The sequence below is a fragment of the Pseudomonas sp. B329 genome (genome assembly GCF_023127835.1).
GTDB classification, from domain to species: Bacteria; Pseudomonadota; Gammaproteobacteria; order Pseudomonadales; family Pseudomonadaceae; genus Aquipseudomonas; species Aquipseudomonas synxantha_A.
The window spans coordinates 434661-488065 of record NZ_SPKP01000011.1 but is presented as its reverse complement, the minus strand read 5'-3'; the positions used below and the strand labels follow the sequence as shown (position 1 = coordinate 488065).

The 53405-nt window shown below is 60.0% G+C and carries 54 protein-coding genes; 41 read left to right on the top strand and 13 right to left on the bottom strand.

Features of this window, described 5'->3' with window-relative positions:
- Positions 1 to 319 precede the first annotated feature (319 nt).
- Positions 320 to 1699 carry an MFS transporter gene (locus E4P00_RS08670; protein WP_005790600.1) on the top strand — a complete coding sequence of 460 codons (1380 nt, stop codon included), beginning with the start codon at positions 320 to 322 and terminating at the stop codon, positions 1697 to 1699.
- A 58-nt stretch (positions 1700 to 1757) separates the two neighbouring features.
- On the opposite strand, the gene E4P00_RS08665 is transcribed toward E4P00_RS08670, so the two are convergent.
- The 4 genes from E4P00_RS08665 to flgA all read right to left on the bottom strand — a co-directional run bounded on the left by E4P00_RS08665 (position 1758) and on the right by flgA (position 4345).
- On the bottom strand, positions 1758 to 2507 hold the full coding sequence (locus E4P00_RS08665; RefSeq protein WP_005790597.1) for a flagellar brake protein: 750 nt from the start codon (positions 2505 to 2507) through the stop codon (positions 1758 to 1760).
- Between the two features lie 96 nt (positions 2508 to 2603).
- Entirely contained in the window at positions 2604 to 3074 is a 471-nt protein-coding gene (locus E4P00_RS08660) for a flagellar protein FlgN (RefSeq protein WP_005790595.1), read from the bottom strand.
- Positions 3075 to 3122: 48 nt separating this feature from the next.
- Positions 3123 to 3446: a flagellar biosynthesis anti-sigma factor FlgM gene (gene flgM, locus E4P00_RS08655; RefSeq protein WP_032879838.1), complete on the bottom strand. Its 324-nt coding sequence runs from the start codon at positions 3444 to 3446 to the stop codon at positions 3123 to 3125.
- Positions 3447 to 3589: 143 nt separating this feature from the next.
- The gene (gene flgA, locus E4P00_RS08650) at positions 3590 to 4345 is read right to left on the bottom strand and encodes a flagellar basal body P-ring formation chaperone FlgA (protein WP_032879840.1); all 756 of its coding nucleotides are present in this window, start codon (positions 4343 to 4345) and stop codon (positions 3590 to 3592) included.
- A gap of 74 nt (positions 4346 to 4419) precedes the next feature.
- Between flgA and E4P00_RS08645 the strand changes: the two genes are divergently transcribed.
- The 6 genes from E4P00_RS08645 to flgE all read left to right on the top strand — a co-directional run bounded on the left by E4P00_RS08645 (position 4420) and on the right by flgE (position 9469).
- Positions 4420 to 5352: a chemotaxis protein CheV gene (locus tag E4P00_RS08645; protein ID WP_005790590.1), complete on the top strand. Its 933-nt coding sequence runs from the start codon at positions 4420 to 4422 to the stop codon at positions 5350 to 5352.
- Positions 5353 to 5394: 42 nt separating this feature from the next.
- The gene (cheR, locus tag E4P00_RS08640; RefSeq protein WP_005790588.1) at positions 5395 to 6222 is read left to right on the top strand and encodes a protein-glutamate O-methyltransferase CheR; all 828 of its coding nucleotides are present in this window, start codon (positions 5395 to 5397) and stop codon (positions 6220 to 6222) included.
- Between the two features lie 308 nt (positions 6223 to 6530).
- Entirely contained in the window at positions 6531 to 6938 is a 408-nt protein-coding gene (flgB, locus tag E4P00_RS08635; protein ID WP_003193573.1) for a flagellar basal body rod protein FlgB, read from the top strand.
- A 3-nt stretch (positions 6939 to 6941) separates the two neighbouring features.
- The gene (gene flgC, locus E4P00_RS08630) at positions 6942 to 7385 is read left to right on the top strand and encodes a flagellar basal body rod protein FlgC (RefSeq protein ID WP_005790586.1); all 444 of its coding nucleotides are present in this window, start codon (positions 6942 to 6944) and stop codon (positions 7383 to 7385) included.
- Positions 7386 to 7401: 16 nt separating this feature from the next.
- Positions 7402 to 8121, top strand: coding sequence for a flagellar hook assembly protein FlgD (flgD, locus tag E4P00_RS08625; RefSeq protein ID WP_032879841.1), 720 nt, complete (start codon positions 7402 to 7404; stop codon positions 8119 to 8121).
- 31 nt (positions 8122 to 8152) lie between these two features.
- Positions 8153 to 9469, top strand: coding sequence for a flagellar hook protein FlgE (flgE, locus tag E4P00_RS08620; RefSeq protein WP_032879842.1), 1317 nt, complete (start codon positions 8153 to 8155; stop codon positions 9467 to 9469).
- A gap of 260 nt (positions 9470 to 9729) precedes the next feature.
- On the opposite strand, the gene E4P00_RS08615 is transcribed toward flgE, so the two are convergent.
- On the bottom strand, positions 9730 to 12624 hold the full coding sequence (locus E4P00_RS08615; RefSeq protein ID WP_032879843.1) for a ribonucleoside-diphosphate reductase subunit alpha: 2895 nt from the start codon (positions 12622 to 12624) through the stop codon (positions 9730 to 9732).
- A gap of 742 nt (positions 12625 to 13366) precedes the next feature.
- Here E4P00_RS08615 and E4P00_RS08610 point away from each other — a divergent pair.
- Positions 13367 to 14092 carry a response regulator gene (locus tag E4P00_RS08610; protein WP_248131185.1) on the top strand — a complete coding sequence of 242 codons (726 nt, stop codon included), beginning with the start codon at positions 13367 to 13369 and terminating at the stop codon, positions 14090 to 14092.
- Positions 14089 to 15699 (top strand): ATP-binding protein, encoded by a 1611-nt coding sequence (locus E4P00_RS08605; RefSeq protein ID WP_248131183.1) that lies wholly within the window; start codon positions 14089 to 14091, stop codon positions 15697 to 15699. Before E4P00_RS08610 ends, E4P00_RS08605 begins: the two co-directional genes overlap by 4 nt.
- Before the next feature lie 20 nt (positions 15700 to 15719).
- On the opposite strand, the gene E4P00_RS08600 is transcribed toward E4P00_RS08605, so the two are convergent.
- Complete coding sequence (locus E4P00_RS08600) at positions 15720 to 16439, bottom strand: 4'-phosphopantetheinyl transferase superfamily protein (protein ID WP_032879846.1); 720 nt, start codon at positions 16437 to 16439, stop codon at positions 15720 to 15722.
- 138 nt (positions 16440 to 16577) lie between these two features.
- Here E4P00_RS08600 and E4P00_RS08595 point away from each other — a divergent pair, with 138 nt between their 5' ends.
- Genes E4P00_RS08595 through E4P00_RS08585 form a run of 3 tightly spaced genes read left to right on the top strand, consistent with a single transcriptional unit; the run spans position 16578 to position 18925 of the window.
- The gene (locus E4P00_RS08595; RefSeq protein WP_005790571.1) at positions 16578 to 16886 is read left to right on the top strand and encodes a hypothetical protein; all 309 of its coding nucleotides are present in this window, start codon (positions 16578 to 16580) and stop codon (positions 16884 to 16886) included.
- A gap of 18 nt (positions 16887 to 16904) precedes the next feature.
- Positions 16905 to 17582 carry a response regulator gene (locus tag E4P00_RS08590; protein ID WP_005790569.1) on the top strand — a complete coding sequence of 226 codons (678 nt, stop codon included), beginning with the start codon at positions 16905 to 16907 and terminating at the stop codon, positions 17580 to 17582.
- The gene (locus tag E4P00_RS08585; protein ID WP_005790567.1) at positions 17579 to 18925 is read left to right on the top strand and encodes an ATP-binding protein; all 1347 of its coding nucleotides are present in this window, start codon (positions 17579 to 17581) and stop codon (positions 18923 to 18925) included. The genes E4P00_RS08590 and E4P00_RS08585 overlap by 4 nt, the downstream gene beginning before the upstream one ends.
- A 102-nt stretch (positions 18926 to 19027) precedes the next feature.
- Here E4P00_RS08585 and E4P00_RS08580 read toward each other — a convergent pair whose 3' ends face one another.
- Entirely contained in the window at positions 19028 to 20026 is a 999-nt protein-coding gene (locus E4P00_RS08580; RefSeq protein ID WP_032879850.1) for an AraC family transcriptional regulator, read from the bottom strand.
- Between the two features lie 338 nt (positions 20027 to 20364).
- On the opposite strand from E4P00_RS08580, the gene E4P00_RS08575 reads away from it, so the two are divergent.
- From E4P00_RS08575 to E4P00_RS08565, 3 genes are all read left to right on the top strand, one after another.
- Positions 20365 to 21696, top strand: a complete 1332-nt coding sequence (locus E4P00_RS08575) for a dicarboxylate/amino acid:cation symporter (protein WP_248131180.1) — start codon at positions 20365 to 20367, stop codon at positions 21694 to 21696.
- 141 nt (positions 21697 to 21837) lie between these two features.
- Positions 21838 to 22824 (top strand): XdhC family protein, encoded by a 987-nt coding sequence (locus E4P00_RS08570; protein ID WP_248131178.1) that lies wholly within the window; start codon positions 21838 to 21840, stop codon positions 22822 to 22824.
- Positions 22821 to 23405 (top strand): nucleotidyltransferase family protein, encoded by a 585-nt coding sequence (locus tag E4P00_RS08565; protein WP_032879853.1) that lies wholly within the window; start codon positions 22821 to 22823, stop codon positions 23403 to 23405. The genes E4P00_RS08570 and E4P00_RS08565 overlap by 4 nt, the downstream gene beginning before the upstream one ends.
- Before the next feature lie 80 nt (positions 23406 to 23485).
- Here the strand turns inward: E4P00_RS08565 and rne are convergent, their stop codons facing one another.
- The gene (rne, locus tag E4P00_RS08560) at positions 23486 to 26623 is read right to left on the bottom strand and encodes a ribonuclease E (RefSeq protein WP_248131176.1); all 3138 of its coding nucleotides are present in this window, start codon (positions 26621 to 26623) and stop codon (positions 23486 to 23488) included.
- A gap of 757 nt (positions 26624 to 27380) precedes the next feature.
- On the opposite strand from rne, the gene rluC reads away from it, so the two are divergent.
- Genes rluC through E4P00_RS08545 form a run of 3 tightly spaced genes read left to right on the top strand, consistent with a single transcriptional unit; the run spans position 27381 to position 29994 of the window.
- Entirely contained in the window at positions 27381 to 28340 is a 960-nt protein-coding gene (gene rluC / locus E4P00_RS08555; RefSeq protein ID WP_005790558.1) for a 23S rRNA pseudouridine(955/2504/2580) synthase RluC, read from the top strand.
- Complete coding sequence (locus E4P00_RS08550) at positions 28327 to 28989, top strand: HAD-IA family hydrolase (RefSeq protein WP_078822096.1); 663 nt, start codon at positions 28327 to 28329, stop codon at positions 28987 to 28989. Before rluC ends, E4P00_RS08550 begins: the two co-directional genes overlap by 14 nt.
- 21 nt (positions 28990 to 29010) lie before the next feature.
- Positions 29011 to 29994 (top strand): S49 family peptidase, encoded by a 984-nt coding sequence (locus E4P00_RS08545; protein ID WP_248131174.1) that lies wholly within the window; start codon positions 29011 to 29013, stop codon positions 29992 to 29994.
- A gap of 72 nt (positions 29995 to 30066) precedes the next feature.
- Here E4P00_RS08545 and E4P00_RS08540 read toward each other — a convergent pair whose 3' ends face one another.
- Positions 30067 to 30645: a nucleoside triphosphate pyrophosphatase gene (locus E4P00_RS08540; RefSeq protein ID WP_216091986.1), complete on the bottom strand. Its 579-nt coding sequence runs from the start codon at positions 30643 to 30645 to the stop codon at positions 30067 to 30069.
- A 105-nt stretch (positions 30646 to 30750) separates the two neighbouring features.
- Here E4P00_RS08540 and E4P00_RS08535 point away from each other — a divergent pair, with 105 nt between their 5' ends.
- The 20 genes from E4P00_RS08535 to E4P00_RS08440 all read left to right on the top strand — a co-directional run bounded on the left by E4P00_RS08535 (position 30751) and on the right by E4P00_RS08440 (position 48395).
- Positions 30751 to 31281 carry a YceD family protein gene (locus E4P00_RS08535; protein WP_005790551.1) on the top strand — a complete coding sequence of 177 codons (531 nt, stop codon included), beginning with the start codon at positions 30751 to 30753 and terminating at the stop codon, positions 31279 to 31281.
- Between the two features lie 13 nt (positions 31282 to 31294).
- The gene (gene rpmF, locus E4P00_RS08530) at positions 31295 to 31477 is read left to right on the top strand and encodes a 50S ribosomal protein L32 (protein WP_003179396.1); all 183 of its coding nucleotides are present in this window, start codon (positions 31295 to 31297) and stop codon (positions 31475 to 31477) included.
- A 4-nt stretch (positions 31478 to 31481) separates the two neighbouring features.
- Positions 31482 to 32492, top strand: coding sequence for a phosphate acyltransferase PlsX (gene plsX / locus E4P00_RS08525; protein WP_248131172.1), 1011 nt, complete (start codon positions 31482 to 31484; stop codon positions 32490 to 32492).
- 126 nt (positions 32493 to 32618) lie between these two features.
- A complete protein-coding gene (gene fabD / locus E4P00_RS08520) occupies positions 32619 to 33557 on the top strand; it encodes an ACP S-malonyltransferase (protein ID WP_032879861.1) in 939 nt (312 codons plus the stop codon).
- A gap of 24 nt (positions 33558 to 33581) precedes the next feature.
- Positions 33582 to 34325 (top strand): 3-oxoacyl-ACP reductase FabG, encoded by a 744-nt coding sequence (gene fabG, locus E4P00_RS08515; RefSeq protein WP_005790544.1) that lies wholly within the window; start codon positions 33582 to 33584, stop codon positions 34323 to 34325.
- Positions 34326 to 34516: 191 nt separating this feature from the next.
- A complete protein-coding gene (acpP, locus tag E4P00_RS08510) occupies positions 34517 to 34753 on the top strand; it encodes an acyl carrier protein (protein ID WP_003175607.1) in 237 nt (78 codons plus the stop codon).
- 128 nt (positions 34754 to 34881) lie between these two features.
- Positions 34882 to 36126 (top strand): beta-ketoacyl-ACP synthase II, encoded by a 1245-nt coding sequence (gene fabF, locus E4P00_RS08505; RefSeq protein ID WP_005790527.1) that lies wholly within the window; start codon positions 34882 to 34884, stop codon positions 36124 to 36126.
- On the top strand, positions 36126 to 36941 hold the full coding sequence (gene pabC, locus E4P00_RS08500) for an aminodeoxychorismate lyase (protein WP_032879862.1): 816 nt from the start codon (positions 36126 to 36128) through the stop codon (positions 36939 to 36941). Before fabF ends, pabC begins: the two co-directional genes overlap by 1 nt.
- 1 nt (position 36942) lies before the next feature.
- Positions 36943 to 38064 carry an endolytic transglycosylase MltG gene (gene mltG / locus E4P00_RS08495; protein ID WP_032879863.1) on the top strand — a complete coding sequence of 374 codons (1122 nt, stop codon included), beginning with the start codon at positions 36943 to 36945 and terminating at the stop codon, positions 38062 to 38064.
- 19 nt (positions 38065 to 38083) lie between these two features.
- A complete protein-coding gene (tmk, locus tag E4P00_RS08490) occupies positions 38084 to 38716 on the top strand; it encodes a dTMP kinase (protein ID WP_032879864.1) in 633 nt (210 codons plus the stop codon).
- Positions 38709 to 39698: a DNA polymerase III subunit delta' gene (locus E4P00_RS08485; protein WP_248131170.1), complete on the top strand. Its 990-nt coding sequence runs from the start codon at positions 38709 to 38711 to the stop codon at positions 39696 to 39698. Before tmk ends, E4P00_RS08485 begins: the two co-directional genes overlap by 8 nt.
- Before the next feature lie 63 nt (positions 39699 to 39761).
- Positions 39762 to 40547 carry a TatD family hydrolase gene (locus E4P00_RS08480; protein WP_216091981.1) on the top strand — a complete coding sequence of 262 codons (786 nt, stop codon included), beginning with the start codon at positions 39762 to 39764 and terminating at the stop codon, positions 40545 to 40547.
- Between the two features lie 444 nt (positions 40548 to 40991).
- On the top strand, positions 40992 to 41657 hold the full coding sequence (locus tag E4P00_RS08475; protein ID WP_032879867.1) for a TetR/AcrR family transcriptional regulator: 666 nt from the start codon (positions 40992 to 40994) through the stop codon (positions 41655 to 41657).
- 139 nt (positions 41658 to 41796) lie between these two features.
- Positions 41797 to 42765 carry a radical SAM protein gene (locus E4P00_RS08470; RefSeq protein ID WP_005790516.1) on the top strand — a complete coding sequence of 323 codons (969 nt, stop codon included), beginning with the start codon at positions 41797 to 41799 and terminating at the stop codon, positions 42763 to 42765.
- A gap of 99 nt (positions 42766 to 42864) precedes the next feature.
- Positions 42865 to 43470 (top strand): DUF4823 domain-containing protein, encoded by a 606-nt coding sequence (locus tag E4P00_RS08465; RefSeq protein ID WP_005790515.1) that lies wholly within the window; start codon positions 42865 to 42867, stop codon positions 43468 to 43470.
- A gap of 17 nt (positions 43471 to 43487) precedes the next feature.
- Positions 43488 to 44048, top strand: coding sequence for a DUF1285 domain-containing protein (locus E4P00_RS08460; RefSeq protein WP_248131168.1), 561 nt, complete (start codon positions 43488 to 43490; stop codon positions 44046 to 44048).
- Between the two features lie 70 nt (positions 44049 to 44118).
- Positions 44119 to 44832 carry a GntR family transcriptional regulator gene (locus E4P00_RS08455; RefSeq protein ID WP_248131165.1) on the top strand — a complete coding sequence of 238 codons (714 nt, stop codon included), beginning with the start codon at positions 44119 to 44121 and terminating at the stop codon, positions 44830 to 44832.
- On the top strand, positions 44829 to 45830 hold the full coding sequence (locus E4P00_RS08450) for an ADP-ribosylglycohydrolase family protein (RefSeq protein ID WP_248131163.1): 1002 nt from the start codon (positions 44829 to 44831) through the stop codon (positions 45828 to 45830). The genes E4P00_RS08455 and E4P00_RS08450 overlap by 4 nt, the downstream gene beginning before the upstream one ends.
- A gap of 188 nt (positions 45831 to 46018) precedes the next feature.
- Entirely contained in the window at positions 46019 to 47485 is a 1467-nt protein-coding gene (locus tag E4P00_RS08445) for a cytosine permease (RefSeq protein WP_032879870.1), read from the top strand.
- Positions 47478 to 48395 carry a PfkB family carbohydrate kinase gene (locus E4P00_RS08440; protein ID WP_103735499.1) on the top strand — a complete coding sequence of 306 codons (918 nt, stop codon included), beginning with the start codon at positions 47478 to 47480 and terminating at the stop codon, positions 48393 to 48395. The genes E4P00_RS08445 and E4P00_RS08440 overlap by 8 nt, the downstream gene beginning before the upstream one ends.
- 116 nt (positions 48396 to 48511) lie before the next feature.
- Here the strand turns inward: E4P00_RS08440 and E4P00_RS08435 are convergent, their stop codons facing one another.
- The 4 genes from E4P00_RS08435 to E4P00_RS08420 form a co-directional block, all read right to left on the bottom strand.
- Positions 48512 to 48892, bottom strand: a complete 381-nt coding sequence (locus E4P00_RS08435; protein WP_032879873.1) for a hypothetical protein — start codon at positions 48890 to 48892, stop codon at positions 48512 to 48514.
- Positions 48893 to 48940: 48 nt separating this feature from the next.
- The gene (locus E4P00_RS08430; RefSeq protein WP_248131161.1) at positions 48941 to 49207 is read right to left on the bottom strand and encodes a hypothetical protein; all 267 of its coding nucleotides are present in this window, start codon (positions 49205 to 49207) and stop codon (positions 48941 to 48943) included.
- A 51-nt stretch (positions 49208 to 49258) separates the two neighbouring features.
- Positions 49259 to 49597 (bottom strand): hypothetical protein, encoded by a 339-nt coding sequence (locus E4P00_RS08425; protein WP_005790501.1) that lies wholly within the window; start codon positions 49595 to 49597, stop codon positions 49259 to 49261.
- An 85-nt stretch (positions 49598 to 49682) separates the two neighbouring features.
- Positions 49683 to 50879, bottom strand: a complete 1197-nt coding sequence (locus E4P00_RS08420; protein WP_248131159.1) for an MFS transporter — start codon at positions 50877 to 50879, stop codon at positions 49683 to 49685.
- 189 nt (positions 50880 to 51068) lie between these two features.
- Between E4P00_RS08420 and E4P00_RS08415 the strand changes: the two genes are divergently transcribed.
- The 3 genes from E4P00_RS08415 to E4P00_RS08405 form a co-directional block, all read left to right on the top strand.
- Positions 51069 to 51548, top strand: coding sequence for a GNAT family N-acetyltransferase (locus E4P00_RS08415; RefSeq protein ID WP_005790497.1), 480 nt, complete (start codon positions 51069 to 51071; stop codon positions 51546 to 51548).
- 148 nt (positions 51549 to 51696) lie between these two features.
- Positions 51697 to 52518 carry an SDR family oxidoreductase gene (locus tag E4P00_RS08410; RefSeq protein WP_078822087.1) on the top strand — a complete coding sequence of 274 codons (822 nt, stop codon included), beginning with the start codon at positions 51697 to 51699 and terminating at the stop codon, positions 52516 to 52518.
- Positions 52519 to 52550: 32 nt separating this feature from the next.
- A partial coding sequence (locus tag E4P00_RS08405) for a substrate-binding domain-containing protein (protein WP_248131157.1) occupies positions 52551 to 53405 on the top strand: 855 nt, incomplete at its 3' end.

Sequence of the window (53405 nt, the reverse complement as noted above, 5' to 3'; positions counted from 1 at the left end):
GATTAAATTCCAGAACCCCTGTTTGCTAACGCAAACAGGGGTTTTGTTTTGGACGGTCGAAAAGTACCGAGCTATTCAATACCCACAGCTTTTTGCAAAGCCTCAAAGATCAGTCGAACCTTGCAGCGCTTCAGGGTTCACAGCAGGGGCGTCATGTATTTATCTCTATCGTTGTGTACCTACAGACACAGGTGCAACGTCTGAGCTCTTATGCAAAATAATCCCCGGAAACAGGCCGCACCGCCTGTCCGGACCCGACCACCCGGACTATCATGCCGATAGCCCAATCCCTTACCGCAAGGAGCCGCTCGGAACGCCGATGCGCCAGATCTGGAAATCTTTTCGAGCCCTTTATTTCGCCTCTTTGATGATGCTGATTGGCTCCGGCCTGCTCAGTACCTACCTGGCCTTGCGCCTGGCGGCAGACAATGTCGACAGTTTGTGGGTCGGTGCGCTGATGGCCGCCAACTATTTTGGCTTGGTACTGGGCGGCAAGATCGGGCATCGCCTGATTGCCCGCGTTGGACATATTCGTGCCTATGCGACTTGCGCCGGAATCGTCGGCGCGGCAGTGCTGGGTCATGGCTTGATTGATTGGCTACCTGCCTGGATCGTGCTGCGGATAATCGTCGGCCTGGGGATGATGTGCCAGTACATGGTTATCGAAAGCTGGCTCAATGAACAGGCGGATGCCAAGCAGCGTGGCGTAGTGTTCAGCGGCTACATGATCGCGTCCTACCTCGGGTTGGTACTGGGGCAGTTGATCCTGGTTATGCATCCTCACCTTGGGCTTGAACTGCTGATGTTGGTCGCGCTGTGTTTTGCGTTGTGCCTGGTGCCTGTGGCCATGACCCGACGCATTCACCCCGCGCCCCTGCACCCGGCCCCGATGGAGCCCCGTTTTTTTATAAAGCGTGTGCCACAGTCTCTTAGTACGGTGCTGGGCGCGGGCTTGATCGTTGGGTCGTTCTACGGTTTGGCGCCGCTCTACGCGTCTCAGCAGGGGCTGACGACTGAGCAAGTCGGCTTGTTCATGGGGAGCTGCATTTTTGCCGGCTTGGTCGTTCAGTGGCCGCTGGGATGGCTATCGGACCGCTATGACCGCGCGCTGTTGATTCGCTGCTTTGCGTTGTGCCTGGCCGTAACAGCGTTGCCGCTGGCGATCATGACTCAAGTACCGCTGGAAGTGCTGTTTGTGGCAGGCTTCTTCTGTTCGCTGGTGCAATTCTGCCTTTACCCATTGGCAGTGGCTTTTTCCAACGATCATGTAGAAGGTGATCGTCGGGTTTCGCTGACGGCCATGTTGTTGGTGACCTACGGCATAGGCGCCAGTATCGGCCCACTGCTGGCGGGCGTAGTGATGAAGTTGTTCGGCAGCCAGATGCTCTACGCGTTTTTCAGTTTGTGTGCGTTGATCCTGGTATGGCGCATCCGCCCCAAAGCAGTGACCAACCTGCACCAGGTCGACGACGCCCCGCTGCATCACGTGGCGATGCCTGACAGCATGTCCAGTTCACCGCTGGTAGCAGCGCTAGACCCACGGGTGGATGAGCAAGTGGTACAGGAGCAGATGCAGGTCACTGTCCCTGACCCGGAACCCGAGCCAGACCCGGTAACTGATGAGCCAGCCAATGAAGAGCCGCAGGAGCCGGTGGACCCGGATGAACATCCCCATGACTTGAGCAGGGCACGCCCCTGAACGAAAAACGGGCAGTTCCTATCAGGAACTGCCCGTTTTTTATTTCAGCGTCCCAACCTTAAAGATCATCGTCCTTGTCGAAGCGCCGAGCCTCGCGCTGCAGCTGGTAGACAAAACGCTCCACCTGGCGCTGCACCAAACCACTCATGTTGTGAAAGCGCACGCCAGCAAAGGTCGTGTTGATCTTGTCTTCGAAGTGCAGGTAGCGCAGTTCGACGGAGGTGGTCATGCTGCCAAAGGGCAGGGCGGCGATAAACCGGTCATAGACCTGGCCCAACTGCAGGCGCTCGGAGATATCGCCCTCAAAGCGCAATTTGCAGCCGGTGGCGGAAATGTCCAGAAGTTTGCCGCTGATCGGTGCCTTGAGCTTCTCGCCGCCCAGTTCGATATTCACCAATTGCGCAAGTTTCAGCGCGGCGCGAAATGCATTGCGCCGCTGATGGTAAACCACTTCATCAGGCATGCTGCCGCTATAGATACGGTGGCCGTCTTTTTCGCTGATGTTCAGCGTGCCATTGCTTTCCCAGGCAACCCGTACACCTTCATGGAAGCCTTCGATACGAAAGGGTTCGCCGTTCTCGAGGTAGCGCTCACCGTCTCGGGGGATCATTTCATCCAGGGCCAGCGTTTTGCTGTCCCGATCAATATCCACCAAATAGCTTTGAAAGCGCTGGCTGCGTTCGTGGAAAGTGATGATCAGCGGATCATGGCTTTCTTGCAGCATCCGTAATGTGCTGGCGACTTCCAGAGGCGTAGTGAGCACCTTCGGTGGCTGCGGTGCATCTTCCGCATTAGGGGCGTTGAACACGGTTCTTCCATCTCCAGACAAAGTACGACTACACGCAAGAACCGGCATTTTGCCAGTATGTAGCGCTCCTTGGATAGGTCGCGCTGTAAACCGGTGTCAGGCTTGGCTGCGGGTACTTGGCTTGACCAGGCGAGAGGTGGAGCCTTGGGCGTTGTACAGGGCCGGAGGCTCACCACCGTGCAGTATGCGCAACTGATTGGCGGTCGTGGCTTGCTGAAGCTGGATTGATTGGCCGTTGAGCAGGTTGGCTTCCTGGCACTGGGCAAGCAATTGATTGAGTTCTTTGCTTTGCGCCAGTAATTGATCACCGACCGAGGAATGGCTGGCCAGTTGTGCCAGGCCTTCGTGATCGGCAGGCAGGCCCAGGCTGATGAGTATCTGGCTGCGCTTCTTGCCGTGTTGTTCGAGCAACACAATCAGCGACTGCTTGCGCGCCAGGATTTCTTCGAGCAAGGGCATGTCCCGGCCGTACAGGGCCAGGGATTCTTCCTTGAGCAGCTCAAGCAACTGGTGCGTGGGCGCCAGATCATCAATGATCAGTTGAAGCAGATGTTCGTCGTGGTGCATGGCTGGCCTTGGGTTTTAAGCGTCCAAAAGCCCTGCGCAGGCTTTTGCCTAGCGCTCGGCTTCGAAGTTAAGCAGCTTACTGGCTACACGGCTGCTGTCGACTTTATAGCTGCCGTCGGCGATGGCCTGTTTCAACTCAGCCACGCGAGCTTTATTGACAACCGGCTGATCACGCAGCGAGTCAGTGACCTTCTGCAACTGTTGAGCCTCATTGCTCAGGTGTACCGATTCCCCGCTCTGGCTGGCGCTGGCCTGCTCTGCCTTGGCGGGCAGGGGCTGGGACTTGGCTTCTACGCTGTCCTTGGCACCGTTGGTGCGCGTATTGCCCGGCAAAGCCTGGGTGCTATTCAAACGACTGAAATCAATGACCATGGTGAAAAAAACCTCTGGGTATTTGGACGCTTGCCATGTTTTCGGCCATACCCGGGCAAACTTTAGGCTCGATTGACAATAAACCTGTACCGCTCGACATCCAATACACAGTGTAGGAAAAGCCGGGCTGTGATTCCAGTGATCTATAAAGCAACTTCGACCTGACCTGGCGCCGTGACCCGCGCCTTGATCACGCGATTGGAGTTGAGGTTCTTGACGCGAATCTGTTCGCTCATGCCGCCGTTGGACAGTGCCTCCCCTGGCATCCTTACGTTCAGCCCGCCACTGCTGGCAGAAATCACCACCTGGTCACCCTTGCGAATCACTTCGGCCTGTTCCAGATGAACCAGTGTGATGACTTGATCGGTGACCATTGGTCGGGTGAGTCTCTGCCCGATAGCCTGATCCACTGAGGTCAGGTAGCCCTGGTTGATCAGGCTGATATCGCGCTCGCGCAGGGCCACATCCTCGTAGCCGATGATGCCGGTGCGTTTCAACGGTCGCGCGACCACTACCACATCGCGGAACAGCTTGACCTGAGCCGGCACGAATACCGTCCAGGGCGAGGCGCCTTCACAGCGAACTTTTACCGTTACGCGTCCGATGGGCTGGGCAGGGCTTTCCAGCGTGGCTGTCAATTCCTTGTCGCACATCGGCATGCGCAAGCGCGGGTCCAACTGGCTGACCTGAATTTCATAACGTCCCGGGGTCTGCGTGGTCGCCAGATAATCTTCTACAGTGAATTCAAGAAAACCCTGGGTGACGCCGATAAGGAGATCAGGCAGGGTGACATTGTCGGCGCGTGCGGTAGCGCCAATGCTCAAGGCAAGCAGCGCCATCACGGTGCTGAACAGCCTGCGGTGGCTAGGGCGTCGGGAAACTGTCGTTTTAATATCCATGTTTAATAAATAGCAAAGCTCGTGCCGTTTAGTGTTGGGTGCGCGTCGTACCCCCAGGATTTAGGAGTCAGGGCATGGCAGGTGTAATGGATTCAGTAAACCAGCGCACACAGCTGGTAGGGCAGAATCGCCTGGAGTTGTTGCTTTTTCGCCTGGATGGCAAGCAGTTGTACGGCATCAACGTATTCAAAGTGCGGGAGGTGCTGCAATGCCCCAAGCTGACGATCATGCCCAAGTCCAGCCCAGTGGTGTGTGGCGTAGCCAACATCCGTGGTGCAACTATTCCCATTCTTGACCTGGCGATGGCCACGGGCTCGGCGGGTTTGCAAGACCGCCAGAACCCCTTTGTGATCATCACCGAGTACAACACCAAGACCCAGGGTTTCCTGGTGCGCTCGGTGGAGCGTATCGTCAATATGAACTGGGAAGAGATCCACCCGCCGCCCAAGGGCACGGGGCGCGATCACTACCTGACGGCGGTGACACGGGTCGATAACCAGTTGGTCGAAATCATCGACGTGGAGAAAATCCTCGCCGAAGTGGCGCCCACTTCGGAAACCATCTCTGTGGGTGTGGTGGATGCCGAGACTGCACACAAGGCGGTGTCTCTGCGCGTATTGACCGTGGACGACTCCTCAGTGGCGCGCAAGCAGGTCACACGCTGCCTGCAGACCGTTGGTGTAGACGTGGTGGCCCTCAATGATGGTCGTCAGGCCTTGGATTACCTGCGCAAGCTGGTGGACGAAGGCAAGAAGCCCGAAGAAGAATTCCTGATGATGATCTCCGACATCGAGATGCCGGAAATGGACGGCTACACGCTCACGGCCGAGATACGCAACGATCCACGCATGCAAAAACTGCATATCATCCTGCATACTTCGTTGTCGGGGGTATTCAATCAGGCAATGGTCAAGAAGGTTGGTGCTGATGACTTTCTGGCCAAATTCCGTCCTGATGACCTCGCATCCCGGGTAGTCGACCGGATCAAGGCAGCAGATCACGGCTAGGGGATTTCCCCCGGCGATCACACGATTTAAGAGGCGGTATCATTGTCTACGGGTAATTTGGATTTCGAACAGTTCCGGGTCTTCCTGGAAAAAGCCTGTGGCATATTGCTCGGTGAAAACAAGCAGTACCTGGTATCCAGCCGTCTCAACAAACTGATGGAACAGCAGGGCATCAAGTCCCTGGGTGAGTTGGTCCAGCGGATCCAGGGGCAGCCGCGCAGCGGGCTCAAGGAAATGGTGGTCGATGCCATGACCACCAACGAAACCCTGTGGTTTCGAGATACCTACCCCTTTGAAGTGCTCAAGAACAAAGTGTTGCCGGAAGCCATCAAGGCCAGTCCTGGCCAGCGCCTGCGTATCTGGTCGGCGGCTTGTTCCTCGGGGCAGGAGCCGTACTCGATCTCGATGTCCATCGACGAGTTCGAGCGAACCAACATGGGCCAGTTGAAAGCCGGCGCGCAAATTGTTGCTACCGACTTGTCCGGCACCATGCTCACCAACTGCAAGACCGGTGAGTACGACAGCCTGGCCCTGGGCCGCGGTTTATCCCAGGAGCGCCTGCAGCGTTACTTCGACCCCAAAGGCGCCGGGCGCTGGGCGATCAAGGCACCGATCAAGAATCGCGTGGAGTTCCGCTCGTTCAACCTGCTCGACAGCTACGCCAGCCTGGGCAAGTTCGACATGGTGTTCTGCCGCAACGTGCTGATCTATTTCTCGGCCGAAGTGAAGAAAGACATCCTTTTGCGTATCCACGGCACGCTCAAGCGCGGCGGTTACCTGTTCCTCGGTGCTTCCGAAGCGTTGAATGGCCTGCCGGACCATTACCAGATGGTGCAGTGCAGCCCGGGGATCATCTACCAGGCCAAGTAAGTCGCACGCAGTTAAAGTGTGGGAGGGGGCTTGCTCCCGATAGCGGTGGTTCAGTTGATGTCTTTATCACTGATACACCGCTATCGGGAGCAAGCCCCCTCCCACATTTGTTTCTGCGGCAACGTTGAAGAAAGCGGCAACTCCCCATTGCCGCTTTACTGTCACTATGTGGAAAACGCTTGCCGCTTTTCTGGCATAGTCGCCGGCAACTACCCTCGAAACCCTTGATATACGGGCCTCCGCAAGATTGGCACGCGCCTTGCTATAACCCTGCTAACGAACAGCAGGTCAGCCTAAAGGTTTCCGCCATGAGCATCAGCTTCGATAAAGCGCTCGGTATCCATGAACAAGCCCTGGGCTTTCGCGCCCAGCGTGCCGAAGTCCTGGCCAATAACATTGCCAACGCCGATACCCCGAACTACAAGGCTCGGGACCTGGACTTCTCTGCCGTGCTCGCCGCACAGCAAGACAAGACCAAGAACGGCACCTTCGCCTTGAACATGACCAACAGCCGTCATATCGAAGCGCAAGGCCTGAGCAAGGGTGACGAGTCGTTGCTGTATCGCACGCCGATGCAGCCGTCGATCGACCAGAACACCGTCGACGCGCAGTTGGAGCAATCGAACTACGCCGAGAACTCGGTGAACTTCCAGGCCAGCTTTACCCTGCTCAACAGCAAATTCAAAGGGCTGATGTCAGCCCTGCGTGGAGAATAAGCCATGTCCCTGTCCAGTGTTTTCAATATTGCCGGCAGTGGCATGAGCGCGCAGACCACGCGTTTGAACACCGTCGCCAGTAACATCGCCAACGCCGAGACCGTCTCTTCGAGCATTGACCAGACTTACCGTGCCCGTCACCCGGTGTTTGCCACCATGTTCCAGGGTGGCCAGGCCGGTGGCAGCGATTCGTTGTTCCAGAACCAGGACGCAGCCGGCTCCGGCGTGCAGGTGCTGGGTGTGGTCGAAGACCAGAGCAACCTGGAGGCCCGTTACGAGCCCAACCATCCGGCCGCGAACGAAAAGGGTTACGTCTACTACCCCAACGTCAACGTGGTCGAGGAAATGGCTGACATGATCTCCGCCAGTCGTTCGTTCCAGACCAATGCGGAAATGATGAACACCGCCAAAGCCATGATGCAGAAGGTCCTGACCCTGGGTCAGTAATAAGGGGCGCCAAATAATGGCCATCGTTGATACGTCAAACAACACGGCAGTCCAGGACCTGTTCAATTCCAAGGTCAAGGACGCTTCGAACAATGTCTCGAATGTTTCCAAAGCGGCCACTGGCAACCAGTCGCTGGGCAAGGACGCATTCCTGCAGTTGCTGGTAACCCAGCTGAAAAACCAGAACCCGCTGTCGCCCCAGGACAACGGCGCGTTCGTGGCCCAACTTGCCCAGTTCAGCAGCCTGGAAGGCATCAACACCCTGAACGACTCGGTGAATAACATCTCCAGCAACTTCAGCTCTTCGCAAGCGCTGCAGGCTTCATCGCTGGTGGGGCGGTCGATCATTATCCAGACCGACAAAGCCATGGTTGATACCAGCAAGAGCATGAACGGTTCGGTAGAGGTGCCATCGGCGGCGGGTAACGTTTCCGTCAAAATCACCGACAAGGACGGCAACGTCGTGCGCACCGTGGATATGGGCGCGCAGAGTGCCGGCAGCCAGAGCTTTATCTGGGACGGCAAGAATGACAAGGGCGAGGTCGCCCCAGCCGGCACCTACACCTTCAATGCCTCCACCAAGAACGACAAAGGTGACGCGGTGGCCCTGGCCACCTCGCTACCGGCCACGGTTACCAGCGTGACCTTGAGCAAGACCGGCGGCGAAATGCTGCTCAACCTTGCAGGCGGCATGGGCAGCGTCAAGCTGTCGCAAATTCAGACTATCGGTACATAGAGCCGGCTAAATACGGCAGAGGGAGAGAAACATGTCTTTTAATATCGGCCTTAGCGGCCTCTATGCGGCCAACAAACAACTGGACGTGACCGGCAACAACATCGCCAACGTCGCGACCACTGGCTTCAAGTCATCCCGTGCGGAATTCGCCGATATCTACGCGGCTTCCAAGTTGGGCACCGGCCAGAACAGTATCGGCAACGGTGTGAACCTGGCGGCAGTGTCCCAGCAGTTCACCCAAGGCGATGTCAATGGTAGCGGTGGCATCCTCGACATGGCGATCCAGGGCGGTGGCTTCTTCGTGCAGAAGGGCAGCGACGGCTCGCTGGAATACACCCGTAGCGGTGCCTTCCGAGCGGACAAAGACGGCTATATCACCAACAATACCGGCACCTCGCGCCTGCAAGGCTATGCCGCGGACGAGAATGGCAAGATCACCAAGGGTGGCCTGGTCGACCTGCAGCTGAACCTGGCCAACCTGCCCCCGAAGGCGTCTACCAAGGTGGACTCTTCCAGCAACCTGAACTCCTCGTCGCCGGTGATCGATCAGTCCAAGAACCCGTTTGATCCAACCAAATCCGAAACCTTCACCACGCAATACAGCACCACCTTGTACGACTCCCAGGGCAACGCGCACCCGATGGTGCAGTACCTGGTGAAAACCGATGCCAACCAGTGGCAGGCCTACACCTTGATCGATGGCCGCAATCCTGATGGTTCGGCGCCTACCGGTACCGGTGCTGACGTGAAGGCGCCTGTGCCGTCGACGTTGAGCTTCGATGGTGCTGGTAACCTCAAGAGCATCGTGACCGGCGGTGTTGCCGGTAACACCTTGACCATCAAGGATTGGGTACCTGGCACGGTGACCGATGGCGTATGGAAGGCTAACGATGCGACGGCGAACAAGGACGGCATCGCCATCAACATGGGCACCGTCACCCAGTACAACTCGGCCAGCTACCGTAACCCGCCGGTCACAGATGGTTACGCCACCGGCCAGATCACCGGCTTGAAGATCGATGGCAGCGGTGTGCTCTTCGCCACCTTCAGTAACCAGCAGAGCAAGGCCATCGGCCAGATTTCTCTGGCCAGCTTCAACAATGAGCAGGGCCTGCAGCCCGCCGGCGGTACGACCTGGAAAGAGACCTTCGCGTCGGGTCAGCCGGGCTTCGACGCACCGGAATCTGGCACTCTGGGGTCGATCAAGGCCACCTCCCTGGAGAACTCCAACGTCAACCTGACCAACGAGCTGGTTGACCTGATCAAGGCCCAGAGCAACTACCAGGCGAACGCCAAGACCATCTCCACCCAAAGCACCATCATGCAGACCATCATTCAGATGACCTGATAGGTTAGTGCTTCAAAATGTGGGAGGGGGCTTGCCCCCGATAGCGGTGTATCAGCCAAGTATCCATTGACTGACACCACCCTATCGGGAGCAAGCCCCCTCCCACATTTGCATCTGCTTCACGCTGCCAATCCAGTTATTGACCGAACCGCAGTACCGCAACAAGGGCTTTATGCCCGCCCAAGAAAAAGCCCCCGATACACCCTAGGTGTATCGGGGGCTTTTCTGCCTTAAGTGGTTAAACCCTCGGCAGGTTCAGCTTATTGGCAAGCTTCGCAATCCGGCTCGTCAATCGCGCAGGCCTTTGGCACAGGTGCCGGACCGGCAGGAGCTGCGAGAACCGAATCATCACCATGGTTGCCGCTGGAAACAGCGTTCAACTTACCGGTGTTGATGGTCGACTTCTCGGTGCTGGTCGCGGCCAGGGCACGGAGGTAGTAAGTGGTTTTCAGGCCACGGTACCAGGCCATGCGGTAGGTCACATCCAGCTTCTTGCCCGAAGCGCCGGCGATGTAGAGGTTCAGCGACTGAGCCTGGTCGATCCACTTCTGACGGCGGCTGGCGGCGTCAACGATCCACTTGGTATCCACTTCGAAGGCGGTCGCGTAGAGCTCTTTGAGTTCTTGCGGGATGCGTTCGATCTGCTGCACGGAACCGTCGTAGTACTTCAGGTCGTTGATCATGACCGAGTCCCACAGGCCGCGGGCTTTCAGGTCGCGAACCAGGTATGGGTTGATCACGGTGAATTCGCCCGACAGGTTCGATTTCACATACAGGTTCTGGTAGGTCGGTTCGATCGACTGCGACACGCCAGTGATGTTGGCGATGGTGGCGGTCGGTGCGATGGCCATGATGTTGGAGTTACGAATACCTTTTTGCACGCGGGCACGAACCGGCGCCCAGTCCAGGGTTTCGTTCAGATCAACGTCGATGTACTTCTGGCCACGGGCTTCGATCAGGATCTGTTGCGAATCCAGCGGCAGGATGCCCTTGGACCACAGCGAACCCTGGAACGTCTCGTAGGCGCCGCGCTCGTCGGCCAGGTCGCAGGACGCCTGGATCGCATAGTAGCTCACCGCTTCCATGGATTTGTCGGCGAACTCGACCGCAGCATCCGAACCGTAAGGAATGTGCTGCAGGTACAGCGCGTCCTGGAAGCCCATGATACCCAGGCCCACTGGACGGTGCTTGAAGTTGGAGTTCTGCGCCTGTGGCACCGAGTAGTAGTTGATGTCGATCACGTTATCGAGCATGCGTACTGCGGTGTTGACGGTGCGTTCCAGCTTGGCGGTGTCCAGCTTGCCGTTGACGATATGGTTCGGCAGGTTGATCGAGCCCAGGTTGCAAACGGCGATCTCGTCCTTGTTGGTGTTCAAGGTGATCTCGGTGCACAGGTTCGAGCTGTGGACCACGCCCACGTGCTGCTGCGGGCTGCGCAGGTTGCATGGGTCCTTGAAGGTCAACCAAGGGTGGCCGGTTTCGAACAGCATGGACAGCATTTTGCGCCACAGGTCTTTGGCCTGGATGGTCTTGAACAGCTTGACCTTGCCTGGGTACTCGGTGAGGGCTTCGTAGTACTCGTAGCGCTCTTCGAAGGCCTTGCCGGTCAGGTCGTGCAGGTCCGGCACTTCGGATGGCGAGAACAGGGTCCACTTGCCGTCATCGAAGACGCGCTTCATGAACAGGTCAGGGATCCAGTTGGCGGTGTTCATGTCGTGGGTACGACGACGGTCATCACCGGTGTTCTTGCGCAGCTCGATGAACTCTTCAATGTCCATGTGCCAGGTTTCCAGGTAGGCACACACAGCGCCTTTGCGCTTGCCACCCTGGTTAACGGCGACGGCGGTGTCGTTCACCACTTTCAGGAACGGTACAACGCCCTGGGACTTGCCGTTGGTGCCCTTGATGTAAGAACCCAGTGCGCGCACCGGGGTCCAGTCGTTACCCAGGCCGCCGGCGAATTTGGACAGCATGGCGTTGTCGTGGATCGCGTGGTAGATGCCCGACAGGTCATCCGGCACGGTGGTCAGGTAGCAGCTCGACAGCTGAGGACGCAGGGTGCCGGCGTTGAACAGGGTCGGGGTCGACGACATGTAGTCGAAGGACGACAGCAGGTTGTAGAACTCGATCGCACGGTCTTCTTTGTTCTTCTCTTCAATCGCCAGGCCCATGGCCACGCGCATGAAGAACACTTGCGGCAGTTCGAAGCGGATACCGTCCTTGTGGATGAAGTAACGGTCGTACAGGGTTTGCAGGCCCAGGTAGGTGAACTGCTGATCGCGCTCGTGGTTGATCGCCTTGCCGAGTTTTTCCAGGTCGAAGGTGGCCAGGATCGGGTTCAGCAATTCGAACTCGATACCCTTGGCGATATAGGCCGGCAGGGCTTTGGCGTACAGGTCAGCCATCTCGTGGTGAGTGGCGCTGTCGGCGACTTTCAGGAAGCCCAGGCCTTCGGCACGCAGGGTGTCCATCAACAGGCGCGCGGTCACGAACGAGTAGTTCGGCTCGCGTTCAACCAGGGTACGGGCGGTCATCACCAGCGCGGTGTTGACGTCGGTCAGGGCCACGCCGTCGTACAGGTTCTTCAGGGTTTCGCGCTGGATCAGGTCACCGTCGACTTCTTCCAGACCTTCGCAGGCCTCGGTGATGATGGTGTTCAGGCGGCCCAGGTCCAACGGGGCAAAGCTGCCGTCAGCCAGGGTGATGCGGATCGACGGGTGCGCTTGTACGGCAGCTTCTTCGGCCGGGGAGCGTACGGCACGTTCCTTGGCGCGCGAATCGCGGTAGATCACGTAGTCGCGGGCCACTTTTTGCTCGCCGGCACGCATCAGGGCCAGTTCAACCTGGTCCTGGATTTCTTCGATGTGGATGGTGCCGCCCGAAGGCATGCGACGCTTGAAGGTCGCGGTGACCTGTTCGGTCAGGCGGGCAACGGTGTCGTGGATGCGCGACGAGGCAGCAGCGGTGCCGCCTTCAACTGCAAGAAACGCTTTGGTGATGGCGACGGTGATTTTGTCATCGGTATAAGGAACGACAGTGCCGTTACGCTTGATCACGCGCAGTTGGCCAGGTGCGGTGGCGGACAGATCCAGATTCGAATCAGCGGCCTGGGGCACGGAGCCTTGCGGGTTCTCGCGAGTTGTGTCGGTTTGCATGGGGGGTTGTCTCCACATTCTATATTTATTTGGGCACCATCAAGGTGCCCACCGTTCCGTCCTGAAGCACTTACAGCAGGCCAGGGCCTGGCATAACAACTTCGGGACAGGAGGAAGGGAGCTCATCGCGCCGCTTCCATGCCGAAGTCTTTGGCTTGGGGCCGGGAGCCCTTCGCCGTATTCCTGCTGGGTGACAGTGGCCTGGTTCAAGCCCTGCAACACCCGTACCGTCTTCAGCCAAGCGGGCTTGAAAACGGCTGCCATCCGCGTGCGCGGTTTGGGCTTTGAAAAAATGCTTTGGTTCAACCAAACGTGAGCAAGAAAGCGCTTGAGTTTCTGGTCTGACTTGTGTTTGGTTTTTTCGCTTAAAACCCTACATGTAGGGTTTTTTTAGCGCCGAGGTACAAGATAATGCGTTTTTGGGGGGTTAGCAACGCACTACCTGTGGATAACGCTGTGAGTAAAATGTGTATGAATCGTGGAACACCCGTGTAGGCCGCATTACTACTGGATCACACCGTTTGTCACCGAATATTCCGAGGTGCAAACCGTTGGTTGGAATTTTGAGGGCGCGAACCCTATCACAAAAAAACGCCATCACCGAATGGAATTCCTGGCTTGTATTTAAGGGTTGGGGCATGGCTACAATCGGGCTTTGTTATGCCCTTAAAACATGACAAACAGGGTATGGGCGGTGGAGGCCGCGTGAGCCAAAGAATTTCTAATAATAATGAGGTGGCGCGTGGAGCAAGATGCCTGGCAGATACTGATCATCGAGGACGACGAGCGACTCGCCGAGTTGACCCGTGAGTACCTGGAAAGCAACGGCCTGCGCGTGTCGGTGGAAAGCGATGGCGCCCAGGCTGCGGCGCGCATCATCGCCGAGCAGCCGGACCTGGTGATCCTCGACCTGATGCTGCCCGGCGAAGATGGCCTGAGCATCTGTCGCAAAGTTCGCGAGCGCTATGAGGGCGTGATCCTGATGCTTACCGCGCGTACCGACGACATGGACCAGGTGCAGGGCCTGGACATGGGCGCTGACGACTATGTGTGCAAGCCCGTGCGCCCGCGCCTGTTGCTGGCGCGTATCCAGGCGCTATTGCGGCGCAGCGAGCCGGCGTTACCGGCGGCGGGGGAAAGCCAGCGCCGCCTGCAGTTCGGCCCGCTGGTGGTGGACAACGCGCTGCGCGAAGCCTGGCTGCACGATGGCGGGATCGAACTGACCAGCGCCGAATTCGACCTGCTGTGGCTATTGGTCGCAAATGCCGGGCGCATCCTGTCCCGGGAAGAAATCTTCATTGCCCTGCGCGGCATTGGCTACGACGGCCAGGACCGCTCCATTGATGTGCGCATCTCGCGCATTCGGCCGAAAATCGGCGACGACCCGATCCACCCGCGCCTGATCAAGACCATCCGCAGCAAAGGCTACCTGTTCGTCCCCGAAGCCGCTGCCGACATGCCGCTGTGAATTCGATCTTCCTGCGCATCTACGGCGGCATGTGCGCGGCGCTGATCCTGGTGGCGTTGCTCGGCGCCCTGGCGTTGCATCTGCTCAACGACGTGCGCAGCGGCCAATACCGCGAAAGCCTGGCCCACGGCACCTTTGCCTTGATGGGCGATAACCTGCAAGCCATGAACGCCATCGAACGGCTGCGGGCCTTGGCGGTATGGGAGCGTTTGCTGGGCATTCCGCTGGAGCTGCGCACGTTTACAGAGGCGCAACTGGACCTGGGCCAGCGCAACCGCTTGCAACGCGGCCAGGTGCTGGTGGAACAGACCGGCCCTCATGCGGCGCGGGTACTGCGATTGGTCAGCGAGCAGGAACAGCTGGTGCTCACCGGTGAAGTGCAGCAGATCAGCGAGCAATTGGCCCGTGCAACTATCTACCTGCTGGCCGACGAACTGGTGCGTTTTCCGGTGGCTGAGCAGCCACAACGCCTGGCCGACATCAAGCAGGCCAAGGGCTTTGGTTTTGAGATGCACTTGATGGCCCTCGACCAGGCCGATATGGACGACGACCAGCGCCGTCGCGTGGCGGAAGGCGATACGGTGATGGCCCTGGGCAAGGGTGGCGATTCGATCCGCGTATTTGCCGGCATGGTCGGTACGCCGTGGGTGCTGGAAATCGGCCCGCTCTATCAAATGAACCCCTATCCGGCGCAGTGGCTGATTCTGATCACCTTGATCGGCCTGACCCTGATCGGCTTGATCGTCTATCTGCTGGTGCGCCAGCTGGAGCGTCGGCTCAAAGGCCTGGAGGCGGCAGCGACGCGGATCGCCAAGGGCAACCTGGAAGTGCGTGTGCCGGCCCGGGGCGCCGATTCGGTAGGGCGCCTGGCTGCCGCGTTCAATGGCATGGCCGAGCACTTGCAGCAATTGCTGGCGATTCAGCGCGAACTGGTGCGTGCGGTGTCCCATGAGCTGCGCACGCCGGTAGCGCGCCTGCGTTTTGGCCTGGAGATGATTGGTGACGCCGCCACTCCCGAGGCGCGGCGTAAATACCTGGAAGGCATGGACGGCGATATCCAGGACCTCGATGGCCTGGTGGATGAAATGCTCACCTATGCGCGCCTGGAGCAGGGCGCGCCGGAGTTGAATTTCCAGCGAGTGGACCTCGATGCGCTGCTTGACCAAGTCATTGGCGAATTGTCGCCACTGCGCCCGCAGGTCGTCGTGACTCGCGGTGTCTGCCTGTCATCGGCCCACTGGGAGGACGCCTGGGTCGACGCTGAGCCGCGTTACCTGCACCGCGCCCTGCAAAACCTTGTCAGTAACGCCATGCGCCACGCCAAGGGCCAGGTGCTGATCAGTTATCAGGTCGGCCAGCTGCGCTGCCGTATTGATGTGGAAGACGATGGCCCCGGCGTGCCGGAGAGTGCCTGGGAGCGAATTTTCACGCCGTTCCTGCGCCTGGACGACAGCCGTACCCGCGCCTCGGGGGGCCATGGCCTGGGCCTGTCGATTGTGCGGCGGATCATCTATTGGCACGGCGGGCGGGCGTTGATCAGCAAGAGCAACAACCTGGGCGGGGCGTGCTTCAGCCTGAGTTGGCCAAGGGATCAAGACAAACCCTGACACCGTTATCGGGACCAAGTCTATCTAGCGCCGATGGCCACCAGGCTCAACAACTGCTCCCCTTCCACCCCAAACTGGCCCTCCAACTCTTTGCCATCACCCCATTCTTCAGAAAGCTCCGTGAGCAACCGCAGCCGCACATGGCCCGCCTGTGACCACTCCAACAGCTCGGCATGTTCAAAGTAAAAGCGCTTTTGCACGATGGGGTAGAGCGCCTTGAACAGACTCTCCTTGATCGAAAACGTCAGCGTCACCAGCAACCCATGCAGCTCACGCGGTATGGTCGCCATACGCTGCAGCTCGTTGGCTGTCAGAATTTCCCCGGCCAGGCGCTCCGCCCGCTCCAGAGTCAGCACATTCTCCAGGTCCATGCCCAGCCCGCGCCATTGCGCCTTATGCCCGACAATCGCTGCGGCGTGCCCGGTGCTGTGGGTGATGGAACCACTGATATGCCCTGGCCAGACAGGCGCGCGGTCTTCACCGATGGCTGGAATGCAGTTGAGGTTATCCAGGCGTTGCAGTGCTTCGCGGGCGCACAGGCGCCCTGCGAGAAACTCCGCCTGACGCTTGGCAACCGAGCGCTGGATGCTCGCCGGCGGCGGCACAGCGCTGCGTTGGAAATCGCCCGCGTCCAATAAGGCCGGATCGAATCGGGTGCTCAAAAACACCGTGCCAGGTAAGGCGACAGGCAGCGGCCAACGGGCATCGAGCGGGGTGCAGCAAGAGGGTAGGGGCGTCATGCGCGGTATTTTGCCTAGTTGGCGCGCCAGTGGATAGTCCGGCGCGGTTCAGGTGTGGTTAAGAGCCTGTTCAGGGGGAGTTCAGGGGCGCCTGCGTAGTCTGAACCTCACAGGCCAAACGCATATGAGGTAATGACCATGACTGCGATCAAGAAGCTGATGTTGGCGTTAACCATGCTCGGTGCCACCGCGGGCGTGCAGGCCAGCGATGGCGCCTTTGCGGCCTTTGGCGGCGAAAAAACCAGGAAATCCGGCAACCTGATCCATCGTGTCAGCTTCGAAGACGTCGGCACCCAGGCCGCGCCGTGGGGTCAGGCCCTGGGCGTTACCGCTGCGCAACCCGACTATCGCAGCGGCTACACGCACCTGACGGGCCAGTACAATGGCATTAAACTGCGCCCGCAAGACGTGCAGGGCCGCTATGATATCCCTCTGTCGGACAGTTGAATTGCCTTGGAGAGCCTTATGAAATTGCTGGTGGTGGAAGATGAGGCGCTGCTGCGTCATCACCTGTTTACCCGCCTGACCGACAGTGGGCATGTGGTCGAAGCTGTGGCCAATGCCGAGGAAGCCCTGTACCAGACCGGCCAGTTCAACCATGACCTGGCGATCATCGACCTTGGCCTGCCCGGCATGGGTGGCCTGGACCTGATCCGCCAATTGCGTACCCAGGCCAAGACTTTCCCGATCCTGATCCTGACCGCTCGCGGCAACTGGCAGGACAAGGTCGAAGGCCTGGCGGCCGGTGCCGACGACTACGTGGTCAAACCCTTCCAGTTCGAAGAGCTGGAGGCGCGCATGAATGCCTTGCTGCGCCGCTCCAGCGGCTTTACCCAGTCCACTATCATCGCCGGGCCGTTGCTGCTGGACCTCAACCGCAAGCAGGCCTCCCTGGATGAACAGCCGCTGGCGTTGACCGCCTACGAATATCGGATCCTTGAGTACTTGATGCGTCATCATCAACAGGTGGTGGCCAAGGATCGCTTGATGGAGCAGCTCTACCCTGATGATGACGAGCGCGATCCGAACGTGATCGAAGTGCTGGTCGGTCGCCTGCGCCGCAAGCTGGAAGGCCCCGCCGGGTTCAAGCCGATCGATACCGTGCGCGGCTTGGGTTACCTGTTCAATGAGCGCTGCCGTTGATTCGCTCGCTACGTGTGCGCCTGATGCTGGCGGCCGCCACCCTGGCCGTGCTGTTTATGCTCGGCCTGTTGCCGGCCATGCAAGGCGCCTTCAGCCTGGCCCTGCAGGATTCCATCGAGCAGCGTCTGGCGTCGGATGTGACCACCCTGATTTCTGCGGCGCGGGTGGAAAATAACCGCCTGCTGATGCCGGCGCAGTTGCCTGACGAACGTTTCAACCTTACCGACAGCCGCCTGCTCGGCTATATCTACGACCGCGAAGGCCATCTGGTGTGGCGTTCGCGGGCGACCCAGGAAGAAAACATCAACTACAAACCGCGTTACGACGGGCGCGGTAATGAGTTTGCGCGCATCCGCGAGGCCAATGGCCAGGAATTCTTCGTGTATGACGTCGAGGTCCGGTTGCTGGGGGGCAAGAGCGCCGCCTTCAGTATCGTCGCCCTGCAACCGGTGCGTGAGTACCAGTTGACCCTCGAAGGCTTGCGCGAGAACCTTTATCTTGGATTCGGCGCGGCCCTGCTGGTGCTGTTGACGCTGCTGTGGCTGGGCCTGACCTGGGGCCTGCAAGCCTTGCGGCGCCTGAGTCAGGAACTTGACCAGATCGAAGGCGGTACCCGCGAAAGCCTCAGTGAAGAACACCCCCGCGAACTGTTGCGCCTGACCGGCTCGCTCAACCGTTTGCTGCACAGCGAGCGCGAACAGCGTACGCGCTACCGTGACTCCCTTGATGACTTGGCCCACAGTTTGAAAACCCCGCTGGCGGTCTTGCAGGGGGTGAGCGAAGACATGGCCCAGCGTCCCGAAGAGCGCAGCCAGGCGTGGGTATTGCAATCGCAGATTGAGCGCATGAGCCAGCAGATCGGCTACCAATTGCAGCGTGCGAGTCTGCGTAAAAGCGGGCTGGTGCGTCACCAGGTACGTCTGGAGCCCGTGCTGCAAAGCCTGTGCGATACGTTGGAGAAGGTTTACCGCGACAAGCGTGTCACCGTCACCTTTGATCTGCCACCTGAGTGCGACGTGCCCATCGAGAAAGGCGCGCTGCTCGAAATGCTCGGCAACCTGCTGGAAAACGCCTATCGCCTGTGCCTCAAGCAAGTGCGAATCAGCTTGGTGGAAAACCTGGACGGCCTTGAGCTGTGTATCGAAGATGATGGCCCAGGCGTGCCACCGGACCAGCGCGCCCGGATCCTGCAAAGGGGCGAACGTCTGGACCGCCAGCACCCGGGGCAGGGCATCGGGTTGGCGGTGGTCAAGGACATCATCGAAAGCTATCACGCGCGTTTGACGTTGGGGGATTCAGCGTTAGGGGGGGCTGCGTTCAGGATTCATTTTCCGGCCTTGTGATCTGCACTGGCCTCTGAATGTATTCACACATCAGATTTTGTAAACCCGATCAACTGTGGGAGCTGGCTTGCCTGCGAAGAGGCCCTCCCAGGCGCTATACCTTTAACTCTCCTGCGCCCTGTAGGCCCCCGGCGTCAACCCCGTCCACTTCTTGAACGCCCGATGAAACGCCGACGGTTCGGAAAACCCCAACTGTTCGGCAATTTCCTGCAAAGACAAATCCGCCCGTCCCAGGTGGTAAATGGCGATATCCCGGCGTAACTCATCCTTCAACGCCTGAAAGCTCGTGCCTTCTTCGCGCAGATGCCGGCGCAGGGTTTGCGGGCTGATGTGCAAATGCTGGGCGACGGCTTCCAGGTCCGGCCAGGGCGTGCGGTCGCGGCTGAGCAAGCGGCGCAACTGGCTGCTCAGGCTGTCGCCTTCATCCGGCCGCGACAGCAAGTCGGCAGGGGAGCGCTGCAAAAAATGCTTGAGAGTGCGTTCATCCTGCAACAACGGCAGGCTCAGGTAGCGGCTGGGAAACACCAGGCTGCTGGTCGGCGCACCGAACACCAAGGGGCAGGGGAACAGCAGGTCGTACTCGCCAGCATGGTCCGGCATCGGGTAACTGAAGGTGGCCTGTTGCAGCCGGATTCGCTGGCCGATCAGCCAACTGCCCAGGCGATGCCAGATCACCAGCAGGCATTCACTGAGGAAGTGATCCGGGTCCCATAGCTGCGAGTCATCCAGGCTCAGCCGCGCCATATCGCCTTCTTTCGTCAGCTGCCAGCGCGGGCCCTGTGGGAATAGGCTATAAAACAATAAGCCGCGTTCCAGAGCCTTTTCCAGCGTGCGGCAGTGGATCAGGGCGTGGCACATCATGGCGAAGGTGCCACGCTTGCTCGGGCCTTCGGCGAACCCCAGGTATTCGTCATCCAGCCCCAGCCAGAGCATTTGCAGCAACCGCGTAAATTGCTCCGGAGCGATACGGGCGCGGGGCTCGGTCAGCAGTTCGGGGCTGATGCCCACCTGCTGCAACAGCCCTGAGTAGTCGTAACCCACACGACGCGCACCGCCGAGGGCGGCTCGGGCGTAGTGACTGGCGATGGTACGTTCACGCATGAAAGGGCCTCATCCATGGAGTGGCGGATGGTAGTCAGACCCCGGCGCGACGGCAAGGCGGATATCCGCCAAATTGTAGGACGAGACGGGGTGGGCGGGCGGAAATCCGCCACCTTGTTCCACGGCTCAAGCGCGTCAATAAACGCCAAGCCCCGATGTTGAAGGGCCTTCAGGGTGTTTAAGCAAAGTGGCACGCTGTTTGCGATAGGGATTGCAGCGCAGGCTCTCTCCTACAGGCTTCGCAAACAACAAATCCCTCCAGTGCAGGAGGGTTCGCAATTCAAGTGTCGTGGGCAATGGCGGATATTTGCCACACGGGACGATTGAGGAACTTTGCAATGACGACTCGTCAGCCAATCTACAAATCCCTGTATTTCCAGGTGATCGTTGCAATCGTTATCGGTATTTTGCTCGGCCACTTCTACCCGCAGATCGGCGTGGCCCTCAAGCCACTGGGTGACGGCTTTATCAAGCTGATCAAAATGGTCATCGCCCCCATCATCTTCTGCACCGTTGTCAGCGGTATCGCTGGCATGCAAAGCATGAAATCGGTCGGCAAAACCGGTGGCTACGCACTGCTGTACTTCGAAATCGTGTCCACCATCGCCTTGCTGATCGGTCTGGTCGTGGTCAACGTTGTGCAGCCGGGCGCCGGCATGCACATCGACGTCGCCACCCTGGACGCTTCCAAAGTGGCGGCCTACGTCACCGCCGGTAAAGACCAGAGCATTGTCGGCTTTATCCTCAACGTCATCCCGAACACCATCGTCGGCGCCTTTGCCAACGGCGACATCCTGCAAGTGCTGATGTTCTCGGTGATCTTCGGTTTCGCCCTGCACCGCCTGGGTGCCTACGGCAAGCCGGTGCTGGACTTCATCGATCGCTTCGCCCACGTGATGTTCAACATCATCAACATGATCATGAAGCTCGCGCCAATCGGTGCCCTGGGCGCCATGGCGTTCACCATCGGTGCCTACGGTGTGGGTTCGCTGGTGCAGCTGGGCCAGCTGATGATCTGCTTCTACATCACCTGCATCCTGTTCGTCGTGCTGGTGCTGGGCGCAATCTGCCGCGCTCACGGTTTCAGCGTGTTGAAGCTGATTCGCTACATCCGTGAAGAACTGCTGATCGTACTGGGTACTTCGTCTTCCGAATCCGCACTGCCGCGTATGCTGATCAAGATGGAGCGCCTGGGTGCGAAGAAGTCCGTCGTCGGCCTGGTGATCCCAACCGGTTACTCCTTCAACCTCGACGGTACGTCGATCTACCTGACCATGGCTGCCGTGTTCATCGCTCAGGCGACCGACACCCACATGGACATCACCCACCAGATCACCCTGCTGCTGGTGCTGCTGCTGTCCTCCAAAGGCGCTGCAGGTGTGACTGGCTCGGGCTTTATTGTCCTGGCTGCCACCCTGTCGGCTGTCGGCCACCTGCCGGTTGCCGGCCTGGCGCTGATCCTGGGTATCGACCGCTTCATGTCCGAAGCCCGTGCCCTGACCAACCTGGTGGGTAACGCCGTAGCCACCATCGTTGTGGCCAAGTGGGTCAAGGAGCTGGACACCGACAAGCTGCAAAGCGAGCTGGCATCCGGTGGTACCGGTATCTCCGAAACTCGCGAGCTCGATGACCTGGGTGTGGCCGAAGGCCCTGCTCCTGTGGTCAAGTAAGCCGCTGATGGCGTGATCTGACGCTTAGGCAATTGGCAAACGCCCCGACTGGTTCGGGGCGTTTGCGTTTGTGCGCGGCCACTTTTTGATTATTTTGCTTTACAGTAAACGACGATTTTTCAACGCTGGCAGGAAGGTTTGATGGACAGTGTGGATTTGAATGTCCTGCGTAGCGTCCTGGAATGGCGCCGCGCCGGGCAGCGCGTGGTGCTGTACAGCGTGGTACAGACCTGGGGCAGCGCGCCGCGCCCTCCGGGGGCGATGCTGGCCTTGCGTGGCGACGGTGTGGTCATTGGTTCTGTGTCCGGAGGCTGCATCGAAGATGACTTGATCGCACGCCTGCAGGACGGGCGGCTGGCGGACGACGGACCACCAGTGCAGATGGTGACCTACGGCGTCACCCGCGACGAAGCGGCACGTTTTGGCTTGCCGTGTGGCGGCACGCTGCGCCTGACCGAAGAGCGGGTGGATAATTGGGCCTGGGTCGAGCAACTGTTGGCGCGCTGTGAAGACCACCAGGTCGTCGCACGTGAATTGAACCTGGCCACGGGCGCGGTAACCCTGAGCGCTGCGAGCAAGACTGATGTGGTGAGCTTCGACGGCGAACGCCTGCGCGCCATTTACGGCCCGCGCTGGCGGCTGCTGCTGATCGGCGCCGGGCAACTGTCGCGCTACGTCGCCGAAATGGCGCGCTTGCTGGATTTCGAAGTGCTGATCTGCGACCCCCGCGAAGAGTTCGTCTACGGCTGGGAAGAGCAACATGGCCGCTTTGTACCTGGTATGCCCGACGAGGCGGTGTTGAACATCCACACCGATGAGCGCACGGCCATCGTTTGCCTGACCCATGATCCGCGTTTGGATGATATGGCGCTGCTGACGGCGCTGAACTCCGCTGCGTTCTACATCGGCGCCCTGGGTTCGCGGGTCAATACCCAGAAGCGCCGGGAGAACCTGGCGGCGCTGGGCTTGTCGGCGGATGCGATTGCGCGCTTGCACGGGCCGATTGGTTTGCATATCGGCAGCCATACACCGGCGGAGATTGCCCTGTCGTTGATGGCGGAAATTGTCGCGATCAAGAACGGCGTGGCACCGATGCAGAAAAAGCCCCTGGCGGTAGCGGCGCAGTGACCGTTACAGCGATTGTGCTGGCAGCGGGGCAGGGCAGTCGCTTTCGCGCCGAAGCCGGGGCGGATCAAGACAAGTTACTGGCTGCTTGCGTGGGGCTGGATGGCGTTATCCGGCCGGTCATCGAGCAGGTGCTGCGCAACTTGCCTGAGCGTGTTGTAACGCGCTGGCTGGTGACGTCGCCGGGGCGCGGGGAGGTTATCCGCCTGGCAGAGGCTTATGGCTGTCAGGTTGTACTGCTGGACTCGAGCGGGATGGGCGACAGCATTGCGGCCGCGGTCAAGGCCAGCGGTGCAGCGGATGGGTGGCTGGTGGTGTTGGGGGATATGCCGTTTATCCAGTCATCGAGTATCGAGCGGGTTATTGCCAGCGTGGAGGGCATCACTGTGCCGGTATCTGCCGGGCAGTATGGGCACCCGGTGGCTTTCGATCACACGTTTGGGCCGGCCCTGATGGCTCTGAGTGGGGATCGTGGGGCCAAGCCGTTGTTTGCACAAACACAGGTGCGAGAGGTGCAGGTAGATGATCCTGGTGTGCTTTGGGATGTCGATGTGCCGCAACGGTTGAGTTTTACTGCAGGTTAAGTGTGGGAGCTGGCATTCCAAGTAGCCATAAAAAAGCCCCGCCTGATTGCTCAGGCGGGGCTTTTTAGTGGCGGATGGAATCAGACGAGGGGTTTAGGCTCTTCTTCCACGGCCTTGTGCTCTACCGCCTGGGCAGCCGCTGCGGCAGCTGCTTCGGCTTCCTTGCGACGACGACGCACTTCACGCGGGTCGTTCGGCGCACGGCCATTTTCGGTAAGGGCGCTGGCAGGTGCAGCTTCAACCACTGGGGCAGCCACTTCGGCAACCACTGGGGCTTCAACTTCAACCACGGGTGCGGGCTCCACAACCGGCGTCGGCTCAACCACTGGGGCTGGCTCGGCGACGACTTCAGCAACCGGCGTCGGCGCTTCTTCTACCGCAGGGGCAGGCGTTGGCGCTTCAACCGGGGCAGCTGGCTCAGCGGTCCACTGGAAGGCGGTCTGTTCTTCGCGAACTTCACGCACAACCGGGGCGGCTTCTTCGGCAACCGGTGTTTCTACAGCCAGTTCAACCACTGGCGCAGGCTCGATAACCGGTGCGGGCTCAACAGCAACCACTTCGGTTTCTGGCTGTGCGTCGCGAACCGGAGCAACTTCCACTTGCGCAACCACTGGGGCTTCGATAGGGGTCGTGGCTTCAACAACTGGCGCTTCCACAACCGGCGCTTCAACCACTGGGGTCTGGACAACGGGTGTTTCTACGGCAGCAGTTTCTTCGACAGCGGCGGTAGCACGCTCGGCTTGCTCGTGAGCCTGGGCTTGCGCAGGTGCGCTGATGACCGAGCTGGCGACGGCAGCGGTAACGGCCAAGCCGGCAGCCAGTTCGGCGCCCGTTGGTTCGTTGCTGGCCGCTTCTGCGTTTTCGCCGGCTTCTTCCGAGCCTTCGATCACGTTGCCGTTGGCGTCACGCTGACGCTCACGACGGTTGCTGCGACGACGCTGGCCACGGGAGCGGCGGCGTGGACGATCGCCTTCGGCGTTGTCCTGGCCGTCTTCCTGCAGTTGCTCTTCGCCGGTCAGTACTTCTTCTTCGCTGGCGGCAGCGGCTTGCTCGGCGCGTGGTTGACGCTCTTCACGCGGCGGGCGCGGCTGGCGCTCTTCACGTGGGGCACGCTCTTCACGCGGCTGGCGCGCCGGGCGTTCTTCGGTGGTTGCGGCAGTGGCAGCAGCGACGGCAGGTGCCGCATCCAGCGGCTCGCGCAGTTCACGCACACGCTCTTCACGCTCGCCACGCGGCTTGCGATCTTCGCGCGGAGCACGCGGGGTACGTGGTGCGCGCTCTTCACGCGGTGCACGTTCTTCACGGGCTACGGCCGGGGCTTCTTCACGGGCTTCGCGAGGAGCGCGCTCTTCACGGGGGGCGCGTTCTTCGCGTGGCTTGCGTTCTTCGTCACGGCGGCCGTTGCGGTTGCGGCTCTGCTGGCGGCCGTTGCGACGCTCTTCGTTGCGCGCCGGGCGCTCGGTGGCAGGCTTTTCAACCACAACCGGGGCGGCAGGCTCTTCCTTGGTGGCGAACAGGCTGACCAGCGACTTCACCAGGCCCTTGAACAGGCTTGGCTCAGGCAGGGCGGCCGGTGCGGCAACCGGTGCGGCGGCTTCGGTCGGGACCGGTGCGTTGGCACGTGCCGGTGCAGTCTTGACGGCGGCTTCCTGGCGAACCAGGGTGCGGGTCGCGGCGGCTGGCTGAACTTCTTCCACTTCGGCCGCGGCAGCAGCGATTTCATAGCTGGACTGCCCGCTATGGGCTTCCGGGCTGTCATCACGCAGGCGCTGTACTTCGAAGTGCGGCGTCTCGAGGTGATCGTTCGGCAGGATGACGATACGAGCACGGGTGCGCAGTTCGATCTTGGTGATCGAGTTGCGTTTTTCGTTGAGCAGGAAGGCGGCAACCGGAATCGGCACTTGTGCGCGAACTTCGGCGGTGCGGTCTTTCAGGGCTTCTTCTTCGATCAGGCGCAGGATTGCCAGGGACAGCGATTCAACGTCACGGATGATGCCGGTGCCGTTGCAACGCGGGCACACGATACCGCTGCTCTCACCCAGGGACGGGCGCAGGCGCTGACGGGACATTTCCAGCAGGCCGAAGCGCGAGATACGGCCCACTTGTACGCGGGCACGGTCGGCTTCCAGGCACTCGCGGACTTTCTCTTCCACGGCGCGCTGGTTCTTGGCAGGGGTCATGTCGATGAAGTCGATCACGATCAGGCCGCCGATGTCACGCAGGCGCAGCTGGCGGGCGATTTCTTCAGCCGCTTCCAGGTTGGTCTGCAGGGCGGTTTCTTCGATGTCGCTGCCTTTGGTGGCGCGCGCCGAGTTGATGTCGATGGACACCAGGGCTTCGGTCGGGTCGATGACGATGGAGCCGCCGGAAGGCAGTTCGACCACGCGCTGGAAGGCGGTCTCGATCTGGCTTTCGATCTGGAAACGGTTGAACAGCGGAACGCTGTCTTCGTACAGCTTGATCTTGCTGGCGTACTGCGGCATCACCTGGCGGATGAAGGTCAGGGCTTCGTCCTGGGCTTCAACGCTGTCGATCAGCACTTCGCCGATGTCCTGGCGCAGGTAGTCGCGGATGGCGCGGATGATCACGTTGCTTTCCTGGTAGATCAGGAATGGCGCGGAACGATCCAGGGACGCTTCCTTGATAGCGGTCCACAGTTGCAGCAGGTAGTCGAGGTCCCACTGCATTTCTTCGCTGCTGCGGCCCAGGCCTGCAGTGCGAACGATCAGGCCCATGTCGGCCGGTGCGATCAGGCCGTTCAGCGCTTCGCGCAGTTCGTTGCGCTCTTCGCCTTCGATGCGACGGGAAATACCGCCGGCACGCGGGTTGTTCGGCATCAGGACCAGGTAACGGCCAGCGAGGCTGATGAAGGTGGTCAGGGCGGCGCCCTTGTTGCCACGTTCTTCTTTCTCGACCTGGACGATGACTTCCTGGCCTTCGCTCAGGACGTCCTTGATGTTCACGCGGCCTTCGGGGGCTTTCTTGAAGTATTCGCGGGAGATTTCTTTGAGGGGCAGGAAGCCGTGGCGCTCGGAGCCGAAATCGACAAAGGCAGCCTCAAGGCTTGGTTCGATGCGAGTAATACGGCCTTTATAGATGTTGGCCTTCTTTTGCTCGCGTGCACCGGATTCGATGTCCAGGTCGTAGAGGCGTTGGCCATCTACCAGTGCAACACGCAACTCTTCGGGTTGAGTCGCGTTAATCAGCATTCTTTTCATGTTGTACCGTCGGTTTCCGGGCTGCCGGAAACGGCGTTCGGCACACACGACTTCTCACGGTCGGTGTCAGGTGCGTCAAGAGTGGTTGGCCACTCCAGTGTCCAGCAAAACCTGCCAATTGGGCCGGTATCGCGACGGACGCGTCCTGCTCGTTAGCGGTGGTGACAAAGGCACCACTTCAACAAAAGCTAAGGTCAGGAGGAGGAATCAACCGGCGACTGTGGACGAGATGAAGCGTCTGAAACAAGCCTAGTGCTACACAGTCCGACGGTTGTGCATCTCCACCCTACACGTATCCCTGATAATTCGGGTGCTGCCGCGCGCAGAATCCGCAGCGGGTTGGCATTTACCGTGGGCTCCAATGGGGAGTCCACGCTCATGGCTAAACAAGACTAGGTGTGGGCGACTGCGCTCTCACTCAGCTCTTAACAGGCGTTGTTTCCGAAGCATCTGCCATGGTCTGGCTCAAGACTGACTGCACTTTGTGAACTGGCCGTAAATATCGGCGCAAAACGCGAGTATTCACTCTGCTTTTTGCACTCGCTTCAGGCCTCATGTCACCTGCGCTTGTTACAATCCCGAGCCTTCCAAGGTGGCCGAAGCCCCGTAGGACGGCCTCGCGTCCTGATGAATTGCGATGGTCAGGGCCGGCAATTTGCCGCATGTCCTCTGCCCAGGCCGCTTTTGGCGGCGTTCGCGACTATAGCAGCAATGATTAAGTGCTTCAATTCCATAAAAAATTGTTATCATCGCGGCCATGACGACTACCACCCCCCCGACCCCCAGCGTCCAGCTGCTTGAGGTCTCGCCGGAATATGCCGGCCAACGCATCGACAATTTTCTCCTGGCCCGGCTCAAAGGCGTGCCCAAGACCTTGATTTACCGCATTTTGCGTAAAGGCGAAGTGCGCGTGAACAAGGGGCGGATCAAGCCTGAGTACAAGTTGCAGGCGGGCGATATCGTCCGTGTGCCGCCCGTGCGCGTGCCTGAGCGCGACGAGCCTGTGCCCCTGGCCCAGGGGCTGTTGCAGCGCCTGGAAGCCTCGATTGTCTTCGAAGACAACAAACTGATCGTGATCAACAAGCCGTGCGGCATCGCAGTTCACGGCGGCAGTGGCCTGAACTTCGGCGTGATCGAAGCCTTTCGCCAGTTGCGCCCGGATGCCAAGGAGCTGGAGCTGGTCCATCGCCTGGACCGTGACACCTCCGGCCTGTTGATGATCGCCAAGAAGCGCAGCATGTTGCGCCACCTGCACACCGCCCTGCGTGGCGACGGTGTGGACAAGCGCTACATGGCGCTGGTGCGTGGCAATTGGGCCAGCTCGATCAAGAGCGTTCGTGCACCGCTGCAAAAGAGCAACCTGCGTTCCGGTGAGCGTATGGTCGAGGTGGACGAGGAGGGCAAAGAAGCCCTGACCCTGTTCAAGGTACTGCGCCGCTTCGGCGACTTCGCCACCATGGTCGAAGCCAAACCCGTCACTGGTCGTACTCACCAGATACGCGTGCACACCCTGCACGCGGGGCACTGCATTGCCGGTGACACCAAGTACGGTGATGAGGGTTTCTCCAAGGAGATCCGCGATCTGGGCGGTAAGCGTCTGTTCCTGCACGCCTACATGCTCACTGTGCCGCTGCCCGATGGTGGCGAGCTGAAATTGCAGGCGCCGGTCGACGAGATGTGGGCCAAGACCGTGGAGCGTTTGAGTGTCGCACCTTGACTACAAACTGCTGATCTTCGATTGGGATGGGACGCTGTGCGATTCCATTGGTCGGATTGTCGAGTCGATGCATATGGCTTCGACTCGCTCGGGTTTTGAGTTGTGCAGCGACATCGCGGTCAAGGGCATCATTGGCCTGGGCTTGCCTGAAGCAATCCGCACGCTTTACCCGCAAATTGCCGACGACGAGCTGATAGCGTTCCGCGAGCACTATGCCGATCACTACATTGCGCTGGAGGCCGAGCCTTCGCCGCTGTTCGACGGTGTGGTGCAGTCGCTGGAGGCTTTGCGTGCCGAGGGCTTTCAGCTGGCGGTCGCCACCGGAAAAGCCCGTCGCGGGCTGGATCGGGTGCTCAAGGCGCATGGCTGGGAAGACTATTTCGACATTACCCGTGCGGCTGATGAAACCGCCAGCAAGCCCCATCCTCTGATGCTGGAGCAGATCCTGGATCATTGCGGTGTATCGCCGCGCCAGGCATTGATGGTGGGTGATGCGTCTTTCGACCTGATGATGGCGCGCAATGCTGGCATGGACAGCGTGGCGGTCAGCTATGGCGCCCAGGCTGCCGAGGCGTTGCAGCAATACGAGCCGAGGCTCACGATTGATCATTTTTCTGAATTGCAGGCCTGGCTCAGCCGGGCCCGATAAGTCTTTGCTGGGGTTGATGGCATGAGTGACGAGTGGAAAGCGCCCGAAAAGGCCGAAAGCAGTGATGATAAAAGCTGGAAGCTGCTGGAGAAGACCCTCCTGGCCAGTGTCCAGGAACAGCGTCGTTCGCGGCGCTGGGGGATTTTTTTCAAGCTGCTGACCTTTGTTTACCTGCTTGGGATGCTGGCGCTGTTCAGTCCGCTGATGGATATGGAAAAAAGCGCTACCCGCGGTAGTCACTACACCGCCCTGATTGAGGTGCGCGGTGTGATTGCCGACAAGGAGTCCGCGAGTGCCGACAATATCGTCACCAGCCTGCGCGCCGCCTTCGAAGACCCCAAGGTCAAGGGCGTGATCCTGCGTATCAACAGTCCTGGCGGCAGCCCTGTGCAGTCGGGCTATGTGTATGACGAGATTCGCCGGCTGCGCGCACTCCATCCGGATACCAAGCTCTACGCGGTAATTTCCGACCTGGGCGCCTCGGGGGCTTATTACATCGCCAGTGCCGCTGACCAGATCTATGCCGATAAGGCCAGCCTGGTGGGCTCCATTGGTGTGACGGCGGCCGGTTACGGTTTTGTCGGCACCATGGAGAAGCTGGGGGTGGAGCGTCGCACCTACACCTCGGGTGAGCACAAGGCGTTCCTGGATCCTTTCCAGCCGCAAAAGGCGGATGAAACCGCGTTTTGGCAGAGCGTGCTCGATACCACTCATCGCCAGTTCATTGCCAGCGTCAAGCAGGGCCGTGGTGACCGGTTGAAGGATAAGGATCATCCGGAGTTGTTCTCCGGGTTGGTGTGGTCGGGCGAGCAGGCATTGCCGCTGGGCTTGATTGACGGATTGGGTAGTGCCAGCTCGGTGGCGCGGGATGTGGTTGGCGAGAAGGAGTTGGTGGATTTTACGGTCGAGGAATCGCCGTTTGATCGCTTCTCCAAAAAGCTCGGCGCCAGCGTGGCTGAGAAGCTTGCGCTGTACATGGGCTTCCAAGGCCCGACGCTACGCTGATACCCCGAGCCTGCTGTAGATCAAAAGGTGGGAGGGGGGCTTTCTCCCTCCCACATTTGGCCGGTGGTGTATTTAAGGGATTTGCACGCCTTCAGCGAGCAGCATATCCACCAGCCGAATCAGCGGCAGCCCGACAAGGCTGGTCGCATCCGGCCCTTCGGTGCTTTGGAACAGGCTCACGCCCAGCCCCTCGGCCTTGAAGCTGCCCGCGCAGTCATAGGGCTGCTCGATCCGCAGGTAGCGCTCAATACGCTCTGCATCCAGCTCGCGCATGGTTACCGTGAAAGGCACGCAGTCGACCTGGCAATGCCCTGTGTTGCTGTTGAGCAGTGCCAGCCCGGTAAGAAAGCTCACACGCTTGCCACTGGCCACCAACAACTGTTCGCGGGCGTTTTCAAAGGTGTGAGGCTTGCCGATGATCCGGCCTTCCAGTGCAGCGACCTGGTCAGAGCCAATGATTAAATGGCCAGGATGGCTGGCGGCGAGGGCGCGGGCTTTTTCTTCGGCCAGGCGCTTTACCAGTTCGATGGCGGATTCGTCCGGGCGGTGGCTTTCGTCGATATCCGGCGAGCTGCAGGTGAAAGGCAGGTGCAGGCGGCTCAGTAATTCCCGGCGATAAACCGAGCTGGACGCGAGTAATAAAGGCAGCATATACGTCTCCTCAAGGCAGTCACCGATTCTAGCGACGCGACCGGCTGACGCACAGGGCTGAATTTCCTTTGACATGGCTGGGTGCATCCCTATAATGCTGCGCCTATGTTGAATGACCCGATTCCACCTCACGTTGACCCGCGCAAATTGGCTGATCGTGGCACCACCCTTCAAGGTGAAGTGCTGCTGGCCGATTTGGAGAGACTCTGCGACCCGCTTTCCGACACTGTCGGTACGGTGCAGGCTAAATTCGTTTTTGAACGAGATGAACGTAAGTCTGTGGTAATCCACAGCTTTATCGACACCGAAGTCAAAATGGTTTGCCAGCGTTGTCTTGAGCTGGTCACCCTGCCGATCCACAGCGAATGCAGTTATGCTGTGGTGAAAGAGGGTGCGAATACCCAGTCGTTGCCGAAAGGTTATGACGTGCTGGAACTGGGCGAAGATCCATTGGATCTGCATGCACTGATCGAGGAGGAGCTTTTGCTCGCCTTGCCCATTGTGCCTGCTCATCATCCGGAAGAATGCCAGCAGCCGGAGGGTCTCGATGACGAGGCCGAGCCGAGCGAGGACGAGGTAACGCGGTCCAACCCGTTCAGTGTATTGGCGCAGTTAAAGCGTGACCCAAACGTTTAGGAGTTAATCAATTATGGCTGTTCAGCAGAACAAAAAATCCCGCTCCGCCCGTGACATGCGCCGTTCGCACGACGCTCTCGAGGCTAGCACCCTGTCCGTGGAAAAGACCACTGGTGAAGTTCACCTGCGTCACCACGTATCGCCAGAAGGCGTATACCGTGGCCGTAAAGTGATCGACAAGGGCGCTGACGAGTAATCACTTGTCTGCCCAAGTCATCGCGATTGACGCAATGGGCGGGGACTTCGGTCCCCGCAGCATTGTTCAGGCCTGCATTGCCAGCCTGTCTGCTACGCCCTCGCTGCACCTGACCCTCGTCGGTCAACCTACCCTTCTTGAAGAACTGATTGCCAGCCATCCGGCGGTGGATCGCGCGCGCTTGACCATTACCCCTGCCAGCGAAACCATCGGCATGGATGAAAAGCCGGCCGCAGCCTTGCGCGGCAAGCCCGACTCTTCAATGCGTGTGGCCCTTGAGCTGCTGCGTGATGGCAAGGTGCAAGCCTGTGTCAGTGCGGGTAATACGGGGGCGTTGATGGCCTTGTCGCGGCATGTGCTCAAGACCTTGCCGGGTATCGACCGCCCGGCGATGGTGGCGGCGATCCCGACGCAGAAGGGCTATTGCCAGTTGCTGGACTTGGGCGCCAATGTCGATTGCAGTGCCGAGCACCTGTTGCAGTTCGCCGTAATGGGCTCGGTGGCCGCCGAAGCGCTGGGCGTAGCCCGGCCAAGGGTCGCCCTGCTGAATATCGGTACCGAGGACATCAAGGGCAACCAGCAGGTCAAGCTGGCCGCCACGTTGTTGCAAGGCGCGCCGGGCTTGAACTACATAGGTTTTGTCGAAGGTGACGGCTTGTACCGTGGCGAAGCCGACGTGGTGGTGTGTGACGGGTTTGTCGGCAACATCCTGCTCAAGTCCAGCGAGGGCTTGGCAACCATGATTGCCACGCGTATCGAAGCCTTGTTCAAGCAGAGCCTGGTATCGCGCATGGTCGGTGCCCTGGCGCTGCCGTTGATGCGCCGCTTGCAGGCCGACCTGGCACCGGCACGGCACAACGGTGCGAGCTTTCTCGGCTTGCAGGGCATTGTGGTCAAAAGCCACGGCTCGGCCGGCGTGCAGGGGTTTCAAAGTGCGATTGCGCGGGCGTTGATCGAGATACAGGAAAGCCTGCCGCAACGCCTGCACGGCCGTCTTGAGGATCTGTTGCCTTAGGCGAATTGGCCCGGGAGTGCTTAAATGTGACCGGCCAGTTCAATTGACCATCCAATCTGTCAGTTTCGCGCGCTCCCACCGTTGGAGTGCGCATTTTTGACGACCAGATCATTAGGGGCTTGTTACATGTCTACATCCCTCGCATTCGTCTTTCCAGGGCAGGGTTCGCAGTCCCTCGGCATGTTGGCCGAGCTGGGCGCGCAATACCCGCTGGTCCTGGATACCTTCAAGGAAGCTTCCGATGCCCTGGGTTACGACCTGTGGGCGCTGACCCAGCAGGGGCCGGAAGAGCAGCTCAATCAAACCGATAAAACCCAGCCGGCCATTCTGACCGCTTCGATCGCCCTGTGGCGCTTGTGGCTGGCAGAAGGTGGGGCGCGTCCGGCATTTGTTGCCGGGCACAGCCTGGGCGAATACAGCGCCCTGGTGGCGGCGGGCAGTCTGACCCTTGGTGAAGCGGTCAAGCTGGTCGAGCGTCGTGGCCAGTTGATGCAAGAAGCCGTTCCGGCCGGGCAGGGCGGCATGGCCGCGATCCTGGGCCTGGATGATGCGGTGGTAATCGAGGCCTGCGCCGAAGCGGCGCAAGGTGAGGTGGTCAGCGCGGTGAACTTCAACTCCCCGGGGCAGGTGGTGATCGCCGGCGCCAAGGCGGCTGTTGAGCGCGCCATCGAAGGCTGCAAGGCCCGGGGTGCCAAGCGTGCACTGCCGTTGCCGGTGAGCGTGCCGTCCCACTGCGAACTGATGCGCCCGGCTGCCGAGCGCTTTGCCGAGTCTATCGCGGCCATCAACTGGCAGGCGCCGCAGATCCCGCTGGTGCAGAACGTCAGCGCGGCCGTGGCTGCCGACCTCGACACCCTCAAGCGCGACCTGCTGGAGCAACTGTACAAGCCGGTGCGCTGGGTTGAATCGGTCCAGACCCTGGCTGCCAACGGCGCCAACGAGTTGGTCGAGTGCGGCCCGGGCAAAGTCCTGGCCGGCCTGAACAAGCGCTGCGCCGACGGTGTGTCGACCGCCAACCTCAATACCCCTGAAGCCTTCGCTGCCGCTCGCGCGGCACTGGCCTGAATCCCGTACTTAGGAGAAGCCTGCATGAGTCTGCAAGGTAAAGTTGCACTGGTTACCGGCGCTAGCCGTGGCATTGGCCAGGCCATCGCCCTGGAGCTGGGCCGTCAGGGCGCCGTTGTGATCGGCACCGCCACTTCCGCCTCGGGCGCCGAGCGTATCGCCGCGACCCTGAAGGAAAACGGCGTGCAGGGCACCGGCCTTGAGCTGAATGTGACCAGCGATGAGTCCGTGGCTGCCGTATTGGCCGAGATCACTGCACAGTTCGGTGCGCCGGCGATTCTGGTGAACAACGCCGGTATCACCCGTGACAACCTGATGATGCGCATGAAAGACGACGAGTGGTACGACGTGGTCGATACCAACCTGAACAGTCTGTTCCGCCTGTCCAAGGGTGTTTTGCGCGGCATGACCAAGGCGCGTTGGGGCCGAATTATCAATATTGGCTCCGTAGTGGGTGCCATGGGCAACGCAGGCCAAGTAAACTACGCTTCCGCCAAGGCCGGTCTGGAAGGTTTCAGCCGTGCACTGGCACGTGAAGTCGGTTCGCGGTCGATTACGGTCAACTCGGTGGCCCCAGGGTTCATCGACACCGATATGACCCGCGAACTGCCGGAAGCACAGCGTGAAGCGTTGCTGACGCAGATTCCGCTGGGCCGTCTGGGCCAGGCTCAAGAGATCGCGAATGTGGTCACTTTCCTGGCATCCGACGGTGCGGCATACGTGACTGGGGCTACAATCCCGGTGAACGGCGGGATGTACATGAGTTAAATTGTGACGGATCGCTTCAAAAAAATGTCATACGAGCTGTCTAAAATCCGTTATAAAGCTGCAACTTAATTTATAGGCAGGTGGCCGACCGGGTACAGGGTGAAGCTTTCAGTTGAAAAGCTGAAATGGCTTTCTATACACTTACCCACTGGCCAGCTGCCTGAATTTGTCCATTAGGAGTTAAACAAGGTATGAGCACCATCGAAGAGCGCGTCAAGAAAATCGTTGCCGAGCAACTGGGCGTTAAGGAAGAAGAAGTGGTCAACACTGCTTCCTTCGTAGAAGACTTGGGTGCCGATTCCCTTGACACCGTTGAGCTGGTGATGGCTCTGGAAGAGGAATTCGAGACCGAAATCCCGGACGAAGAAGCTGAAAAAATCACTACTGTTCAAGCTGCCATCGACTACGTTACCAGCCACCAGGCGTAATAGTTTGTAGTCGTCGCTTGCTGTCAGGGAAAAACCGCACTGCTGTAACGGCGTGCGGTTTTTTCTTTAGGCGGTGATGAAAAGTAAGCTGCGAATCGAAGTGTCGTCATTAGAAAAAGGAGAGTGCTGTGTCGCGTAGACGCGTCGTAGTCACCGGTATGGGTATGTTGTCGCCACTGGGTACGGATGTGCCGAGCAGTTGGCAGGGCATTCTGGCTGGCCGCAGTGGTATTGGTCTGATCGAACACACAGACCTTTCTGCCTATTCCACCCGTTTTGGCGGCTCGGTAAAGGGCTTCAATGTCGAGGAATATCTCTCGATCAAAGAATCCCGCAAGCTCGACCTGTTCATTCAATACGGCTTGGCAGCCGGTTTTCAGGCGGTGCGCAACGCCGGCCTGGAAGTCACCGACGCCAACCGTGACCGCATCGGCGTGGCCATGGGTTCGGGGATTGGCGGTTTGACCAATATCGAAGAAACCAGCCGCACGCTGCACGATTCCGGCCCGCGTCGAATTTCACCGTTCTTCGTGCCCGGCTCGATCATCAATATGATTTCCGGCTTCCTGTCCATCCACCTGGGTGCACAAGGGCCTAACTACGCCATCGCAACGGCGTGCACCACGGGCACCCACTGCATCGGCATGGCGGCGCGCAACATCGCTTATGACGAAGCGGATGTGATGATCGCAGGTGGCGCTGAAATGGCCGCCTGCGGCCTGGGCATGGGTGGCTTCGGTGCATCCCGTGCGTTGTCGACCCGCAATGACGAGCCCACCCGAGCCAGCCGTCCGTGGGACAAGGGCCGTGATGGCTTCGTGCTGTCTGACGGCGCCGGTGCCCTGGTGCTGGAAGAGTTGGAGCACGCCAAGGCGCGTGGCGCCACCATCTACGCCGAGTTGATCGGCTTTGGCATGAGCGGCGATGCCTATCACATGACGTCGCCACCGTCCGACGGTGCCGGTGCTGCGCGCTGCATCACCAATGCACTGCGCGATGCGAAGGTCAACCCTGACCAGGTGCAGTACATCAACGCCCATGGTACTTCGACGCCGACCGGCGACCTGGCGGAAGCTGAAGCCATCAAGTCGGTGTTCGGTGAACATGCCTACAAGCTGGCCGTCAGCTCCACCAAGTCCATGACCGGCCACCTGTTGGGTGCGGCGGGCGCGGTCGAGGCGATCTTCAGTGTAATGGCGATCAAGGATCAGGTCGCTCCGCCGACCATCAACCTTGATGAGCCGGACGAAGGCTGCGACCTGAACTTCGTGCCCCACGAAGCGCAACCGATGCCGATCGACGTGGTGATCTCCAACTCGTTCGGGTTTGGTGGCACCAACGGCTCCCTGGTGTTCCGCCGGTTTGCCGAGTGATGCACAGCTGGGTCGACGGTCAGCCGGCGGGCAGCGTGCCCCTGAAAGATCGTGGCCTGGCGTATGGCGATGGGATATTCGAGACCATCGCCGTCAAGGCCGGGCAGCCGTTGCTGCTCGACCGTCACCTGCAACGCCTGGAAGAGGGTTGCAGGCGCTTGGCACTGGTGGCCGATCACGGGTTGATTCGCAACGAAGTGCTTGGCTTCGCCGCCGCGCTGGGTGACGGTGTCCTCAAGTTGATCCTCACCCGTGGCGACAGCCTGCGCGGTTATGGCATCAACCCTGGCGCCCCGGTGCGTCGTATCTTGCAGGGCAGTGCGCCCGCTATTTACCCGCCCGCCCATGCAATCGAAGGCATCCGCCTGTTCCCCTGTACCACGCGCTTGGCTGAGCAGCCGCTGCTGGCCGGTCTCAAGCACCTCAACCGCCTGGAGCAAGTGATCGCCCGTGCCGAATGGCAAGATACCGAACATGCCGAAGGCCTGATGCTGGATATGTCCGGGCGGGTGATCGAAGGCGTGTTCAGCAACCTGTTCCTGGTGCGCAACGGCTTGTTACTAACCGCTGATCTGACCCGTTGCGGCGTGGCCGGGGTGATGCGCGCCGAACTGCTGGCCCAGGCACATGCGCTGGGCGTCCCGGTGGTCGTGGCCGACATCAATATTGAGCAGTTGCAGCAGGCCGATGAAGTCTTTGTCTGCAACAGCGTATATGGCATTTGGCCGGTGCGTGGATGCGCTGCGATGAGCTGGCCGGTTGGGCCGCTCACCCGTAAACTGCAGGGTATTGTTCGCGCGCTATTGGATATTTGAGTTGATACGAAAACTGGTGTTACTGCTGCAGATCAGCCTGGTCTCGGCAGCGTTGCTCGTGGGCTTTTCGGCCTGGAAACTCGACTCTGCCCTCAAGCAGCCCCTGAAGCTGCCCCAGGAGCAGTTGCTCGACGTGCCGGCTGGCGCTACCCCGACGGGTACTTTCAATCGTCTGGAAGCCGACGGTGTACTCGACGATGCATTCTGGTTACGCCTGTACTGGCGCTTCAACCTTGAAGGCCAGCCACTGCACAGCGGCGAATACCGCATGACACCCGGCCTCACTGCCGAAGGCTTGATCGGCCTGTGGCAGCGCGGCGAGGTGGTGCAATACAGCCTGACCCTGGTGGAGGGCTGGAATTTCCGCCAGGTGCGCACCGCCCTGGCCAAGCATGAAAAAATCGTTCAGACCCTTCCTGGCCTGACTGACAGCGAAGTGATGGACAAGCTCGGCCATGCGGGTGAGTTTCCGGAAGGGCGTTTCTTCCCTGACACCTACCGTTTTGTACGCGGCATGACCGATGTCGAATTCCTGAAAAAAGCCTACAACCGCCTGGACGATGTGCTCGCCCAGGAGTGGAGCAAGCGTGCCGACGATGCGCCGTACACCGACCCTTATCAGGCACTGATCATGGCGTCCCTGGTGGAAAAGGAGACCGGCGTGCCGCAAGAGCGTGGGCAGATTGCCGGTGTGTTCGTGCGCCGCATGAAGATCGGCATGATGCTGCAGACTGATCCCACCGTGATTTACGGCCTGGGTGAGCGCTACAACGGCAAGTTGACCCGCGCCCACCTCAAGGAAGCCAACCCCTACAACACCTATATGATCGCCGGCCTGCCGCCCACGCCTATTGCGATGGTCGGTCGCGAGGCGATCCATGCAGCGCTGAACCCGGTGCCGGGCAGCAGCCTGTATTTTGTCGCCCGTGGCGACGGTAGCCATATTTTCTCGGATAACCTGGATGCCCATAATGCCGCCGTGCGCGAGTTCCAGCTCAAGCGGCGTGGCGATTACCGCTCCAGCCCGGCGCCGGTGGTGAAACCGCTGGAAGATGCAACCGCACCTGCCGAGGCACCGATTGAGCCCGCGCCGGACAGTACCGCGCCGCAAAGCCCGCAATGACTCTGACTAAGGACTGCCTGTGACTGGCTTGTTTATTACCCTGGAAGGCCCGGAAGGTGCCGGTAAAAGCACGAACCGCGACTACCTGGCCGAGCGCCTGCGTGCGCAGGGCGTCGAAGTGGTGCTGACCCGCGAGCCGGGCGGTACGCCGCTGGCCGAGCGTATACGCGAAGTGCTGTTGGCCCCGGGTGATGAGCCAATGAACCCGGACACCGAGCTGCTGCTGGTATTTGCCGCCCGAGCCCAACACCTGGCCGAAGTGATTCGCCCCGCGCTGGCACGCGGCGCCGTGGTGATTTGTGATCGGTTCACGGATTCCACCTACGCCTACCAGGGCGGTGGCCGAGGCTTGTCAGTAGAGCGTATCGCCACCCTTGAAACCTTCGTACAGGGCGATGTGCGTCCGGATTTGACCCTGCTGTTCGATCTGCCCGTGGAAGTGGGCATGGCCCGCGCCAGCGCTCGCGGTCGCCTGGATCGTTTCGAACTGGAAGGCCCGGTATTTTTCGACGCGGTGCGCAGCGCTTTCCTGCAGCGCGCCAAGGCTGAGCCGGCGCGTTATCACCTGCTCGATGCGGCGCAGCCGTTGAACCAGGTGCAACAGGCCATCGATGCGCTGTTGCCGACTCTGCTGGAGCGCACTCGTGGCTGAGTCCTACCCGTGGCAGGACAGCCTGTGGCAGCAACTGGCCGGTCGTGCCCAGCACGCCCATGCCTATTTGCTGCATGGGCCCGTGGGCATCGGTAAACGTCACCTCGCCGAGCGCTTGATGGCTAGCCTGTTGTGCCAGCACCCGGTCAATCTGCAGGCGTGTGGCGAGTGCAAATCCTGCCTGCTGCTCAAGGCTGGCAGTCACCCGGACAACTATGTGCTGGAGCCCGAGGAAGCCGACAAGGCGATCAAGGTCGACCAGGTACGCGACCTCGTCAGCTTCGTAGTGCAGACCGCGCAGATGGGCGGGCGCAAAGTGGTGCTGATCGAGCCAGTCGAGGCGATGAACATCAACGCCGCCAACGCCTTGCTCAAAAGCCTTGAAGAACCGTCCGGCGACACCGTGCTGTTGCTGGTGAGCCATCAGTCCAGCCGTTTGTTGCCGACGATTCGCAGCCGCTGCGTACAGCAGGCGTGCCCGTTGCCGAGCGAGGCCATGAGCCTGCAATGGCTGGCGCAGGCGTTGCCGGAGTGCACCGAGCAGGAACAGGTCGAGCTGTTGACCCTGGCGGCCGGTTCACCCCTGGCAGCTGTGAAGCTGCAAGCCCAGGGCGTGCGTGAGCAACGGGCACTGGTTGTGGAGAGTGTGAAGAAGCTGCTCAAGCAGGAGCTGTCCGCCACGCAACTGGCCGAAAGCGCCTGGAAGGATATTCCCCTGCTGCTGTTGTTCGACTGGTTCTGCGACTGGTCCAGCCTGATCCTGCGCTACCAACTGACCCAGGATGAAAACGGCCTTGGCCTGGCGGATATGCGCAAGGTGGTGCAATACCTCGCGCAGAAAAGTGCCCAGGACAAAGTGCTGAACATCCAGGACTGGATTCTTGCTCAGCGCCAGAAGGTACTCGGCAAGGCCAACCTCAACCGCGTGCTGTTGCTTGAGGCGCTGCTGGTGCAGTGGGTTGGCCTGCTCGGGCGCCGTTAATTTCCGGGGCCGACAGGTGTATGGTTGGCCAGACCCTTTTCGTGAATTAAGCCCTGACTTCCTATGCTCGTAGATTCCCATTGCCATCTTGATCGCCTTGACCTTGCCCAGCACGGCGGTTCCCTCGACGCCGCCCTTGAAGCTGCACGCCAGCGTGGGGTAGGGCACTTTCTGTGCATCGGCGTCAGCGCTGAAAACGCCGGTGACGTCAAAGCCCTGGCTGATCGCTACGCCGATGTGGATTGCTCGGTGGGCATCCACCCGCTGGACCTCAAGCCCGGCGAAGCCCCGGCTCTGGATTGGCTATTGGGCGAACTCAACCATCCACGGGTGGTGGCCATTGGCGAAACCGGCCTGGACTACCACTACGAGCCTGAAGCCGCCGAGTTGCAGCAGGCCTCTTTCCGCCTGCACTTGCAAGCCGCCCGGCAGACCGGCAAGCCGGTGATCGTCCACACCCGGGGTGCCCGCGCCGATACCTTGACCTTGCTGCGCGAAGCCGCGCTGCCGCAGGCCGGTGTGTTGCATTGTTTTACCGAAGACTGGGACATGGCCAAGGCTGCTCTGGACCTGGGGTTCTATATTTCCCTGTCGGGTATCGTCACCTTTCGCAACGCCGACGCGCTGCGCGACGTGGCTCGCCAAGTGCCAGCCGATCGCCTGCTGGTGGAAACCGACTCGCCGTACCTGGCACCTATTCCCCATCGCGGCAGGCCAAACCTGCCTGAATATGTGCGTGACGTGGCCGATTACTTGGCGATGCTGCGCGGCGAGTCGTACGAGCGCTTCGCCGAGCAGACCACCGAAAACTTCAAACGCCTGTTTCCGTTGGCCCATGTAGCCGGATAGTACGGCTGAATCGCAGGCAAAAAAAACCCGGGTTCTGGGGGGTGAATCCGGGCTAAGACCATTAGGAGTAAAACAAGGGCACGCAGTCCGTCGGTACCCAGGTCGTCGCGTCACTTGGGGGAGATGTCGCGGCGACAGTTGAAGTATTGATCAGTATCCGATTCAGTCCAGTCAGATCTGATCGTTTTTTAAACAGATTTGGAATACGCCCGCTTAGCTTGAGTTCTCATTGAGCAGGTGGGCAGCTTCAGGTGGTGCGTCTATTTCTGACTGATATCGATAAAAACGTTGGCGTATTGAAAGTTAAGTGCATCGCGGGTTCACATAGACATTGCCCAACGACCGTTCAGTCGGGATAATCCCTCGCATCGGGTAAATCGTATCGCCACGTATCTGTGGCCCTGCGCAACCCTCCCTATTCCGACCTTTGCAGACTTCTTCCTCATGCACAAAGAACCCCGTAAGGTCCGTGAGTTTCGCCGCCGTGAGCAGGAAATTCTCGACACCGCACTCAAGTTATTCCTCGAACAGGGCGAAGACAGCGTCACGGTAGAGATGATTGCGGATGCCGTGGGTATCGGCAAGGGCACCATCTACAAGCACTTCAAATCCAAGGCCGAGATCTACTTGCGTCTGATGCTCGACTACGAGCGCGACTTGAACGAGCTGCTGCACTCGGCCGATGTCGACAAGGACAAGGAAGCGCTGTCTCGCGCTTACTTCGAGTTCCGTATGCGTGACCCGCAGCGCTACCGCCTGTTCGACCGCCTGGAAGAGAAGGTGGTCAAGGGGCACCAGGTGCCGGAAATGGTCGAGGAGCTGCACAAGATCCGCGCCTCGAACTTCGAACGCCTGACCCTGCTGATCAAGGGGCGTATCAGTGAGGGCAAGCTTGAAGACGTGCCGCCGTATTTCCACTACTGCGCCGCCTGGGCCCTGGTGCATGGCGCCGTGGCGCTGTATCACTCGCCGTTCTGGAGCAATGTGCTGGAGGACCAGGAAGGTTTCTTCCAGTTCCTGATGGACATCGGCGTGCGCATGGGCAACAAGCGCAAGCACAGCACTGAACTGCCTGGCCCTGAAAAAGGTGATGAGACCCCGGCTACGTAAGTTATTCGCCGTAGTGATGGGGCAATGATTTACTGCCAGGGGTATTAACCCAGGAATATACTCAGGCAAGGACCTTGCTAAAAGCTGATTTATGAGTCAGTTTTTAGTGCGCCCGAATTATCTTCTGCCGGAGTGATCCATGATCGTTGATCGTCAAGGCAGGCGTTTTCGCAATTTGCGGATCAGCCTGACCTCAGCCTGCAATTACGCGTGTACCTACTGCGTGCCTGACGGCAAGCGGCTGGTGGCTGCCCAGGACGAACTCTCGGCCGCGGCCATGGCCCGGGGCGTGGCTTACCTGATTGAAGCGGCGGGCATCGAACGCTTGCGCATTACCGGCGGCGAACCGCTGGTGAGCCCCAAGCTGGAAGCGTTCATGGACGCGGTAGGGCAAATGGGCCTCAGCGACATCAGCCTCACGACCAACGGCCAATTGCTGGCGCGCAAACTGCCGTTGCTGGTGGATGCCGGCATTCGGCGTATCAATGTCTCCCTCGATACCCTGGATGCCGATGCCTTTCGCAGCATCGCCCGTGGCGGCGACCTGGCCACCGTGCTCGATGGTATGGACCAGGCCAGCGCGGCCGGCATCAAGATCAAGGTCAACATGGTGCCATTGCGTGGCCAGAACCTGGATCAGGTGATGCCTCTGCTTGATTACTGCCTGGAGCGTGGGTACGAGTTGCGCTTTATCGAATTGATGCGCATGGGGCACCTGGCGAAAGACTCCAACGCGTTCCTCCAGCAATTTGTCAGCTTGCAGCAATTGCTCAGCCTGATCGGTGAGCGCCACGAATACCTGCAAGCCAACGCGCCCGTTGACGCTACCGCCGTACGCTACGAAGTACCGGGCAAAGGCTTCTTCGGCGTGATCGCCAACGAAAGTGTACCGTTCTGTCGTACGTGTTCGCGGTTGCGGTTGTCCTCCACGGGCTGGCTGCATGGTTGCTTGTCCTCAAGCAATCGCCACTACGTCGGTGACTTGCTTGATCAACCGCGCCATCAGGCATTGCCGGCCTTGCAGGGCTTGTTGATGAAGGCGCTGGGCGACAAGCAGGAAGTGGCCTTTTCGGGCGGCGCGACAATCATGAAGATCATTGGCGGCTAAGGTCGCGCATGCCTCAACGTGTTGTCCTTCAAGCTGGCGCAGAACCTGCATCTCACGCCCATTCGCCGGTTTTCCGTCACCGGCTTCTGGAGGATTAGGATGCGTAGTCTGGTTTTACTGCTGGCGGCGTTGGCCCTGAGTGGTTGTATGACCGTCAGCGATATGGCCGAAGGCACTCGCTATCAGATGAGCGATGCCGGGCTGCTGGACCATAGCGACACCCGGCGTACGGCCTCGGTGCGCATACAGCCGGATTCCTTTGTATTTATCGCCCAGGGCGCCTTCGTGCCGCCGGGCAGCGCGTACCCGCGACCCAACGTGGTCGCCGAGGAAGCGTTCAACGGTTTCGTCGAATATTTCCCCATGGTCCGTCGTGCCCGCCAACCCGAAGGTCTCGAGCAGGCCATGGCCGAAGCCCGCGAGGCGGGGGCTCACTACCTGCTGTATTGCCGTTTTGCGGCAGCCGATGACCGTATCGGCAATGCCGATGAGTGGACCGACCAGCAAGCTCTGGACCGCCTGGGGCTGGACAGCGGTGTGATCCAGGTCATGTTGATCGAGACCAGCACCCAGTATTTGATTGATACTGCACGTATTCGCAGTCGTGGCGGTTTACTGACGTTCCACGACACATCGCCACAAGATCTGATTGCCCGCCCCCTGGCGCAATACGCCCGAGGCTTGCTGGGCATGAGCAATCAGTAGACCTGAGGAGAAGCCCCATGACCGATTCCGCCAAGGCCAATGACCTATTGGCCCAACTGCCCAAGGGCAAGGGGCCGGCACCGGTGCACCTGTGGAACCCGGATTTCTGCGGCAACATCGACATGCGCATCGCCCGCGACGGCACCTGGTTTTACCAGGGCACGCCCATCGGGCGAAAGCCGATGGTCAAACTGTTTTCCAATATCCTGCGCCGAGACGGCGATGATTATTTCCTGGTGACGCCGGTAGAAAAAGTCGGCATCAGCGTTGACGATGCGCCATTTGTGGCGGTAACCCTGGACGTGCAAGGGCAGGGCGAAAGCCAGGTATTGCGCTTTACCACCAATGTCGACGAGCAGGTCGAGGCCGGCCTCGAATACCCGTTGCGGGTGGTGACGGACTCTGTCACCCAGGAACCTGCACCCTACGTGCGAGTTCGCACCAACCTTGAAGCCCTCGTGCATCGCAACGTGTTCTACCAATTGGTGGAGCTGGCGGTGACTCGTCCGATCAACGGTCAGAACTGGCTTGGCGTATGGAGTGCAGGGGAGTTTTTCCCCATCGGCCTGGAACCCTGAGGCTGATTTTGCCTTCACCCTGAAATAATCTCCTTGCTGTAAATGCCTGCTTTCGGTTATCAATTTGTACATGATTAGACATGTTCGATTTGATAAGAAAAAACGCGTCGTCGACGAGCTCATCCGCCGTATCGAAGGCGGGGTCATGGCCGACGGTTTGCTATTGCCGGGTGAGCACCAGTTGGCCGAGGAGTTTGCGGTCAGCCGTGGCACGTTGCGCGAGGCGCTGGCCGAGCTCAAGCGCCGTAACTATATCGCCACCCAGAGTGGTGTCGGCTCCATCGTCACCTTTGATGGCATGGTCCTCGACCAACGCAGCGGTTGGGCCCAGGCCCTGGCCGACACGGGGGCTCAGGTGAGCACCGACGTGCTGCGTTTCGAAGCCGTGACGCGCCCGGACCTGTTCAGCCGTTTCGGCACCGATCAATTTATTGCCCTGGATCGCCGCCGGAACACGGCCAATGGCGTTGCGGTGTCTCTGGAGCGTTCGTTGATGCCCGCAGTGGGCGGCCTGGAAAGCCTGCCCCGCATTGGCCTGATCGATGATTCCCTGACCATCACCCTGGCGGCCTACGGTTATGTGGGCGCCGAAGGCGACCAGTGGATCGGCGCCGAGCCCCTGAGCGATGAAGATGCTCAATTGCTCGGGCGCGCTACCGGCACGGTATTTCTCAAAGCTTCGCGCACCACCTACGACCGTCGCGAACGCTTCATGGAGCATGTCGAAAGTTTGCTCGACCCGCTGCACTTTCGCCTGCATCTGCAGTTTGGAGCCGCCAAATGACCCGGGAAGACCGCGCACTCGGTGCCTTCTACGGCTTGGCCCTGGGCGACGCCCTGGGTATGCCCACACAATCCTTGAGCCGCGAACAGGTGAAAGCGCGCTTCGGAACCATCACCGCCCTGGAAGACGCCGACGCCGACCAGCCTATCGCACCGAACATGCCCGCCGGTTCCATTACCGATGACACCGAGCAGGCCATCCTGGTCGCTGAGTTGCTGGTGCAAGGCCAAGGCCGGATCGAACCTGCCGTGCTTGCCCGGCGCCTGATCGACTGGGAAGCGGGAATGCGCGCCAAGGGTTCCCAGGACCTGCTCGGGCCGTCGACCAAACGGGCGATCGATATGATCCTTGCTGGCCATACGCCGCAAGAGTCCGGACGCTACGGCACCACCAATGGTGCGGCCATGCGCATCACCCCGGTGGGCATCGCCGCCGATGTCAGCGAGACAGCCTCGTTTATCCAGGCGGTGATCCAGGCTTGCCAGGTCACCCATAACACCAGCCTGGGTATCTCCAGTGCCGCGGCCGTGGCGGCGGTGGTCTCCGCCGGTATCACTGGCGTGGACCTGGGCGAAGCCTTGAACATCGGCATTCAGATTGCCCAGCAGGCTGAAAGCCATGGCCACTGGGTGGCCGGTGGACGCATTTCCACCCGCATCAGCTGGGCCCGCACCCTGAGTGTCGGCAGCGATGACAAGGCCCTGTTTGCCGATTTGCTCTACGAATTGATCGGGACGTCTGTTGCCTCGCAGGAGTCGGTGGTGGTGTCGTTCGCCCTGGCGCAGCAAGTCGCGTCCGGCGATATGAATGCCTTCGAAGCACTGTGCCTGGCCGCCAGCCTGGGGGGCGACACCGACACGATCGCCGCGATCCTGGGGGCCATGCTCGGCGCGTGCCTGGGGATGCAGTGCTGGCCAGAGGCGCTGATCGAGCAGGTCAAGCAGGTCAATGGCCTGGACTTGCAGCCGCTGGTCCAAGCGTTATTGGCCTTGCGATAAACACGGAACTAAATGTGGGAGCTGGCTTGCCTGCGACAGCGGTTTTCCAGTGGCTGCTGGGCTGGTTGACACACCCCAATCGCAGGCAAGCCAGCTCCCACATTAAAAAGCGTTGAGTCAGGAAGACTGCATAAAGATTCGACTCGCTGCCACAACCACAACAATACAGGCACCAGGAGCACCCCTTCATGAGCAGCACCTCTAGTGGCCAAAGCGCCGGGCAGTTGGAAACACGCGGTATCGAGCCGGTCCCGGAAGGCGAGTGCAACGGCCATCCGCTGCAACTGTTCTGGGTATGGTTTGCCGCCAATATCAGCATCCTCGGCTTGCCGCTCGGCGCAACGTTGGTCGCGTTTCGGGGCCTGGCCATCTGGCAGGCGATCATCGTCGCAATCCTTGGCGCAGCGGGTTCCTTCGCGGTAGTGGGCATCATCTCCATCGCCGGCCGCCGTGGTCGCGCGCCCAGCCTGACGTTATCCCGCGCTATCTTTGGCGTACGCGGCAATATCGGCCCGACGGTGGTCTCGCTGATGTCGCGCCTGGGTTGGGAAACCGTCAACACCACCACGGCCGCCTTTGTGTTGCTGTCCTTGTGTTCGATCCTGTTCGGTTCGGCGGTAGAGGCGAAAAGCGCCCCCGTACTCACGTTGATCTTCATCGCCATCTTTGTACTGCTGACCCTGGCGGTATCCGGCCTCGGCCACGCCACGCTGCTGGTGATCCAGAAGTGGGCCACCTATGTATTTGGCGGTTTGAATATCCTGGTGGGCGGCTTTCTGTGTGCCACTATCGACTGGAGCGCGGTGTTCAATGCCACACCTGCGCCGTTGAGCGCGATGATCATCGGCGTCGGCACCATGGCCGCCGGCACCGGCATTGGGTGGGCCAACGCCGGTGCCGATATGTCGCGCTACCAGCACCGCAGCGTCAAGGCTGTGCGCCTGGTGGCCAGCGCCGCCTTTGGCGCGGGCATCCCGCTGGTGTTGCTGATTACCCTTGGTGGCCTGCTGTCGGTGGGTAACGACGACCTGGCGTCGGCCACCGACCCCATCATCGCGATCCGCGACATGCTGCCCACCTGGATGGCGGTGCCTTACCTGATCACCGCATTCGGCGGGCTGTTGCTGTCGAACAATCTGTCGGTATATTCGGCCGGCCTTACCACCCTGACCCTGGGTCTGAAGGTCAAGCGCGTGCACGCGGTGATTGTCGATATCGTGGCGATCTTCGCCGGTTCCATCTATTTCATGCTGATCGCCGACAGCTTCTATGGCCCGTTCATCACCTTCATTTCGTTGCTGGCGGTGCCGATTACGGCGTGGGTCGGGATCTTCGTGGTCGACCTGATACACCGGCATTACTACAGCCCCAAGGACTTGCTGGATGTCAGTCCGAGCAGCGCTTACTGGTATCGCGGCGGTGTGGAGTGGCGTGCCTTCGGCGCCTGGGCCGTGGCTATCGTGCTGGGGTTCTGCTTCACCACCATCGGCACCACCGCGCAAAATATCTGGTTCGCCGGGCCGCTGTCCGACTCCTGGTTGGGCCACAACGGCCTGGGCTGGGTCGTTACCTTCCTGGTCGCAGGCGGCCTTTATGCGGTACTGGGCGGCGCGTCTGATCGTCGCCCGGCTTTGGTAGAGGGTACCCATGCCTAGATTGCTGCATACCGGCCAGGTCATTGTCGACCTGGTCATGGCCCTCGACACCCTGCCGGCAACTGGCGGTGACGTACTGGCCAAATCTGCCAGTTTCGAAGCGGGCGGTGGCTTCAACGTCATGGCGGCGGCGCGGCGCAATGGGATGTCGGTGGTCTACCTTGGGCGCCACGGCAATGGCCGGTTTGGTGACTTGGCTCGCGCCGCGATGCAGGCTGAAAAGATTGAAATGGCATTGACTGCGAGCAACGAGAAGGACACTGGTTTGTGTGTGTCCCTGACCGAGGCCACCACTGAGCGTACGTTCATTTCCCATATCGGCGCCGAAGGCGAATTGAGTGCCGAAGATTTGGCCAGGATCGTCCCGCTCGCCGATGACTACGTGTACGTCAGTGGCTACAGCCTGCTCCTTGAGGGCAAGGCGCAGCCGTTGATCGACTGGCTGCTGGCGCTGCCGCGAGAGATCGTAGTGGTGTTCGATCCTGGACCGCTGGTCAAGGCGCCGGATTCAGTCTTGATGCGTGCGTTGTTGCCACGTATCGATATCTGGACCAGCAATGGCCCGGAAGCTCTGGCGTTTACCGGTGCCCCTGAGATCGCCGCGGCGTTGCCTGCGTTGAGTCGACATCTGCCTGCGCAAACCTTGCTGGTCGTACGTGATGGGCCCAATGGTTGCTGGGTAGGGCGCACGGCTGAAATTGAACATGTACCCGGTTTCAAGGTGCAAGCGGTCGACAGCAACGGTGCGGGGGATGCGCACGCAGGGGTATTTATTGCCGGCTTGGCGCAGGGCTTGAAACCTGTCGAGGCGGCGCGTCGAGCGAATGCTGCGGCGGCGTTGGCGGTGACGCGTTGGGGGCCGGCCACATCACCTGCCACTGCCGAGGTCGATGCACTACTCAGGGAATAAACACACGTCAAAATGTGGGAGGGGGCTTGCTCCCGATAGCGGTGTATCAGCCAGTTCATCTATAGCTGACCCACTGCAATCGGGGGCAAGCCCCCTCCCACATTTTGAATCTATGTTTAGCCTGCTTTTTTCAACGCCTGGATCAATTCATGTTTACGCATGGTCGAGCGGCCCGGAATGTTCTTGGCTCGCGCCTCCTTCATCAGGCCCTCCTTGGTTTGCGTACCCAACGAAGCCCCACTGCTGCGCGGGTGCCCCTCACGGCTAGCTGCCGCACGCTTGGCCGACTCCTGCCGGTCCTGGGATTTCTTCGCCGGCGCTTTATGCTGGCCCGAGCCGCCGGCCTTTTCACCGCCGCCGGACTGCTTGTTGACGGTGGCCCAGGCCCGGGCTTCGGCTTCTTCCTTGGACAATCCCTTGTGCTCATAACTGTCTTCGATATGAGCGGCCTTGCGTTTCTGTTCGGCGGTGTATTTGGCTTTGCTTCCACGAGGCATCGCTAAAACTCCTTCTGGCCCCGGTCGCAGGGCCAGACCAGAAATGACTTACCGAGGGCCTCCCCCGTCGAGCTTGCGGGCCTCATCCACACCCGAGGCGGTGAGCTTGATCGGCAGGTTCAACGAGTATTCACCGGCGTCGTCGGTGGTCACATGCCCATCCTTGATCAGCCCGCGGTCTTGCAGAAACGCCAAGACACTGGCGACTTCTTTCTCACCGCGGTAGTTGTCCAGTACCTCCTTGCCCAAGCCCTGGGGATGAGCGTGCAGCAGGCGGGTGAGGACTTCTTTTTCAAGGTTTCTATCGACGTTCATGCGAACCTCTTCACTGGGAAATGATCGGGTGTCGGTGTTGCCAGGGATGTATCAAGGCGCTGGTTGTTTCGGTGCACCTGGCAGATTCGAGTCGTCGCCTTTATTGATCTTCGGCTCATTGACCGAGGGGCCCATTTTGCCGTTACCGACCGCAGCCGGGGCCTGGCGCTGGGTATCATGGCCCTGGGTGTGAGGGTCGGCGCCGTTGGTGTTGTCGATGATCGCGCCGCCGTTTGTATCCAGGCCAGTGCCCATGGATTTCTGCGATTCAGTCGTCGCGTCGGGCGTCGGGTCGGTGGGGCCGGTCGACGAAGTCGCCGCAAAGGCGCTCAGGGACGCAGCGGACAGCAGGCCGGTGAGGGCGAGGGCAGCAAATTTGGAATTTTTCATGAGGGTGTCTCCATATGATTAATGTCCTTACCCTTTATTGGTCAGCCACCCTTTGCTGTTCGTGCCTTGATGGCGACGAACGGTATCAGTTCACCTGTATCACTTTATGTATCGATACTCGCCGCACGATCAAGCGCGCCACGGTGATCGACCAGTTCAGTGCGGCGATGACCAGTACGCTCAACAGCATCGTCGACAGGCCGAATTCGACAATCATTTTGCCCGCGAGCCATGGAAACCCGAAGACGCCGATAAAGTACGCCAGGCTGAACAGCAATAACGCCTGGGACATGGTGCCGCTGGGTGCTTCATTGGCCACCAGCCCATTGATCACCGAGTACGTCAGGCCATACCCGACCCCCAGCGTGGCGGCAGCCACCAGATAGCTGAAGTTACCGCTCACCCCGAACGCGAATAGCGCAACCGCGCCAAACATGACGCCGGACAATACGCACGCAGCCTGATAGGCATCACGCTTGACCACAAAGCCGGCGATCAACAGCCGGCTGGTAATCGCAGCAGTCAGGAAACCTGCGAAGAACAGTGAATAATCCAGCTGATGGGCCAGCGCATAGCTGGTCTGGAATGACGACAACCCACCAAACACGCAGCCACCCAGGCCGACCATCAAGATCGCGAACGCTGCCTTGGACGTCAGCACGCGGCGGCTTGCTGTCCAGGTAATCTTCGACGCCGGCACGTTTGCGTGCTGTTTGAACTGCGCGCCCATGCGCCAGAACATCACAACCCCGGCAAGGCTGGCCAACCCGGCAATGTAGAACGCTGTCGTCAGGGGCAAGCCCAGCGCGGTGGCGGCGCGCCCCAGCAACGGGCCGGAACCGATCCCGCTCAACATGCTGCCGGACAGCAGGGCAAAATACTTGGCGCGCTGCTGGGGTTGCACCAGCAGCGTCACGATGATCGGCCCCAGGGTATAGAACACGCCCCAGCCCAAGCCCAGGGATAACCCGAACAGCATCAGGCCCTGGCCAAACCCGGGGGATAGGGCAAACCCGAGGCAGGCCACCACCAGCATTACACCCGTGCCCGCAATCGCTCGCGCTGCGCCCAGCGCATCCGCCAGGTGCCCGGAAACGACCACCGCCACAAAAGTGCTGAGCATTGCCGTGGCAATGATACTGCCGGCGTCGTGCTCGTTGCCGCCGCGTGAATGAATCAGCAGCGACAGCAAAAAGGTCGAGCCGTAGGACAGCGACAATAAGAAACTGGCGAGGCAGAACAGCGCGAATGTCTTCGCGCCAACTGCAGACGTGGTGGGCATGAGCAGGACCTGAATGTTGGAATTATGCCGCTTGTTTACCATGGGCGCTCATGGGGATTGTTCTGTGATTACTGGTGCTGGCATTACTCTGGGGCGGAGTAAAAACACTTCGGTCGGCATGAAATTGCGCTGCAATCGGTCATCAAACCGCCTTAGTATGTGGGCTTTGAAATTGCCCAAGGCGCGCCCATGACCATCGAGATTCGCCCCGCCGTACCCAGCGATGCTGCGCAGATCCTGAGTTTCATCACCGAGCTTGCCGAATATGAGAAAGCCCGGCACGAAGTGATCGCCAGCGTGGTGGATATCGAGCGCAGCCTGTTCAGCGAGGGCGCTACCGCCCATGGCCTGATCTGCCTGCGCGACGGTTTGCCGATTGGTTTTGCCGTGTTCTTTTTCAGCTACTCCACCTGGCTGGGCAGCAACTGCCTGTACCTGGAAGACTTGTATATCAACCCGGAGCAACGCGGCGGCGGAGCGGGCAAGAAGCTGTTGCGCCACCTGGCGAAGATCGCCTGCGATAACGGCTGTGGGCGTTTCGAGTGGAGCGTGCTGGACTGGAATGAACCAGCGATTGCCTTCTATAAATCCATCGGTGCCCAGCCTCAGGAGGAGTGGGTGCGCTATCGCATGGAAGGCGAGGCGCTGAGGGATTTTGCCCAAGGCTGACCGACATTCCAAACCGGCTATCAATGGCCGGTTTTTTTTGCTTTCGCTCACAATATGGGATGCAAATTTATATATTGAGATATTTCAAGGTCTGGGTTTATAGTCGCCTGCATCAGCACTCACTACCAAAAATAAAACAGGTGAAGCGATGCAGGCACAACCGTTGTCCCTACCTGCCGTGCCCGAGCCGACTTACGGCGAGCGGCTGAAGAACAAGGTGGTGATCATCACCGGCGCTGCGCAAGGCATTGGCGAGGCGATCGTGGCTTGCTTCCAGGCCCAGCAGGCGCGGTTGGTGATTGCGGACATCCAGGGTGAAAAAGTCGAGAAAGTCGCCGCCTGTTGGCGCGAACGTGGCGCCGAGATTTGCGCACAACCTGTAGATATCACCTCCAAAGAGCAATGGCAGGCGCTGGTCAATCTCGCCATCGAGCGCTTTGGCCGGGTGGACGTACTGGTCAACTGCGCCGGGGTCAATGTGTTTCGCGACCCGCTGGAAATGACCGACGAGGATTGGCGCCGCTGTTTCGCCATCGACCTTGATGGCGCCTGGTACGGTTGCCGTGCGGTGCTGCCGCACATGATCGAGCAGGGCATCGGCAACATCATCAATATTGCCTCCACCCATTCCAGCCACATCATCCCCGGCTGCTTTCCTTATCCTGTCGCCAAGCATGGCCTGCTCGGCCTCACTCGCGCCCTGGGCATCGAATACGCGCCCAAGGGGATCCGCGTAAACGCTATCGCCCCGGGCTATATCGAAACCCAGCTTAACGTCGACTACTGGAACGGCTTTCCCGACCCCCGCGCCGAACGCCAGCGCGCGTTTGACCTGCACCCGCCCAAGCGCATCGGCCAACCCATTGAGGTGGCGATGACCGCGCTGTTCCTGGCGACCGACGAGGCACCCTTTATCAACGCCACGTGCCTGATGATCGATGGCGGGCGTTCGGTGATGTACCACGACTAAATCGTTTTCCAATAACAAGAAAGAGGTGGTTCATGTTCAAGAAGACTCTTGGCGCTGTGGCGCTGGCGATGGTGTTCAGCGGCTTTGTATCGGCTGAAGAAGTGAAGATCGGCTTCCTGGTCAAGCAGGCCGAAGAGCCGTGGTTCCAGACTGAATGGGCTTTCGCCGAAAAAGCCGGCAAGGAGCATGGCTTCACCGTGATCAAGATCGCCGTGCCCGACGGCGAGAAAACCCTCTCGGCCATCGACAGCCTCGCCGCCAACGGTGCCAAGGGCTTTGTGATCTGCCCACCGGACGTGTCCCTGGGCCCGGCCATTGTCGCCAAGGCCAAGGTCAACGGCCTGAAAGTCATGGCCGTGGATGACCGCTTTGTCGATGCCAAGGGCAACTTCATGGAAGACGTGCCGTACCTGGGCATGGCCGCGTTTGAAGTGGGCCAGAAACAAGGAGCCGCCATGGCCGCCGAAGCGAAAAAACGCGGCTGGGACTGGAAGGACACTTATGCGGTGATCAACACCTTCAACGAACTCGACACCGGCAAGAAGCGCACCGACGGCTCGATCAAATCCCTGGAAGACGCCGGTATTCCCAAGGATCACATCCTCACCGCCGCGCTTAAAACCCTCGACGTACCCGGCAGCATGGACGCCACCAACTCGGCCTTGGTCAAGCTGCCGAGCGGCGCGAAGAACCTGATCATCGGCGGCATGAACGACAACACGGTACTGGGCGGCGTGCGCGCCACCGAAAGTGCCGGTTTCAAGGCGGCCAACGTCATCGGCATCGGCATTAATGGCACCGACGCCATCGGCGAATTGAAGAAAGCCGACAGCGGTTTCTTCGGCTCCATGCTGCCGAGCCCGCACATCGAGGGCTATAACACCGCA

Bases quoted from the DNA above. Each gene is read 5' to 3' on its own strand.
- E4P00_RS08670 (WP_005790600.1), top strand. From the start codon at position 320: ATGCGCCAGATCTGGAAATCTTTTCGAGCCCTTTATTTCGCCTCTTTG.
- E4P00_RS08660 (WP_005790595.1), bottom strand. From the start codon at position 3,074: ATGCACCACGACGAACATCTGCTTCAACTGATCATTGATGATCTGGCG.
- flgM (WP_032879838.1), bottom strand. From the start codon at position 3,446: ATGGTCATTGATTTCAGTCGTTTGAATAGCACCCAGGCTTTGCCGGGC.
- flgA (WP_032879840.1), bottom strand. From the start codon at position 4,345: ATGGATATTAAAACGACAGTTTCCCGACGCCCTAGCCACCGCAGGCTG.
- E4P00_RS08645 (WP_005790590.1), top strand. From the start codon at position 4,420: ATGGCAGGTGTAATGGATTCAGTAAACCAGCGCACACAGCTGGTAGGG.
- flgB (WP_003193573.1), top strand. From the start codon at position 6,531: ATGAGCATCAGCTTCGATAAAGCGCTCGGTATCCATGAACAAGCCCTG.
- flgC (WP_005790586.1), top strand. From the start codon at position 6,942: ATGTCCCTGTCCAGTGTTTTCAATATTGCCGGCAGTGGCATGAGCGCG.
- flgD (WP_032879841.1), top strand. From the start codon at position 7,402: ATGGCCATCGTTGATACGTCAAACAACACGGCAGTCCAGGACCTGTTC.
- flgE (WP_032879842.1), top strand. From the start codon at position 8,153: ATGTCTTTTAATATCGGCCTTAGCGGCCTCTATGCGGCCAACAAACAA.
- E4P00_RS08615 (WP_032879843.1), bottom strand. From the start codon at position 12,624: ATGCAAACCGACACAACTCGCGAGAACCCGCAAGGCTCCGTGCCCCAG.
- E4P00_RS08600 (WP_032879846.1), bottom strand. From the start codon at position 16,439: ATGACGCCCCTACCCTCTTGCTGCACCCCGCTCGATGCCCGTTGGCCG.
- E4P00_RS08595 (WP_005790571.1), top strand. From the start codon at position 16,578: ATGACTGCGATCAAGAAGCTGATGTTGGCGTTAACCATGCTCGGTGCC.
- E4P00_RS08590 (WP_005790569.1), top strand. From the start codon at position 16,905: ATGAAATTGCTGGTGGTGGAAGATGAGGCGCTGCTGCGTCATCACCTG.
- E4P00_RS08580 (WP_032879850.1), bottom strand. From the start codon at position 20,026: ATGCGTGAACGTACCATCGCCAGTCACTACGCCCGAGCCGCCCTCGGC.
- E4P00_RS08575 (WP_248131180.1), top strand. From the start codon at position 20,365: ATGACGACTCGTCAGCCAATCTACAAATCCCTGTATTTCCAGGTGATC.
- E4P00_RS08570 (WP_248131178.1), top strand. From the start codon at position 21,838: ATGGACAGTGTGGATTTGAATGTCCTGCGTAGCGTCCTGGAATGGCGC.
- rne (WP_248131176.1), bottom strand. From the start codon at position 26,623: ATGAAAAGAATGCTGATTAACGCGACTCAACCCGAAGAGTTGCGTGTT.
- rluC (WP_005790558.1), top strand. From the start codon at position 27,381: ATGACGACTACCACCCCCCCGACCCCCAGCGTCCAGCTGCTTGAGGTC.
- E4P00_RS08545 (WP_248131174.1), top strand. From the start codon at position 29,011: ATGAGTGACGAGTGGAAAGCGCCCGAAAAGGCCGAAAGCAGTGATGAT.
- E4P00_RS08540 (WP_216091986.1), bottom strand. From the start codon at position 30,645: ATGCTGCCTTTATTACTCGCGTCCAGCTCGGTTTATCGCCGGGAATTA.
- E4P00_RS08535 (WP_005790551.1), top strand. From the start codon at position 30,751: ATGTTGAATGACCCGATTCCACCTCACGTTGACCCGCGCAAATTGGCT.
- rpmF (WP_003179396.1), top strand. From the start codon at position 31,295: ATGGCTGTTCAGCAGAACAAAAAATCCCGCTCCGCCCGTGACATGCGC.
- fabD (WP_032879861.1), top strand. From the start codon at position 32,619: ATGTCTACATCCCTCGCATTCGTCTTTCCAGGGCAGGGTTCGCAGTCC.
- fabG (WP_005790544.1), top strand. From the start codon at position 33,582: ATGAGTCTGCAAGGTAAAGTTGCACTGGTTACCGGCGCTAGCCGTGGC.
- acpP (WP_003175607.1), top strand. From the start codon at position 34,517: ATGAGCACCATCGAAGAGCGCGTCAAGAAAATCGTTGCCGAGCAACTG.
- pabC (WP_032879862.1), top strand. From the start codon at position 36,126: ATGCACAGCTGGGTCGACGGTCAGCCGGCGGGCAGCGTGCCCCTGAAA.
- E4P00_RS08480 (WP_216091981.1), top strand. From the start codon at position 39,762: ATGCTCGTAGATTCCCATTGCCATCTTGATCGCCTTGACCTTGCCCAG.
- E4P00_RS08475 (WP_032879867.1), top strand. From the start codon at position 40,992: ATGCACAAAGAACCCCGTAAGGTCCGTGAGTTTCGCCGCCGTGAGCAG.
- E4P00_RS08470 (WP_005790516.1), top strand. From the start codon at position 41,797: ATGATCGTTGATCGTCAAGGCAGGCGTTTTCGCAATTTGCGGATCAGC.
- E4P00_RS08465 (WP_005790515.1), top strand. From the start codon at position 42,865: ATGCGTAGTCTGGTTTTACTGCTGGCGGCGTTGGCCCTGAGTGGTTGT.
- E4P00_RS08460 (WP_248131168.1), top strand. From the start codon at position 43,488: ATGACCGATTCCGCCAAGGCCAATGACCTATTGGCCCAACTGCCCAAG.
- E4P00_RS08455 (WP_248131165.1), top strand. From the start codon at position 44,119: ATGATTAGACATGTTCGATTTGATAAGAAAAAACGCGTCGTCGACGAG.
- E4P00_RS08450 (WP_248131163.1), top strand. From the start codon at position 44,829: ATGACCCGGGAAGACCGCGCACTCGGTGCCTTCTACGGCTTGGCCCTG.
- E4P00_RS08445 (WP_032879870.1), top strand. From the start codon at position 46,019: ATGAGCAGCACCTCTAGTGGCCAAAGCGCCGGGCAGTTGGAAACACGC.
- E4P00_RS08440 (WP_103735499.1), top strand. From the start codon at position 47,478: ATGCCTAGATTGCTGCATACCGGCCAGGTCATTGTCGACCTGGTCATG.
- E4P00_RS08435 (WP_032879873.1), bottom strand. From the start codon at position 48,892: ATGCCTCGTGGAAGCAAAGCCAAATACACCGCCGAACAGAAACGCAAG.
- E4P00_RS08430 (WP_248131161.1), bottom strand. From the start codon at position 49,207: ATGAACGTCGATAGAAACCTTGAAAAAGAAGTCCTCACCCGCCTGCTG.
- E4P00_RS08425 (WP_005790501.1), bottom strand. From the start codon at position 49,597: ATGAAAAATTCCAAATTTGCTGCCCTCGCCCTCACCGGCCTGCTGTCC.
- E4P00_RS08420 (WP_248131159.1), bottom strand. From the start codon at position 50,879: ATGCCCACCACGTCTGCAGTTGGCGCGAAGACATTCGCGCTGTTCTGC.
- E4P00_RS08415 (WP_005790497.1), top strand. From the start codon at position 51,069: ATGACCATCGAGATTCGCCCCGCCGTACCCAGCGATGCTGCGCAGATC.
- E4P00_RS08410 (WP_078822087.1), top strand. From the start codon at position 51,697: ATGCAGGCACAACCGTTGTCCCTACCTGCCGTGCCCGAGCCGACTTAC.